Annotated in this window: 43 protein-coding genes and 1 pseudogene (1 of these 44 running past the window's edge); 25 read left to right on the top strand and 19 right to left on the bottom strand. The window is 74.2% G+C overall.

The window, feature by feature from the left end:
- Positions 1-97, bottom strand: partial view of a carbohydrate ABC transporter permease gene (locus GV126_RS07130; protein WP_159663700.1) — the 5' end (the start) only. The gene continues 845 nt to the left of window position 1, outside the view; only the first 97 of its 942 coding nucleotides appear in the window; its start codon is at positions 95-97; its stop codon lies beyond the left edge, outside the window.
- The gene (locus GV126_RS07125) at positions 94-1,452 is read right to left on the bottom strand and encodes an extracellular solute-binding protein (RefSeq protein ID WP_159663698.1); all 1,359 of its coding nucleotides are present in this window, start codon (positions 1,450-1,452) and stop codon (positions 94-96) included. Before GV126_RS07125 ends, GV126_RS07130 begins: the two co-directional genes overlap by 4 nt.
- 397 nt (positions 1,453-1,849) lie before the next feature.
- Here GV126_RS07125 and GV126_RS07120 point away from each other — a divergent pair, with 397 nt between their 5' ends.
- Genes GV126_RS07120 through GV126_RS07110 form a run of 3 tightly spaced genes read left to right on the top strand, consistent with a single transcriptional unit; the run spans position 1,850 to position 5,122 of the window.
- Positions 1,850-2,452 (top strand): toxin-antitoxin system, toxin component family protein, encoded by a 603-nt coding sequence (locus GV126_RS07120; protein ID WP_159663696.1) that lies wholly within the window; start codon positions 1,850-1,852, stop codon positions 2,450-2,452.
- Positions 2,449-3,738 (top strand): MAB_1171c family putative transporter, encoded by a 1,290-nt coding sequence (locus GV126_RS07115; RefSeq protein ID WP_236569910.1) that lies wholly within the window; start codon positions 2,449-2,451, stop codon positions 3,736-3,738. Before GV126_RS07120 ends, GV126_RS07115 begins: the two co-directional genes overlap by 4 nt.
- Positions 3,686-5,122, top strand: a complete 1,437-nt coding sequence (locus GV126_RS07110) for an FAD-dependent oxidoreductase (protein ID WP_236569909.1) — start codon at positions 3,686-3,688, stop codon at positions 5,120-5,122. Before GV126_RS07115 ends, GV126_RS07110 begins: the two co-directional genes overlap by 53 nt.
- 259 nt (positions 5,123-5,381) lie before the next feature.
- On the opposite strand, the gene GV126_RS07105 is transcribed toward GV126_RS07110, so the two are convergent.
- Together GV126_RS07105 and GV126_RS07100 are read right to left on the bottom strand one after the other, a co-directional pair.
- A complete protein-coding gene (locus tag GV126_RS07105) occupies positions 5,382-6,251 on the bottom strand; it encodes an SMP-30/gluconolactonase/LRE family protein (protein ID WP_159663694.1) in 870 nt (289 codons plus the stop codon).
- Entirely contained in the window at positions 6,248-7,021 is a 774-nt protein-coding gene (locus GV126_RS07100) for an IclR family transcriptional regulator (protein ID WP_159663692.1), read from the bottom strand. The genes GV126_RS07105 and GV126_RS07100 overlap by 4 nt, the downstream gene beginning before the upstream one ends.
- A gap of 145 nt (positions 7,022-7,166) precedes the next feature.
- Between GV126_RS07100 and GV126_RS07095 the strand changes: the two genes are divergently transcribed.
- Positions 7,167-7,763, top strand: a complete 597-nt coding sequence (locus GV126_RS07095) for a hypothetical protein (protein WP_159673407.1) — start codon at positions 7,167-7,169, stop codon at positions 7,761-7,763.
- Between the two features lie 90 nt (positions 7,764-7,853).
- Here the strand turns inward: GV126_RS07095 and GV126_RS07090 are convergent, their stop codons facing one another.
- The gene (locus GV126_RS07090) at positions 7,854-8,744 is read right to left on the bottom strand and encodes an ATP-grasp domain-containing protein (protein WP_159663690.1); all 891 of its coding nucleotides are present in this window, start codon (positions 8,742-8,744) and stop codon (positions 7,854-7,856) included.
- Positions 8,745-8,854: 110 nt separating this feature from the next.
- Between GV126_RS07090 and GV126_RS07085 the strand changes: the two are divergent.
- Positions 8,855-10,299, top strand: a pseudogene (locus GV126_RS07085) (acyl-CoA synthetase).
- A gap of 352 nt (positions 10,300-10,651) precedes the next feature.
- On the opposite strand, the gene GV126_RS07080 reads toward GV126_RS07085, so the two are convergent.
- Complete coding sequence (locus tag GV126_RS07080) at positions 10,652-14,359, bottom strand: S8 family serine peptidase (protein WP_159663688.1); 3,708 nt, start codon at positions 14,357-14,359, stop codon at positions 10,652-10,654.
- A gap of 194 nt (positions 14,360-14,553) precedes the next feature.
- On the opposite strand from GV126_RS07080, the gene GV126_RS07075 reads away from it, so the two are divergent.
- From GV126_RS07075 to GV126_RS07065, 3 genes are read left to right on the top strand one after another with little or no spacing between them, the layout of a single operon-like run.
- Positions 14,554-14,907, top strand: coding sequence for a CU044_2847 family protein (locus GV126_RS07075; protein ID WP_159663686.1), 354 nt, complete (start codon positions 14,554-14,556; stop codon positions 14,905-14,907).
- Positions 14,904-16,640, top strand: a complete 1,737-nt coding sequence (locus tag GV126_RS07070) for a VMAP-C domain-containing protein (protein WP_159663684.1) — start codon at positions 14,904-14,906, stop codon at positions 16,638-16,640. Before GV126_RS07075 ends, GV126_RS07070 begins: the two co-directional genes overlap by 4 nt.
- Positions 16,641-16,669: 29 nt before the next feature.
- Positions 16,670-17,698, top strand: coding sequence for an AAA family ATPase (locus tag GV126_RS07065; protein WP_159673405.1), 1,029 nt, complete (start codon positions 16,670-16,672; stop codon positions 17,696-17,698).
- 96 nt (positions 17,699-17,794) lie between these two features.
- On the opposite strand, the gene GV126_RS07060 is transcribed toward GV126_RS07065, so the two are convergent.
- A complete protein-coding gene (locus GV126_RS07060; RefSeq protein ID WP_159663682.1) occupies positions 17,795-19,405 on the bottom strand; it encodes an alpha/beta hydrolase in 1,611 nt (536 codons plus the stop codon).
- A gap of 141 nt (positions 19,406-19,546) precedes the next feature.
- Complete coding sequence (locus GV126_RS07055; protein WP_185947156.1) at positions 19,547-20,539, bottom strand: GlxA family transcriptional regulator; 993 nt, start codon at positions 20,537-20,539, stop codon at positions 19,547-19,549.
- A gap of 174 nt (positions 20,540-20,713) precedes the next feature.
- Between GV126_RS07055 and GV126_RS07050 the strand changes: the two genes are divergently transcribed.
- Entirely contained in the window at positions 20,714-21,304 is a 591-nt protein-coding gene (locus GV126_RS07050) for a cysteine hydrolase family protein (RefSeq protein ID WP_159663680.1), read from the top strand.
- 82 nt (positions 21,305-21,386) lie between these two features.
- On the opposite strand, the gene GV126_RS07045 is transcribed toward GV126_RS07050, so the two are convergent.
- Complete coding sequence (locus tag GV126_RS07045) at positions 21,387-22,445, bottom strand: Rv2578c family radical SAM protein (protein WP_159673401.1); 1,059 nt, start codon at positions 22,443-22,445, stop codon at positions 21,387-21,389.
- A gap of 189 nt (positions 22,446-22,634) precedes the next feature.
- Here GV126_RS07045 and GV126_RS07040 point away from each other — a divergent pair, with 189 nt between their 5' ends.
- The 12 genes from GV126_RS07040 (at position 22,635) to GV126_RS06985 (ending at position 40,324) form a co-directional block, all read left to right on the top strand.
- The gene (locus tag GV126_RS07040; protein WP_028424613.1) at positions 22,635-23,078 is read left to right on the top strand and encodes an SRPBCC family protein; all 444 of its coding nucleotides are present in this window, start codon (positions 22,635-22,637) and stop codon (positions 23,076-23,078) included.
- A 199-nt stretch (positions 23,079-23,277) separates the two neighbouring features.
- Positions 23,278-25,701 (top strand): MFS transporter, encoded by a 2,424-nt coding sequence (locus GV126_RS07035; protein WP_159663678.1) that lies wholly within the window; start codon positions 23,278-23,280, stop codon positions 25,699-25,701.
- Between the two features lie 423 nt (positions 25,702-26,124).
- Positions 26,125-28,998 (top strand): bifunctional glycosyltransferase/CDP-glycerol:glycerophosphate glycerophosphotransferase, encoded by a 2,874-nt coding sequence (locus GV126_RS07030; RefSeq protein ID WP_159663676.1) that lies wholly within the window; start codon positions 26,125-26,127, stop codon positions 28,996-28,998.
- The gene (locus GV126_RS07025) at positions 28,995-30,128 is read left to right on the top strand and encodes a glycosyltransferase family 4 protein (RefSeq protein ID WP_159663674.1); all 1,134 of its coding nucleotides are present in this window, start codon (positions 28,995-28,997) and stop codon (positions 30,126-30,128) included. The genes GV126_RS07030 and GV126_RS07025 overlap by 4 nt, the downstream gene beginning before the upstream one ends.
- A gap of 133 nt (positions 30,129-30,261) precedes the next feature.
- Positions 30,262-31,692, top strand: coding sequence for a glutamate decarboxylase (gad, locus tag GV126_RS07020; RefSeq protein WP_159663672.1), 1,431 nt, complete (start codon positions 30,262-30,264; stop codon positions 31,690-31,692).
- 14 nt (positions 31,693-31,706) lie between these two features.
- The gene (locus tag GV126_RS07015; RefSeq protein WP_159663670.1) at positions 31,707-32,576 is read left to right on the top strand and encodes a class II glutamine amidotransferase; all 870 of its coding nucleotides are present in this window, start codon (positions 31,707-31,709) and stop codon (positions 32,574-32,576) included.
- A 79-nt stretch (positions 32,577-32,655) separates the two neighbouring features.
- Positions 32,656-33,489, top strand: a complete 834-nt coding sequence (locus tag GV126_RS07010; protein ID WP_159663668.1) for a M55 family metallopeptidase — start codon at positions 32,656-32,658, stop codon at positions 33,487-33,489.
- The gene (locus GV126_RS07005; RefSeq protein ID WP_159663666.1) at positions 33,482-34,786 is read left to right on the top strand and encodes a M20/M25/M40 family metallo-hydrolase; all 1,305 of its coding nucleotides are present in this window, start codon (positions 33,482-33,484) and stop codon (positions 34,784-34,786) included. The genes GV126_RS07010 and GV126_RS07005 overlap by 8 nt, the downstream gene beginning before the upstream one ends.
- Positions 34,787-34,809: 23 nt before the next feature.
- A complete protein-coding gene (locus GV126_RS07000) occupies positions 34,810-36,801 on the top strand; it encodes an LpqB family beta-propeller domain-containing protein (RefSeq protein ID WP_236569908.1) in 1,992 nt (663 codons plus the stop codon).
- Positions 36,798-37,721 (top strand): S66 peptidase family protein, encoded by a 924-nt coding sequence (locus tag GV126_RS06995; RefSeq protein ID WP_159663662.1) that lies wholly within the window; start codon positions 36,798-36,800, stop codon positions 37,719-37,721. The genes GV126_RS07000 and GV126_RS06995 overlap by 4 nt, the downstream gene beginning before the upstream one ends.
- Before the next feature lie 213 nt (positions 37,722-37,934).
- Positions 37,935-39,716 (top strand): CocE/NonD family hydrolase, encoded by a 1,782-nt coding sequence (locus GV126_RS06990; RefSeq protein ID WP_159663660.1) that lies wholly within the window; start codon positions 37,935-37,937, stop codon positions 39,714-39,716.
- Between the two features lie 56 nt (positions 39,717-39,772).
- The gene (locus tag GV126_RS06985) at positions 39,773-40,324 is read left to right on the top strand and encodes a GNAT family N-acetyltransferase (protein WP_159663658.1); all 552 of its coding nucleotides are present in this window, start codon (positions 39,773-39,775) and stop codon (positions 40,322-40,324) included.
- Here GV126_RS06985 and GV126_RS06980 read toward each other — a convergent pair.
- Positions 40,296-40,643 carry a DUF6204 family protein gene (locus GV126_RS06980; protein WP_159663656.1) on the bottom strand — a complete coding sequence of 116 codons (348 nt, stop codon included), beginning with the start codon at positions 40,641-40,643 and terminating at the stop codon, positions 40,296-40,298. The genes GV126_RS06985 and GV126_RS06980 overlap by 29 nt on opposite strands.
- A gap of 175 nt (positions 40,644-40,818) precedes the next feature.
- Here GV126_RS06980 and GV126_RS06975 point away from each other — a divergent pair, with 175 nt between their 5' ends.
- Entirely contained in the window at positions 40,819-42,795 is a 1,977-nt protein-coding gene (locus tag GV126_RS06975; RefSeq protein ID WP_159663654.1) for a DUF5107 domain-containing protein, read from the top strand.
- Here GV126_RS06975 and GV126_RS06970 read toward each other — a convergent pair.
- From GV126_RS06970 to GV126_RS06960, 3 genes are all read right to left on the bottom strand, one after another.
- Positions 42,792-43,139: a VOC family protein gene (locus GV126_RS06970; protein ID WP_159663652.1), complete on the bottom strand. Its 348-nt coding sequence runs from the start codon at positions 43,137-43,139 to the stop codon at positions 42,792-42,794. The two genes, GV126_RS06975 and GV126_RS06970, sit on opposite strands and share 4 nt — an antisense overlap.
- A 112-nt stretch (positions 43,140-43,251) precedes the next feature.
- Positions 43,252-44,208, bottom strand: a complete 957-nt coding sequence (locus tag GV126_RS06965; protein WP_159663650.1) for an LLM class F420-dependent oxidoreductase — start codon at positions 44,206-44,208, stop codon at positions 43,252-43,254.
- Between the two features lie 261 nt (positions 44,209-44,469).
- Positions 44,470-44,850 carry a cupin domain-containing protein gene (locus GV126_RS06960; RefSeq protein WP_159663648.1) on the bottom strand — a complete coding sequence of 127 codons (381 nt, stop codon included), beginning with the start codon at positions 44,848-44,850 and terminating at the stop codon, positions 44,470-44,472.
- A gap of 333 nt (positions 44,851-45,183) precedes the next feature.
- Here GV126_RS06960 and GV126_RS06955 point away from each other — a divergent pair, with 333 nt between their 5' ends.
- Positions 45,184-46,113, top strand: coding sequence for an aminoglycoside phosphotransferase family protein (locus GV126_RS06955; protein ID WP_159663646.1), 930 nt, complete (start codon positions 45,184-45,186; stop codon positions 46,111-46,113).
- Here the strand turns inward: GV126_RS06955 and GV126_RS06950 are convergent.
- The 6 genes from GV126_RS06950 to GV126_RS06925 form a co-directional block, all read right to left on the bottom strand.
- On the bottom strand, positions 46,110-46,694 hold the full coding sequence (locus GV126_RS06950; protein ID WP_159663644.1) for a MarR family winged helix-turn-helix transcriptional regulator: 585 nt from the start codon (positions 46,692-46,694) through the stop codon (positions 46,110-46,112). The two genes, GV126_RS06955 and GV126_RS06950, sit on opposite strands and share 4 nt — an antisense overlap.
- A gap of 276 nt (positions 46,695-46,970) precedes the next feature.
- Positions 46,971-47,228 (bottom strand): hypothetical protein, encoded by a 258-nt coding sequence (locus GV126_RS06945; protein ID WP_159663642.1) that lies wholly within the window; start codon positions 47,226-47,228, stop codon positions 46,971-46,973.
- Between the two features lie 46 nt (positions 47,229-47,274).
- Positions 47,275-48,297 (bottom strand): SDR family oxidoreductase, encoded by a 1,023-nt coding sequence (locus tag GV126_RS06940; RefSeq protein WP_159663640.1) that lies wholly within the window; start codon positions 48,295-48,297, stop codon positions 47,275-47,277.
- A gap of 12 nt (positions 48,298-48,309) precedes the next feature.
- Positions 48,310-50,076 carry a glycoside hydrolase family 15 protein gene (locus GV126_RS06935; protein ID WP_159663638.1) on the bottom strand — a complete coding sequence of 589 codons (1,767 nt, stop codon included), beginning with the start codon at positions 50,074-50,076 and terminating at the stop codon, positions 48,310-48,312.
- Between the two features lie 159 nt (positions 50,077-50,235).
- Complete coding sequence (locus tag GV126_RS06930) at positions 50,236-52,059, bottom strand: thiamine pyrophosphate-requiring protein (protein WP_159663636.1); 1,824 nt, start codon at positions 52,057-52,059, stop codon at positions 50,236-50,238.
- Positions 52,060-52,121: 62 nt separating this feature from the next.
- Positions 52,122-55,199, bottom strand: coding sequence for an FAD-binding and (Fe-S)-binding domain-containing protein (locus tag GV126_RS06925; RefSeq protein WP_159663634.1), 3,078 nt, complete (start codon positions 55,197-55,199; stop codon positions 52,122-52,124).
- Between the two features lie 133 nt (positions 55,200-55,332).
- Between GV126_RS06925 and GV126_RS06920 the strand changes: the two genes are divergently transcribed.
- Both GV126_RS06920 and GV126_RS06915 read left to right on the top strand, forming a co-directional pair.
- Entirely contained in the window at positions 55,333-56,505 is a 1,173-nt protein-coding gene (locus GV126_RS06920; protein ID WP_438947829.1) for an aminotransferase class I/II-fold pyridoxal phosphate-dependent enzyme, read from the top strand.
- Entirely contained in the window at positions 56,502-57,572 is a 1,071-nt protein-coding gene (locus tag GV126_RS06915; RefSeq protein WP_159663632.1) for an MBL fold metallo-hydrolase, read from the top strand. The genes GV126_RS06920 and GV126_RS06915 overlap by 4 nt, the downstream gene beginning before the upstream one ends.
- Positions 57,573-57,671 lie beyond the last annotated feature (99 nt).

The following is a 57,671-nucleotide window of genomic DNA, read 5'->3' as shown; positions in this document are numbered from 1 at the left end:
CGTGCTGGAGTCCCTGCCGGCGGCGCACGGTGGCGCTCGCCGCGGCGCCGCGGGCGCGCGAGGCGGTGAGAACGGTCTCGGCACTGGTCGTCGTCATGCGACGGCACCTCCCTGCGCGGCGGTCCTGCCGTCCATGGGGTTCTTCATGGCGAGCAGCGCGGCCAGTTCCCTCTTCATCCGGCGGGCCGCGGTGTCCGGGGCGGCGGAGCCCATCGTCGAGGAGACGACGATCGGGCCGACGCGCTGGGCGAGAATGCCGGTGGAGCCCGCGAACCACACCTTGGGCTCGGTGGCCTGGTGGTCCATCGCCGAGACGTACTCGTTCTGCGGCGACAGCTTCCGGTACGCCTCGGTGGACAGCGTCGGCGTGTAGGCGGGGATGTGGCCGCCGGCCGCCCACTGCCGGGCGTGGCGGACGATGTAGGCGGCGAGGCGGTGCGCGCCCTCGTTGGGGGCGCCGCCGCGGTCGGCCTGGTGGGGCAGCACGAAGGAGTGCGACTCGGCGTGGGTGGCCCGCTTGCCGAAGACCGGTGGCAGCGGGGTGGCGCCGTAGTCGAGTTTCGCGCCCGTGAAGACCGGCACCGACCAGTTGCCCTCCCAGCAGAACGGGGAGCCGTTGACAAACTGTTCGGCGCCGGCGCCGCCGCCGAAGCCCGGGTCGGCGTAGCCGTCGGTGATGTGCCGGCGCAGGAACTCCAGGACCTCGGTGGCCTTGTCGGTGTCGAAGGTGACCTCGGTGCGGGCGTCGTCGAACCAGGTGCCGCCGAGCTGGGTGTAGAAGGCGACGAAGAACCACCACTGGAAGTTCTGGTCGTTGTGCCAGAAGCCGATGGTCTGCAGACCCTTGCGGGTGGCCTTCTTGGCCTCCTTCAGCACCCCGAACCAGTCGTCGGTGGAGGTGACCGGGACCATCCGCCCGTCGGCGCCGAGCAGGCCGGCCTTCTTCAGCACGTCCCGCCGGTAGAAGCACAGCTGCACGTGGATGTCGAGCGGCAGGGCGTAGAGCTTGCCGTCGATCACGGCGCGTTTCCACAGGGCCGGGTTGAAGTCCTTCTCGTGGACGCCGTACCGGGCGAGCAGGCCGACGTCCCACGGGTCGAGCAGGCGGCCGGGCGAGAAGCCGGGGACGCGGCCGAGGTGCATCACCCCGAGTTCCGGCGCGCGGTTGCCCGCCGCCGCCATGGCGAGCTTGGTGTAGAAGGGGTTGCCCCACTGGAGGGTGGAGTCCTTGACGGCGATGCCGGGTTCGGCTTTCCGGAAGGCGTCCAGCATCGCGATCATGTTGGCGCCGTCGCCGCCGCTGAACAGGTTCCAGAACCGCACGCGGGTGCGGCCCCCCGTCGCGAGCGCGTCGGCGCCCGTGCCGAGGGCGGCGAAGCCCAAGCTGCCCGCCACCGCCAGGCCGCCCGCGGCGGCGAGGAGTTGCCTGCGATGCAGGCCAGGTCGTCCCATGTACCCGCCCTCACTCGTCGTGTCGTGGAGCTGCGCAGATGCGCGGTCGTGGTGCCGACGGAGCCGCGTCCGGTTTTGGCGTCCAGTCCGGATGGCCGTCTCGTCGTTCGGTATTTCGACATCTGCTCGTAACTTCGAACGGGACCGTAGGGTGGAAGCGATTCCACGTCAATGGGTCGTGCGTGACTTTCGCCCGGCTGTGAGCACCCCGGGAGCGGACACGGCGGAAACCCCGGGCGACAGCGCAGGAGAAAACACGGATCAAAAGCCGTCCCCGCAGCGGTCGTTCTCGGCTGAACAACGGTCGTCCGATCGCATGGCGCGCGCACTTCCGGCCGCGTAGGCTCGGACGGCGTGCCCTGCCGCGGGGGAGCCGGGGGCCGGAAGGGGTGAGGGGATGGACTTCGCGGGCGCGCGGCGACGGGCGGCACGGCGCGCCGCCGGAGCGCTGCGCCGCGTCCGGCCGGGCGCGGCCCGGCGCGCGCTGGCCGCCGACCTCGCCGCGGCCGTCCGCGCCCGGCCCCGTCCCCCCGCCGGCGTACGGGAGCTGTGCCGGGCGCTGTGCGAGGAGATGAGCGCGCGGCGCGGCGGGCGGCCGGTGCAGCTGCGCTTCGAGCGTTTCCCCGACGAGATCGAAGTGACCGGGCTGTGCGTGGAGTTCCAGGACTTCGACCTGGTCATCGTCGAGGAGCGGGCCGAGGGCGTGCAACAACTGGTCATCCTGGGACACGAGTTGTGGCACCTGCACGCCGGGCACCGGCACCACCACGTCTCCGGTGTCGCGGCCGAGCGGGTCCTGGCCGGGAAACCGGGCTGGCGGGACACGGCGCTGACGGTGGCCGCGCGCGACGGTTCCCGCGAGGCCGACGAGGCCGTGGCGGACGACTTCGGGCACCGTCTGGCCACCGTCTTCCGCCCCTACCTGGGGCGGAGCGCCGCCGTCCCCGACCCGGTCCAGCGCACCCTGGGCTACCGCGGACACCCCGGAGCGGCCCGGTGACCGCGTCGGCCTTCGACCCGGCGGCGCTGCTCGACGCCGTGTACGTCCCCTTCTGGATCCCCGCGGTGGTCCTCCCCGCCGCGCTGGTCATCAAGCTGCCCACGATCGTCCGGCTGTGGCGCGACCCGCTGCTGCGCGCGGTCGGCGGGCTGCTGCTGCTGGCGTGCGGGGTGTTCGTGTTCTGCGCGCCCTCGACGATCGCCCGGGTCAACCGGCTCACGGGCGTGCCGAACATCTCCGCGCCCTGGTGCTACTCGCTGCTGACCGCGTTCTGCGGCTCCTGCCTGCTGCTCATCATCACCTGGCGCAGCGGCCTGTCGGAGGGTTTGCCCACCACGCGGCGCGCGGTGCGCTGGGTGGTCGGCGTCTACTCGGGCGTGATCGTGGCCCTGTGGGTGCTGTTCGCCCTGGCCGACGCGCCCGTGGAGCGGCTGCGCGACCTGGACACGTACTACGCCCGCACCCCGTTCATGCGCGAGGAGATCCTGCTCTACCTCACCGCGCACGCCGTGGCCTGCCTGATCACCTCCCGGCTGCTGTGGAACTGGGTGCGCGCCGAGGGTCTGGACGCCTGGCTGCGCGGCGGGCTGAAACTGCTGGGCGTCGGATACGTGCTCAACCTGGTCTTCGACGTCTCCAAGCTGACCGCGGTCGGCGCCCGCTGGACGGGGCACGACCTGGACTGGCTGAGCACCAACCTGGCGCCGCCCGTGGCCGCCCTGTCCGCCATCCTGATCGCGGTCGGCTTCATCCTGCCGCACGCCGGCCAGTACCTGCACGACCGCTGGCGGGTGCACCTGGCCCACCGCGAACTGCGGCCGCTGTACGAGCTGATGCGCACCGCGAGCGGCGGCGGTGTGCCCTTCGTGCTGCGGGCCACGCCCGAGCTGCGGCTGATCCGGCGCGAGACGTTCATCCGGGACGTGCTGCTGCCGCTGGCCCGGCACCTCGACGCCGGCCTGGCCGCCCGCGCCCACGAGGCCGCGCGCGCCCTCGGGCATCCGCCCGAGCGGGCCCGGGCGCTGGCCGCCGCGGTGGCCATCACCGACGCCGTGGAGGCCCGGAACCGCCGGCCCGAGCCGCCCGACACCGACCCCTCGCCCGACCCCACGACCTTGCTCAAGGAGATCGGGGCCGTCTCCCGAGCCCTCCGCCGTCCCGACGAGATCGAGGCGGTCCGCGCCCGGGCGGCCGCCCCAGCAGAGAGCGTTCCCGTCCATGAGCCAGCCGTCCATGAGTCAGCCGTCCCTCAGCCGCGCGCCCGTCAGGTGCACCTCCCTGAGTGACCGCACCACCGCCGTCGTCCTCGGCGGCTCCCTGTCCGGCCTGCTCGCCGCCCGCGCCCTGGCCCCCTTCGCCGGCCGCGTCCTGCTGGTGGAGCGCGACGCGCTGCCCGCCGGGCCCGAGCCCCGCAAGGGGGTGCCGCAGGCGCGCCACGTGCACCAGCTGTGGTCGGGGGGCGCGCGGGCGCTGGAGCAGCTGCTGCCCGGTGTCACCGGGCGGCTGCTGGCGGCCGGCGGGACCCGGATGGCGGTGCCCACCGACATGGTGGCGCTCTCCCCGCACGGCTGGTTCCGGCGCTGGGGGGAGTCGGCGTTCCTGCTGCGCAGCAGCCGCGACCTGCTGGAGGCGGTGGTACGGCGGGACGTGCTCGCCGACGGGCGCGTGACGGCCGTGGACCGCACCGAGGTGCTTGGACTCACCGGCAGCAGGGCGGCGGTCACCGGGGTACGGCTGCGCGGGCCCGACGGGGCCGAACGCACCCTGGGGGCCGGCCTGGTGGTGGACGCCACCGGGCGGGGGTCGCGGGCACCGCGGTGGCTGGCCGCGCTCGGACTGCCCGCGCCGCGGCGGCGGGAGGTCAGCTCGGGCGTGGCGTACGCGAGCCGGCTGTTCCGGGCGCCGGGCGGGGCCGCGGAGGGCTTCCCGGTCGTCAACGTCCAGGCCGATCCGCGCGGCGGGCGGCCCGGATGCGGAGGGGTGCTGATGCCCGTGGAGGACGGCCGCTGGATGGTCACCCTGTTCGGCAGCCGGGGCGGCGAACCCAGCCCCGAGGCCGGCGACTTCCTCCGGTACGCCCGTGAGGAGCTGCGCCACCCGGTCATCGCGGAGCTGCTGGCCGGCGCGGAACCGCTGAGCGATGTGGCGTTCACCCGGACCACCGCCAACCGCCGCCACTACTACGAGCGGATGCCGGCCTGGCCGGAGAACTTCGCGGTGCTCGGCGACGCGGTGTGCGCGCTGAACCCGGTGTACGGCCACGGCATGACCGTGGCCGCCCAGACCGCCCTCGCGGTCCGCGACCTGATCCGCCGCCGGGGCTGGGGATCGGCCGGGCTGGCCCGGCACATCCAGCGGACGGTGGGACGCACGGTGCGCACCGCCTGGGACCTGGCGGTCGGCTCGGACGTGTTCTATCCGCAGGCGACCGAGACCGGCCCGACGCTGCGGGAGCGGGTGACGGCGGCGTACGTGGGGCGGCTGATGTACACGGCCACCGGCAACGGGCGCATCGCCCGCCGGGTGACCGACGTGACCTCGCTGGAGCGGGGCGCGCAGGCGCTGCTCGCGCCGAGCGTGCTGCTCGCGGCGGCGGTGGGCCCGCTCAAGCCGGCGCTGGACGGGCCGCCGCTGACGGGACGGGAGCGCAGGGCGGCGGGGTTGCCGTGACCGGTGGGCGCGTGTGATCGGTGGGCGCGTGTGATCGGTGGGCGCGTGTGACCGGTGGGCGCGTGTGACCGGTGGGCGCGTGTGATCAGGGATCACGCATGACCGGTCGGCGCGCGTGACCGATCGGCGCGCCTGACCGGTCGGCGCGTGACCGGTCGGCGCGTGACCGGTCGGCGCGCGTGACCGGTCGGCGCGCGTGACCGGTGGCGACGGCGTCCCCGCCGCCGGGAGGGCCCGGCGGCAGGGCGGTCGCGGTCGCTCAGCCCGCGAAGGCCGGTTGGGGTACTCCCCTGCCCGCGTCCGGGACCACCAGCACCGAGCCGGCCAGCGGGTGCGGCGCGGTCAGCCCCGTACGGGCGGTCGTGATGTACAGGTCGGTGAGGTCCGGGCCGCCGAAGGCGCACGCCGTGGGGCGCGGCACGGGCAGCTCGATCACCCGGTCGAGGTCCCCGGCGGGCGTGTAGCGGCGCACCGCGCCGCCGTCCCACAGGGCCACCCACACGCAGCCGTCGGCGTCGACCGTCAGGCCGTCCGGGAAGCCGGCGCCCTCCTCCACTCGCGCCACCGGCCGCCGGTTCACCACTCGCGGGCCGTCGACGTCGAAGACGTCGATCCGGCGGGTGGGCGTGTCGATGTAGTACATCAGGCGGCCGTCGGGGCTCCAGCCGGTGCCGTTGCTCACCGTCACGTCGTCCAGGACGACGTCGGCCGTGCCGTCGCCGGTCAGGCGGGTCAGGGTGCCGCCGCCCGCCGACTCGTCGTAGCGCATGGTGCCGGCCCACAGGGCGCCGTCGGGGGCGATCGCGGCGTCGTTGCCGCGGCGGCCGGGGACCGGGTCGCGGTGCAGCCAGCGGAAGGTGCCGTCGGGGTCGGTGAGGCCCACCCCGTCGCGCAGGTTCAGGACCAGGCCGCCGCCGGCGCGCGGCTTGGCGGCGCCGACGTGCTGCCCGGTGGCGCGGACGGTGCGCCGGCCGGAGGCGGGATCGTAGGTGTGCACCCGGGAGGAGAGGATGTCCACCCAGATCAGGTGCCCGGCGGCCGGGTCCCAGGTCGGCCCCTCGCCCAGTGCGGCCCGCGCGCGCACCGCGACCTCGTACGCCGCCCTCCCGTGCGTTCGGTGCCCGCTCATGCCGCGCTCCGGTGGCCGAGGCGCTCGGACAGCTCGGCGGCGCCCTTGACGGCGAGCTGCTCCAGCTCGGCGCGGCGCTCCTCGCTCCAGCGGATCATGGGCACGGAGATGGACAGCGCGGCGACGACCTGCCCGGTGCGGTCGCGCACGGGGGCGGCCACGCAGCTGACGTCCGGGTTGGACTCCCGGCTCTCCACGGCCACCCCGCGCCGCCGGATCTCGGCCAACACCTCGCGCAGGACGGCCGGGTCGGTGATGCTGTTGGGGGTCATCGCGACCAGCTCGGCACCGTCCGGGAGGCGCGCGGCCAGCTCCTGCTCGGGCAGGGAGGCCAGCAGCATCTTGCCGACCGAGGTGCAGTGGGCCGGCAGGCGGCGGCCGGCGGCGGAGACCATGCGCACCGCGTGCGTGGAGTCCACCTTGGCGATGTAGATCACGTCGGTGTCCTCCAGGATCGCCACGTGCACGGTCTCGTCGCAGGTCTCGGCGACGGACCGGGCGACCTGCTGGCCCTCGGCCGCCAGGTCCAGCTGCTCGGCGTAGCGGCTGCCGAGCTGGTAGGGGCGCACGCCGAGCCGGTAGCGTCCGGGCTGGCCGGTGACCGGGACGAGGTACTGGCGGGCGGCGAGCGTGGTGACCAGCTCGTGCACCGTGGTGCGCGGCAGCTGCAGCTTGCGCACGATGTCCGGGGCGGAGAGCGTGCCGTCCCCGTCGAGGAACAGCTCGAGTATGTCGAGAGCCCGGGTCACGGCGGGTACGAGACGTCCCACGACCGGCCCCCTCCCTTGAAGCAGGCCTGTGTTCGAGATATCAACAGGCGATCGGCATGACGAACACAGGCTAGCCAGAGCGCGGTGCGCGGGCAATGGGCGGGACGGCTGTGGCGGTGCCGTGCGGCCCACCCCGTGGGCCACGATGGTGTCCATGCCCTCCGGAAACCGCCCCGCCGCCCCCTTCACCCCGCTCGACTTCCAGCTGGTGCTGTTGCGCCGAATGGCCGACCACAATCCGGATCTGGTGGACGACGCCCGCCGTGCGCTGGGCGCCTCGATGGCGGACATGCGGGAGGCCAACAAGCGGTGGCAGGCGATGGTCCGGGCGCCCAGGGCCCGCTCGGCGGCGGCTCGGTACCGCTCCGTTCTCGGCGCCCCGGAGTCCGTCACCGCCCGCCGGATCGGCGACCTGGACTGCGAGGCCCGGCAGTGGCCGCTGCCCCTCTGGCCGGACCTGCGCTTCGAGGTGCTGGCCGGGCCGCGCGGCCAGGTCTGGAACGAGTGGCTGGGGCGCGCCCCGGGGGCACGGCCGCCCGACCTGCGCACCGTGGAGGACCTCACACCGTGGTCCTGCACGGTCGACGAGGCCGCCCGCGCCTTCGCCCCGGCCCGCCCGCTGGAGGGCACGGCCCCCACGCGGTGGGGCCTGGCCTTCACGGCACCGGACGCCCGGGGGGTGCCGCGCGAGGTCGTCGCGGAGTTCACCTGGGGACTGTTGCAGCGGACGCGGATCGGCTGACGGGCCGGGCCGGCCGGACCCGAGGCGCAGTCCAGCCGCGACAGGTCGGCCGGCGGAGGGCCGGCCGGGGCGAAGTCGGCCGACGGCACGTCAGCCGGCGGGCGCGACCGCCGCGGGGAGGATCGCGGGCGCCACCGCCGGCACGGACTGCGGGTGCAGCCACAGGAACAGGTTCGGCTCGACCAGTTCCAGCCCCATCACGCGGGGGTCGCCGTCGTCGCCGTCCACCAGGTCCACGCGGGCGTACAGCAGCCCGGCGCCGCCCGGCACCGCGGCCAGCGCCCGTTCGGCGACCGCGCGTTCGGCCGTACTCGGCGTCCACGGCCGCAGGTCCGGGTGGGCCACCTTGTCCGCGTCGTAGGGCGTGCCGGGGCTCAGGACGGCCCGCTTGCGGCTGGCGTGCACCAGCCGGCCGCCGTAGAACTGCAGCGCCCGCTCGCCGCTGACGTCGATCCGGGTGAGGTAGGGCTGCACCATCGCGGTCAGGCCCTCGGCGTGCAGGCGCGCCACCTGGGCGACGGCGGTCTGCCGTTCGGCGGGCGTGTACCGGGCGGCGAGGCGGGCGCCGGCCCCGTAGGCGGGCTTGACGACGAAGTCGCCCGCGGCGGGCAGGTCGTCGGCGGCCGGGGTGTCGCCGGGGGCGAGGTAGCGGGTGGGGACCACGGGCACACCGGCGGCGGCGAGGTCGCCGAGGTAGCGCTTGTCGGTGTTCCAGCGCACGACGTCCACCGGGTTGGCGAGCCGGGTCAGCTTCCCGCACCGCTCGGCCCACGCCAGGAACTCGGCGGTGCGCCAGGTGTAGTCCCAGGTGGAGCGCATGACGACCAGGTCGAACGCGGCCCAGTCGACGTCCGGCGCGTCCCAGGGCAGGGCCTGCGCATCGGCCCCGGCGTCCCGCAGGGCGTCCACCAGTACGGGCAGGTCGCGGTCCCGGTTCGGCGCGCCCTCAGGGTCGTAGGTGGCGAGTGCGATGCGCGGCACGGCGGTCTCCCTCTTCACGGCGGCCGGGGGCGGAACGCCTCGCACGCTAACACTGGTGTAGGAACGGGGTGTCGTCCCGCTGTCCCCGCGACCTTCGAGGAGTCCGCCGCGTGTCCTCTCTCTTTCCGTCCCTGACAGACGATCCCGCCGCGCGGGAGGCCCTGCGCTTCGGTGACCGGTCGCTGACCTACCGGGAACTCGCGGCGGCGGCCGGTGCCGTCGGCGCGCGGGTGCGGGGTCGGGGCCGGGTCGCCGTGTGGGCGACGCCCACGCTTCACACGGCCGTCGCGGTGGTGGGCACGCTGCTGGCCGGGGTGGCCGCCGTGCCGCTGAACCCGAAGTCCGGCGAGAAGGAACTCGGGCACATCGTGGCCGACAGCGCCCCGGCGGCGGTCTGGCCGCGCCCGGCGCCGACCTGCCCGGCGTGCTGGCCGGCCTGGAGCGGATCGACGTCGATGTGCGCGCGGTGGGGCCCGTGCCCGCGGCGGACGCCGAGGACGGCGACCCGGCCCTGATCGTCTACACCTCCGGCACCACCGGCCCGCCCAAGGGCGCCGTCCTCCCGCGCCGGGCCGTGGCCGCCACCCTGGACGCGCTCGCCGACGCCTGGCGGTGGACGGCGCGGGACGTGCTGGTGCACGGGCTGCCGCTGTTCCACGTGCACGGCCTGGTGCTCGGCATCCTCGGCCCGCTGCGGCGCGGCGGGTCCGTCCGCCACCTGGGCCGGTTCCCCACCGAGGGCGTGGCGCGGGGACTGAACGACGGCGCGACGATGCTGTTCGGCGTGCCCACGATGTACCACCGGATCGCGGAGGCGCTGCCGGGCGGCCCGGGGCTGGCCGAGGCGCTGGCGGGGGCCCGGTTGCTGGTCTCCGGGTCCGCGGCGCTGCCCGTGCACGACCACGAGCGGATCGCGGCCGCCACCGGGCGGCGCGTCATCGAGCGGTACGGCATGACCGAGACGCTGATGAACACCAGCGTGCGGGTTGACGGCGAGGCGCGCGCCGGCACGGTCGGGGTGCCGCTGCCGGGCGTGGAGCTGCGGCTGGTGGAGGAGGACGGCACGCCCGTCACGGCGCGGGACGGGGAGACGGTCGGCGAGATCCAGGTGCGCGGGCCGAACCTGTTCACCGAGTACCTGAACCGCCCCGACGCGACGGCCGCCGCCTTCACCGCCGACGGGTTCTTCCGCACCGGGGACATGGCGGTGCGCGACCCCGACGGCTCTGTGCGCATCGTCGGCCGCAAGGCCACCGACCTGATCAAGAGCGGCGGGTACAAGATCGGTGCCGGGGAGATCGAGAACGCGCTCCTGGAGCACCCCGCCGTGCGCGAGGCCGCCGTCACCGGGGAGCCGGACGCGGATCTGGGCGAGCGGATCGTCGCCTGGATCGTCCCGGCCGACCCGCACGCCCCGCCCGGTCTGGAGGAGCTGGCCGACCACGTGGCCCGGCGGCTCGCCCCGCACAAGCGGCCCCGGGTGGTGCGGATCCTGGACGTCCTGCCGCGCAACGACATGGGGAAGATCATGAAGCGGGCGCTGGGCACCGCGTAGGGCGCACACGCGGACGGCGCCGCCTCCCTGGGACGGGGAGGCGGCGCCGCCGTGGGTGTCCTGGGACGTCAGACCAGCCAGCCGACGAGGTGGATCAGGCCGGCGAGGACGTTGGTGATGACGTTCATGATCGTGCTTTCTCCTTGCGTAGCTTCATGTGGGACCTACGCCAACTACGGTCTGCAGCCCGTCGCTTGCGTACCGTCAGTATCGAACGCCCCACACGGCGCATGCGATCACTTCTGCGGCGATCACCTGTTCCAGGGAACACCTGCTCCCTTGTTCGACCGCAGGCCCCCACCGGATACCCCGCGGATACTCCGTCGGAGGTCCAACGTCCTTGCCACGGCGCCTACTTCACGCCCGCCGCCCGGACGATCTCCTGCCGCACCGAGCCGCCCCGGTCGTCGCTCGCGGAGGCCCGCAGCGACACGGAGGCGGCGTCGCGCGGCACGGTCAGCGTGCCGCTCCAGGAGGCGTGGGATCCGGTGAGCGGGACCGGGTGCCAGGTGACGCCGTCGTCGTAGGACACCTCCAGCGCGCCGTGGCCGACGGTGCCCGTCTCCGGTGCCCCGGCGACGTACTGCGCGCCCAGCGCGACGGGGATCCGCCCGCCCGCCCGGACGTCGCCCGCGAGGTCGGTGGGCACGTCGAGGGCGAGGTTGATCAGCGGCAGCGCGGTCCAGCGGTCCTCGGGCGTGGCCGCCGACCGGAACGTCCACTCGGCGTGCCCGCGGGTGGCGAGACCCCAGCGGGCCGGATCCAGCGCGGTGTCGGTGACGAGCCGGTAGGTGTGCTCGTCGGCCGGCGCGTCCCAGACGTACGCGGTCGCATCGGCGTTCCGGTCGACCTGCTCGCCGTCGAGGTAGGCCGTCGTGGTCTGGGTCATGCCGCTGTCCGGGCTGTAGGTGTCGCCGAAGCCGGTGTGGTCGGGTCCGGAGTCGCCCCAGCCGGGCGCGTTGAACTGCAGGACGTTCCCCGAGCGCCGCTGCCCCCAGCCCAGGCCGGTGCCCAGCCACGGGTGCCACACCGGCTTGAACCAGTTCAGCGTGGGACGGCTCCCGCCGTCGTAGCGGACCAGGCCGCTGCGCTCCTCCCAGGTGCCCTCACCGGCCGTGACGGACTCGGTCCACAGCTGGCCGGGGCCGGTGGAGACGTGGTCGGTGCGCTCGGCGGGAAAGTCGACGCTCTCCTGGAAGCCGATGCCGATCGGGAAGGTGTCGGTGATCGAGTACCGGAACTCGCCGCCGCTCACCGGGCCGCGGGCGTGGAACTTCACGGCCAGGTCGGCCAGTTCGCGCGGGCCGGGCGCGTAGGTGAGGTCGCGGTCGGGGACGGCGCCCACATGGCCCTGCGACAGGTCGTAGACGTACGGCGTGTCGCGGGTGCCGGTCATGTCGACGCGGTGCGCGGCGCGCAGCCGGGCGGCGTCGGCGGCGTTCACCGAGGCGATCAGCAGCGGGCGGTCGCCGGTGTCGGTGCCCCACCAGGCGCTCAGCCGGCCGGGGGTGTCGTCGGTGACGAACAGCGCCTCGGCGCCGGCGTCCTGCACAGCCTGGGCGAGCGCGGCCGGCTCGGTGCCGTCGGCCAGGCGGGCCAGGACCGCCTTGCCGCGGACGTCGGTGCCGGTGAGGTCCCCGGTGCCGATGTCGGCCAGCGGCAGCGTGCGGCGGCCCTCGGGGAGGGTGCCGCCCGCCTGCACCACCGCCTCCTGGACGCCCTTGACCTCCAGCAGCGGCTTGCCCAGGCGCCACACCGTCCGGTACTCGAAGCCGCCCTGCGTCACCTTCGCGGTCGGCGCGGCGAAGACGCTGTCGTACATCAGCGGCACCTGCACGGCCTGGAACAGGTCGGCTCCGCCGGCCGTGCGGTCGTACTCCATGAGCAGCTGTCGTGTCTCGGTGCGGCGGTGGACGTCGGCGCGGACCTCGCGCAGTTCGCGCCCGTCGAGGGTGACCTCGCGGTCGCGGTCGAGGACGACCTCGGGGGCGGCGAGGAAGCCCAGCCCGAGGGAGGCGGCGCCGTGGCTGCCGCGCACGTCGAGGAAGGTGCTCAGGGGGTACGTGCCCGGCTTCAGGCGCAGCTGGAGCGTGCCGGAGTCGCCGACGTGGGCGGGGACCGGGTCGGCGCCCTCGGTGAGCTGCTGCACGGTGAGGTCGGCGGGCGCGGCGGCGCCGTCGCGGTCCTTGACGTGCACGGTCAGCGTGTACCGCTCGTCCTCCTTGACCAGCCCGAACGCCGTGTGGGCCACGGGGGTTCCGCTCGCGTCGGCGGCGACGATCTGCCCGCTGGTGTTCCCGACGGGCGCCTTGTCGCCGTTCCCGGTGACCGTGGTGGAGGCCGAGCCGTGCGCGGGGACGGTCAGGGTGGTGTCGGCGAGGGTGGCGACCCCGTCCGGGGCGCCGGTCACGGACAGGGTCAGGCGGACGTCCTCGTCGGAGGAGTTGGTGTAGGTCAGGGTGCGGGTCACCGGCTTGTCCGACGCGTACGGCCAGCGGTGGAAGCCGAGGTCGGCGCTGCCGGTGGCGGTGATCCCGGCGTGCACGGCGTCGGGCACGCTGACCCGGCCGGCGCCCAGCTCGTAGGCGGAGGCGTCGAGCCGCTGCGAGGTGGACATCAGGGCGTCCTTGATGTGGGCGCCGCTCCAGTCGGGGTGCTCCTGGGCGAGCAGTGCGGCGACCCCGGCGACGTGGGGCGTGGCCATGGAGGTGCCGCTCATGGTGGTGTAGGGGCCGCTGCCCTCGGTGAGCCGGGAGCGGGCGGCGAGGATGTCGACGCCGGGCGCGGCGAGGTCGGGCTTGAGGGCGTTGTCCCCGAAGCGGGGGCCGGCGCTGGTGAAGTAGGCGGCCCGGTCGGCGGAGTCCACCGCGCCGACGGTGAGCGCGGCGTCGGCGGCGCCGGGCGAGCCGATGGAGGAGGGCGCCCCGGTGTTGCCGGCGGCGACCACGAACAGCGCGCCGGTCTCCTGCGTGAGGGTGTCCACGGCCCGGGCCATCGGGTCGGTGCCGTCGCTGGGTTCGGTGGAGCCCAGGCTCATCGACACGATCCGCGCGCGCACGTCCCGCGCGGCCCACTCCATGCCGGCGATGATCTGCGACTCGCTGCCGTTGCCCTGGTCGTCGAGGACCTTGCCGACGGCGAGCGTGGCCTCGGGGGCGACGCCCTTCTCCTGGCCGTCCGAGGCGGCGCCGCTGCCGCCGACGGTGGAGGTGACGTGGGTGCCGTGGCCGTTGCGGTCGGCGACGTCCTCGCCCTCGATGAAACTCTTGGTCCGGCCGACCCGTCCGGACAGGTCCGGGTGGCCGGTGTCGACGCCGGTGTCCAGCACGGCGACGGTGACGCCCTTGCCGGTCAGGCCGGACTGCCAGGCCGTCGGGGTGCCGATCTGGGCGTTGCTCTGCGCCATGTCGGCGTGCACCCGCGCGTCCAGCCACACCTTGTCCACGCCGCCGGCACGGGTGACGGCCCGCCACGCGGCCCGTCCCTTGCCGGCGGTGACGGCGGCGCCGTGCACACTGGGCAGGGACCGCACCCGCCGGGTGCCGGGCGGGGCGGCGGCGGACCGGGTGGTCCCGTCGGAGGTGACGATCAGCGGCAGCTCGCCGGTCGCGTCGTCGGCCAGGCCCTGCCGTATCAGCGCGCTGACGTCGAACAGCCGCCCATCGAGGGTGCCGGCCCGCAGATACGGCAGCGCCTCGTCCGGTACGACGCTGATGTCGCCGCCCGCCGACTGCGTGCGCACGGCGCCGGTGGCTCCCCGGGGCCGTTGCACGGTGACCGTCTTCTTCCCGCCGCCGAGGTCGGTGACGGTCACCTTGTCCCCGGTGACGAGGGTGACGGTGCGGGCGGCCCCCGCGGTCCGTGCGGTCCGCGCCGCCTGCGGGGTAGCCGTGGTCCGCGCCGCCCCCGTGGACGCCGTGGTCCGCGCGACCGCCCCGCCCGGATCGGCGCGGCCCGCCGTGGCGTTCCCGGCCGCCTGGCCGGCGCCCGCCGGGAGCAGGGCGATCACGAGCCCGCCCGCCAGGAGCGTCACCCCGCGTCTGACTGGTCCTCTGCTCATGCGTGCCTCTCTTCGTAGAGTGCTGCGAGCAGTGTCACGAGCCCTGCGCGGCAAGGGAGTTGACGGGACGTGGCGGATGGCTGCCATGGCGGGTTCCCGCCGGTGACGCACGGGACGGAACACGGAAAGCGGGACACCGGACCCGCACCCTCCGTACCATTGGGGCGGCTCAGCGACAGCGCGACGGGAGCGGGATGGAAGACATCGTCGAGTTCAAGACCCGTGACGGTGCCGTGGTCGCCGTCGAAGCGGCGTCCGAGGAGGCCGGCTCGCACCTCGTGGCGCGCGGCGACGACGGCGCGGTGCAGGCGACCCGCACCTTCGAGGGCGCGCTCGACGGGGTCCGCGCGGCGGCCGAGTCCGCGCTGCGGGTCTTCCGGGACGGCACGCTGCGACCGGACGCGGTGGAGATCGAGTTCGGGGTGAAGCTGTCCGCGGAGGCGGGCGCCCTGATCGCCAAGAGCGCGGTCGAGGGCCATCTGATGGTCAAGCTGTCCTGGTCGCCCGGGCGGTCCGGCGGCACCGCGGAGACCTCATCGGCGTCATGACCAGTGCGGCCTGGCACGCCAGGATCCGGTGCGGGCCGCGCACGGGCTCGGGTTTCCTGGTCACCGAACGGCACGTGCTGACCTGCGCGCACGTCGTGCACCGCGCGGAGTCGGCCGCCGTCGACGTGACCTTCGCGCAACTGCGGGGCGCCGAGCGGGAGCTGACCGCCCGCGTGGTCGGGCACGGCGGCTGGGCGGGCCACGACACCGACCCCGGCGACCTGGCCGTCCTGGAACTCGACCGTGCCGTGCCGCTGAAACCGGCCGAGTTCGCCGCGCCGTCCGACGCCTACGGCGACCCGCCGCGCCGCCTGATCGCCTACGGTTTCCCGCACCACTACGACGAGGGCACGCTCGCCGAGTACCGGGCCACCGCCGACCAGTTGATCGCCGGGGAGTGGGTGCAGCTGGAGGCGTGGGCCGGGCACGGGCAGCCGCTCGCGCCCGGGTTCAGCGGCGCCGCGGTGACGCTCGCCGACACCGGGCAGGTGGTCGGCATGGTGTCCGCGGCCGCACGCCGACCCGACGTGCGCAACGGGCGGATGCTGCCCGCCCACGTCATGGCCCGCTACTGGCCGCCGCTGGGCGCGCTGATCCCCACGCCCGAGTACGAGCGGCACGACAAGGAACGGCTGCGCGCCCTGGTCGAGGCGGTCGCCCGGCAGGACCGCCTGGAGTGCCGGCCCGAGCAGTTGTACCGCGACGCGGTCGGCCCGCTCGGCCCGCCGGTGCCCGCGCACGGCTTCCGCTCGCTGTGGGACGCCGCCTGGTACCTGCTGTCGGAGGTGCCCGACGGGGCGGCCGTGCGCCGGTTCACCGCCCGCCTGGCCGACTTCGCCGCCGCCGCGCCCACCCGGTACGCGCTGCGGTCGTGGCCGCACTCCGGCCCGGACACCCGCCCGGGGCCCCGCCCCGCCGAACGGCCCGCGTGGGCGCCCATCCTGGTGGAGATCGCGCCGAGCGGGTCCGGCGACGACCGGTTCCTGGTCGAGGTCTCCGTCTACAACGGCCGCCACCGCCGCCTGGTGGGCTCGCGCACCCTGCCGGCCGGCCGTGTGCGCGGCTACGCGCTGGAGCGCATCGACGAGGCGTTCTACGCCCTCGATCCGGCCGCCCGCGAGCTGATCGCGTTCGTACTGCCCCGCCGCTGGCTCAACACCGACGTGGCGCGCTGGGCCCGCAGTGCCGACGACGACAGCCCGCTCGGCTCGTTCGCGCCGGTCGTCGTCCTGGACCTGGAACGGCGGCGCAGCGGCATGCTCCAGCGCAAGCTGACGCAGCAGTGGCGGCGCCTGGACACCCGGGACAAGGGGCGGCTGCACCAGGTCCGCTGCGACGCGCTCGGCCAGGACCCCACGAAGCTGACCGTCGGGCTGCGCAGCGGCGGCGCCGACATCGTCGGCTTCGGCATCCCGCCGCGCACCGACGCCGGCCGCCGGCTGTTCGCCGCGAGCCTGAACGCCCCCGTACCGGTGCTGATCTGGCCGCGCTCCGGCTGCCGCGGCGGGCCGTCGCACACGGACTGCCGGGGCCGGGCGTTCCTGGACCGCCTGACCGCGCACCTGGCGGACCTGCCGCCGGGCGAACTTCCCTCGTTCGTCCACGGGTTACGGCAGGAGGCGTACGCCTCCGACGGCCCCGAACCGCACTGGGCGCACGATCTGGCACTGCTGTGGGAGGACCCGCGGTGCCTGCCCGACCCCGTCGCCTACCAGCACTCGCCCGTCGGATGAGCGACCACGACCCCCTGGAGAACGCGCGCATGCCCCTGTGGCCCGTGTACACCGGCACGAGCGAGCCCCACGACGGCATCGTCCGGCTGCCCGCACCGCCGCCCTGGCGGGACTTCGACGGCGGCCCCGTGCTGCCCACCCCGGCCGACACCGCCGACCGGGCGGCCACCTCCCCCGACCGCAGCCACCGCGCCCGCGCCTACCGGCCCGACGACGAGACCGTCCAGCTCGTCAACGCCGCCCTGTACCTGCGCCGCCCGCTGCTGGTGACCGGGCCGCCCGGCAGCGGCAAGTCGTCCCTGGCGTACGCGGTGGCCCGGGAGCTGCGCCTCGGCCCGGTGCTGCGCTGGAACATCACCAGCCGCACCACCCTGCGCGACGGCCTCTACCAGTACGACCCGCTCTCCCGCCTGTACGCCGCCGGCCGGGCCACCGCCCGGGACCTGCGCGCGGACGGCGACCTGGAGGACCATCTGCGGCTCGGCCCGCTCGGCACCGCGCTGCTCCCCTACGCCCGGCCGCGCGCCCTGCTCGTCGACGAGATCGACAAGAGCGACCTGGACCTGCCCAACGACCTGCTGAACGTGCTGGAGGAGGGCCAGTACGAGATCCCCGAACTGGTCCGCGCCGCCCGCCACACCCCGACCGCGCACGTGATGGTCGACGGCACCGACGACCGGGTGCCGCTCTCCCGGGGCCGGGTGCGCTGCCGGGCGTTCCCGTTCGTGGTGCTCACCAGCAACGGCGAGCGGGAGTTCCCGCCCGCCTTCCTGCGCCGCTGCGTCCGCCTGGAGCTGCGCCGGCCGCGCGACGCCCACCTGGAGGCCATCGTCCGCGCCCACCTGGGCGAGATCGACGGGTACGCCCGCGCCCTGATCGACCGCTTCCTCAGCCGCGGCACGGAGGGCGAACTGGCCACGGACCAGCTGCTGAACGCGATCTACCTGACCGGCGCGGCGGGCCTTGAGGGCGCCTCGCGGGACGAGTTGGCCGAGCGGGTCATGCCGTATCTGAGCCGGGCACGAGGGCAGGCGGATGACGAGTCGGACGCGTTCTGAGCCGGGCGGCACCCCGGAGGAGTGGACCGGCGGCCCCGGACCGCGCCCGGGAAGACGGACCGGACCGACCCGACGACCCCCCGCCCGGCCCCGGGCTCAGCCGCGGAAGCCGACCAGGCGGTGCAGGAGCGAGCCGCGGGACGTGCCCGAGGGTTCGGGCGAGTCCGGTGAGGACGCCGCGGACCTCGGCTTCACGGGCTCCGGTTCGGGTGTCTTCTCGCACACCGCGTTCGCCGCGCCGATGTGGCCGCGCGGCACCGTGCCGTCGGCCAGATAGTCCGTCAGGTACCGGTCCAGGCAGGCGTTGCCGCTCAGCGTCACGCCGTGGTTGCCGCCGCCCTGCTCGACGACCAGGCTGGAGCCCGCCAGCAGCCGGTGCACCGTCACGCCGCCCTCGTAGGGGGTGGCCGCGTCGTCGGTCGCCTGGAACAGCAGCACCGGGGGCAGCTTGCCGTTGGCGACGTTCAGCGGCTGCCGCTTGGCGGAGGCCGGCCAGAAGGCGCAGGGCGCGTTGTACCAGGCGTTGTTCCAGGCCATGAAGGGCGCCTTGGCGTACACCGCCCAGGTGTCCTCGCGCCAGCGCCACCAGTCGCGCGGCCAGGCGGTGTCGCCGCACTGCACCGACGTGTAGACGCTGTAGCCGTTGCCGTCGGCGGAGTCGACCGCGCCCAGGTCCTCGTACGCCGCGACCAGGGGGGCGGTCTGCTTGTCGTGGACGTAGGCCGCGAACGCCTTGGCGAGGGCGGGCCAGTAGCCGTCGTAGTAGCCGGCCGGGATGAAGGTGTCCTCCAGTTCGGAGGCGCCGACCTTGCCGCCCGCGGGCTTGCGGGCGAGTGCCGCCCGCATCGCGTACCACTGCGCCTCGACGCGCGCCGGATCGCTGCCCAGCCGGTAGGTCGTGTCGTACCGGGCGATCCAGGCCATGAAGGCGCGGTGGCGGTCGTCGAAGGCGTAGTCCTGCCGCAGGTTGTCGTCGTACCAGATGCCGGTCGGGTCGACGACGGAGTCCAGCACCAGGCGGCGCACCCGCTCGGGGAAGAGCTTGGCGTACACGGCACCCAGGTAGGTGCCGTAGGAGTACCCGAAGTAGCTGATCTGCCGGGCGCCGAGGGCCTGGCGGATGGAGTCCATGTCCCGCGCCACGTCCATCGTGTCGATGTACGGCAGCACATCCGCGTACTTCGTGCCGCAGGCGGCGGCGTAGGAGCGCGCGCGGGTCAGGTTCGCCTGCTCCAGCGCGGTGGTGGCGGGCACCGAGTCCGGCCGTACCGGCTCGAAGTGGCCCGGCGCGCAGTCCAGCACCGGCTCGCTCCTGCCCACGCCGCGCGGGTCGAAGCCGATCACGTCGTACTGGGCCGCGACCGCCTTGGGCAGCGAGGAGGCGACGAACCCGGCGAGCGTGAGCCCGCTGCCGCCGGGCCCGCCGGGGTTGACCAGCAGCGGCCCCTGATAGGCCCGCCCCGTGTGCGGGACGCGGGTGAGCGCCAGCGTGATCTTCTTCCCGGAGGGACGAGTGTGGTCGAGCGGCACCCGCACCGATCCGCACTGCAGGGTGGGATGGTCCGCGGTGCCGCACTTCTTCCAGCCGACCGCGGTGACGGGCGCGGCGGGCGCGGGGCGCGGCGCACGGGCGGCGGCGGGTGCGGCGGTGACGCAGCCGGCCACGACGACGGCGGCGCCGCACAGCACGGCAGCGCGTTTTCTCATGGATCCTCCAGGACAGGGAGGTGACGGACCGCCGGATCCGGCGGCCCTTGCCGCATCGTTCCTGAAAGGACCCGTACAGGGGCGCGAGCCGGCGATTGTTGACCCGATCGGGCCGCCCGATGCCCCCGAACGACGCGGCTGCTACCCGGCGTGCGGGGCCGTCCGGAACCGGCGCCGGTACTCCGCCGGCGTCGTCTCCAGCCTGCGGCGGAACGCCCTGACCAGGGTGTCCACCGTGCCGAACCCGCACGTGGAGGCCACCCGTTCGAGCGTGTCGTCGCTCGATTCGAGCAGGTGGCGTGCCCGTTCGACACGGACCGACTCGATGTAGGCGTGCGGGGTGGTGCCCAGCTCGCTCTTGAAGATGCGGGTGAGCTGCCGGTCGCTGACGTGGGCGTGGGCGGCGAGGTCCGCCACCGTGAGCGGCTCGCGCAGGTGGCGCAGGATGTGGTGGCGCAGGTCCTCGACGCGCCGGGTCGTGCAGACCTGCTCCAGCGGGACGCTGAACTGGCTCTGCCCGCCCGGCCGTTTGAGGTACATCACCAGCTGCCGCGCGACCCGCAGCGCGACGTCCTCACCGAGGTCGTCGGCGACGAGGGCGAGCGAGAGGTCGAGGCAGGCGCTGATGCCCGCGCCGGTCCACACGTTGCCCGCCCGGACGAAGATCGGGTCGGCGTCCACCTCCACCGCCGGATGGTCGGCGGCGAGCTGCCGGGCGGTCGACCAGTGGGTGGTGGCGCGCTTGCCGTCGAGGAGCCCGGCGGCGGCCAGGACGTGTGCCCCGACGCACACGGAGGTGACCCGGCGGGTGCGGGCGGCCAGCTCCTTCACCCGCCGCACCACCGCCGGGTCGGTGCGCGGGTGCACGCGGCGCTCGCCGTCCACCTCGACCGCGCCGGGGACGACGAGGGTGTCGATCTGCCGGGTGGACAGCTCGTCGAAGGTGACGTCGGGCAGGACGCGCACCCCGGCGGCCGTGGTGACGGCAGCGGTGTCCTCGGCGGCGAGGACCACGTCGTAGCCCGCCGCCTCCTCCGTCTCGCGCCGCGCGAGGGAGAACACCTCGGGCGGTCCGGTGACGTCGAGGAGGTCGACCCCCTCGAAGAGCACGAGGACGATCAGCCGTTCGACCATGTGCGCAGCCCCCCACTCGGCGACGGTGATGTCGCGTTCCGCAGGATAGGCGATGTCGGTTTCTGCGGCTCACACGACATTGCCGACATGGTGGGCCGGCCGTAGCGTCGTAGGCGCAGGGCACCGCAACCGGTGCACCGCGTTCCCACGACCACGACCCTCAGGGGGGTACCCATGCCCGCGACGACGCTGCGCCGGCTCAGCGGCCTCGACGACACGCCGGCCAAGCTCGCCGACGCGACGCTGGTCCTGATCGACTACCAGAACACCTACACCACCGGCGTGCTGGAGCTGGAGGGCTGGCGCGAGGCGCTCGACGCGGCCGCCCGGCTCCTGGACCGGGCCCGCCGGGCGGGCACGAAGGTCATCCACGTCATGCACGACGGCGGCGAGGGCAGCCCGTACGACATCCGCGCCGAGATCGGCCGGATCCACCCGAGCGTCGCCCCGGCCGACGGCGAGACCGTCGTCGTCAAGCAGGCCCCCGACGCCTTCCACGGCACCGACCTGGGCCGGTACGTCGACGAGGCCGGCCGCGAGGACCTGATCCTCGCCGGGTTCATGACGCACATGTGCGTCGCCTACACCGCCCAGGGAGCCTTCCTGCGCGGCAACCGCGCCACCGTCGTGGCCGACGCCTGCGCCACCCGTCCGCTCTCGGTCGGGGACACGGAGGTGGACGCCCGCCGGATGCACCTGGGCGCGCTGGCGACCATCACCGACCTGTACGGGGTCGTCGTCCCCTCGGAGGCGGACCTCGCCTGACGGGCGGCCCCGCATCGGCGGCCCGGCGCCGGGGCGCCGCCGCGCGAGCTCCGTCCCCGCGCGGGGGCGCCGCCGCGCGCCCTCACAGCAGCGAGAGCTGGACCGGCTCCGGCGCCTGCGGTGGCTGCGGCGCCCGGGGCGGCGTCGGCTCCGGCGGACGGACGCGCCGGGCCGCGCCCGCCCGTGCGGGGCCGATGCCGTACTCCTGGGCCAGTTCGTGGACCTGGCGCGTGATGCGGCGCTGGTACCAGGTGGGGGCGTAGGCGCCGTCGGCGTACAGGCGCTCGTAGCGGGGGACGAGGTGCGGGTGGTGCCGGGCGAGCCAGGTCATGAACCACTCGCGGGCGCCGGGGCGCAGGTGCAGGGTCAGCGGGGTGACGGAGGTCGCTCCGGCCGCCGCGATCGCCCGGACGGTGGCCCGCAACCGGTCCGGCTGGTCGCTGAGGAAGGGGATCACCGGCGCCATCAGCACCCCGCAGCCGATGCCGTGCTCGCCCAGGGCGCGCACCACGTCCAGACGGCGCTCCGGCGCGGGCGTGCCCGGCTCCACGGTCCGCCACAGCTCGGCGTCGGTGAAGCCGACGGAGACGGAGATGCCCACGTCGGTGACCTGTGCCGCCTGCGTGAGCAGGTCCAGGTCGCGCAGGATCAACGTGCCCTTGGTCAGGATCGAGAACGGGTTGGCGCGGTCGCGCAGCGCGGCGATGATGCCCGGCATCAGGCGGTAGCGGCCCTCGGCGCGCTGGTAGCAGTCGACGTTCGTGCCCATCGCGATGTGCTCGCCCTGCCAGCGGGGCGAGGCCAGCTGGCGGCGCAGCAGGTCCGGCGCGTTCACCTTGACCACGATCTGGGTGTCGAAGCCGATGCCGGTGTCGAGGTCGAGGTAGCTGTGCGTCTTGCGGGCGAAGCAGTACACGCACGCGTGCGTGCAGCCCCGGTAGGGGTTGACCGTCCACTCGAAGGGCATGCGGGAGGCGCCCGGCACCCGGTTGATGATCGAGCGGGCCCGGATCTCGTGGAAGGTGATCCCGCGGAACTCGGGTGTGTCGAAGGTGCGGGTGGTGACCGCGTCCGCGCCGAACAGCGCGGCGTCGTCGGCCCGGCGGTGGTCCGGGCCGGCCGTGAGGTTGTCCCAGCGCATGACGCCTCCTCGGTAGCACTGGGCCCAGAATAGAACACATGTTCCCTTGATCGTGCGGGCGACCGTTCGGGTGCTCATCGCGACCGCGCCTGAGGGACCTTCGATCGCTTGCCGGACCCCGATTTGGGGGGCCGGGCGGCGGGGTGGTTGGCTTGACCGAACCCCGAGAACGGATGTCCTGGAGGAACCATGGCGCAGGTCGAGGCCACTACGGAGCGGGTCGTCGCGGCGGACGCGGAGAAGGTGTTCGATGCCCTCGCCGACTACAGCGGCACCCGTGAGCGGCTGCTGCCCGAGCACTTCAGCGAGTACGAGGTGCGCGAGGGTGGCGACGGCGAGGGCACCGTCGTGCACTGGAAGCTGCAGGCCACCAGCAAGCGGATCCGCGACTGCCTCATGGAGGTCAGCGAGCCCACCGACGGCGAGCTGGTCGAGAAGGACCGCAACTCCTCCATGGTCACCACCTGGCGCGTCACCCCCGCCGGCGAGGGCCGGTCCCGGGTCGTGGTCACCACCACCTGGAAGGGCGCCGGCGGCATCGGCGGCTTCTTCGAGAAGACGTTCGCCCCCAAGGGCCTGGCCCGGATCTACGACGCGATGCTGGCCAAGCTCGCCGCCGAGGTCGAGAAGTAGCCTCCCGCGCGCGTCCCGTGGCGCCCTCCCGCGCGGCGCCACGGGTCAACTCACCTCATCCTCGCCCGCGTTGACCCCTCACCGGTTCGAGTGATCTCCCCACGGCTCTGCCCTGTGCCGTAACTCCGCGTGCCCGCTCGTAGTTGTCGCATTACGCGCAGAAACCGCGCGACGGGTACGACGAGGGAGAGGTACGTACGTGGGCGGGATCACTCTGGTGCAGGACGAACCGGTCGCGGCGCCACCGGAGACCCCTGGCGCGCCTTCCGAGACCCGTGCCGCGGCGCCGGCCGCCGCCCCGCCCCTCAGCCCCCGGCGGGTGCGGCTGGTCTTCTTCGGGCTGATGCTCGCCCTGCTGCTGGCCGCGCTGGACCAGATGATCGTCGCCACCGCGCTGCCCAAGGTGGTCGGCGAGCTGCACGGCCTGGACAAGATGTCCTGGGCGATCACCGCCTACCTGCTCACCGCCACCGTCGGACTGCCGGTCTACGGCAAGCTCGGCGACCTGATCGGCCGCAAGGGCGTCTTCCAGTTCGCCATCCTCGTCTTCGTCCTCGGCTCCGCGCTGGCCGGCCGGGCGCAGACCATGGACCAGATGATCGCCTTCCGGGCCGTGCAGGGCATCGGCGCGGGCGGCCTGATGATCGGCGTCCAGGCGATCATCGCGGACATCGTGCCGCCCCGGGAGCGCGGCCGGTTCATGGGGCTGATCGGCGCCGCCTTCGGGCTCGCCTCGGTCGCCGGACCCCTGCTCGGCGGATACTTCACCGACCACCTGTCCTGGCGCTGGTGCTTCTACATCAACGTCCCCTTCGGGCTGGTCACCCTCGCCGTGGTCGCCGTCGTGCTCAAGCTGCCCAAGCAGCGGGCCCGGGCGCGCTTCGACATCCTCGGCGCCACCCTGCTCGCCGCCGCCTCCACCTGCCTGGTGCTGCTGACCAGCTGGGGCGGCACCGAGTACGCCTGGGGCTCCGGCGTCATCCTGGGCCTGGGCGCGGGCGCCGTCGTGGCCGCGGCGCTGTTCCTCCTCGCCGAACGCTTCGCCGCCGAGCCGCTCATCCCGCTGCGCCTGTTTTGCGACTCCGTGTTCAACATCAGCGGCCTGGTCGGCCTGGTCGTCGGCGTGGCACTGTTCGGCGCGGCCAGCTACCTGCCCACCTTCCTGCAGATGGTCGACGGCGCCTCGGCCACCGAGTCCGGGCTGCTGATGCTGCCCATGATGGGCGGCGTCGTCGGCGCCTCGATCATCTCCGGGCAGCTCATCAGCCACACCGGCCGCTACCGGATCTACCCGCTGCTGGGCAGCGCCCTCTCCGCCGTCGGCATGTGGCTGCTCTCCCGCCTGGAGGTGGACACCTCCCGGCTGGAGTACAGCGTCTGGATGGCCGTGCTCGGCGCCGGCATCGGCCTGGTCATGCCGGTGCTGGTGCTGGCCGTGCAGAACTCCGTGCGCCCCGCCGACCTCGGCACGGCGACCAGCGCCAACAACTACTTCCGCCAGATCGGCGGCAGCGTCGGCGCCGCCGTCTTCGGCACCCTGTTCGCCGACCGGCTCGCCGACGCCCTGCGCGACCGCCTCCCCGCCCGCGCGGGGGCCGGCCTGCCCGACCCCGAGTCGATCACCCCGCAGGTGGTGCACACGCTGCCGCCGGCCCTGCGCGACGCCTACATCCAGGCGTACGCCGACGCCATGCCGCGGATCTTCCTCTACCTGGTGCCGGTGCTCGTCCTCGGCCTGCTCATCGCCTTCTTCCTCAAGGAGAAACCTCTGGTGTCCCACAACACCCCCGCCGCAGCACCCGCCCACGAGACGGAGTCCGCTCCGCTCAACACCGCCGTGCCGCAGGCCCGTTCGCCCTACCCGGCCGGCGTGCCCGTGTGCGGCACGGTGCAGCACGCGGACGGGACCGTCGTGCCGCGCGCGGCGCTCACCCTGATCGACGTCGCCGGACAGCAGATCGGGCGCGGCGCGAGCGGCGAGGACGGCCGGTACGCGCTGTCCACGCCGGGCGCCGGGTCGTACGTCCTGATCGCGGCGGCCGGCGGGCACCAGCCGCAGGCGGTGTCCGTGACCGTCGGCGAGCGCCCCGTGGAACTCGACGTCGTCCTCGGCGGCGCCGGACGCCTCGCGGGCACCGTGTGCACCGCGGACGGCAGCCCCGTACGGGACGCCACCGTCACCCTGACCAACGTGCACGGGGAAGTGGTGGCCAGCACCCGCAGCGGACGCGAGGGCGGCTACGTCATCACCGAGCTGGTCGCCGGCGAGTACACCCTCGCCGCCAGCGCGCCCGCCTTCCGCCCGGCCGCGCTCCCGGTCAGCGTCCAGGCCTCGCGGGAGACCCGCCAGGACGTGGAGCTCGCGGGCGGCGCCGTACTGCGCGGCACCGTCCGGGCCAGCGGCGGGCGGCCCGTCGAGGGCGCGCGCGTGACCCTGCTCGACGCGGCCGGCAACGTCGTCGACACCCTCACCACCCGCCCCGACGGAACGTTCCGGTTCGTGGACCTGTCCTCCGGGGAGGACACGGTGATCGCGGCCGGCTCCCCGCCGGTCGCCACGGTGCTGCAGGTGGCGGGCGGCGGGCGCACGGAACGCGACCTCCAGCTCGGCCACGAGGACTGACCGGCCACGCGGACCGATCCGCGCACGAGGACCGACCCGGCCACGAGGAGTGAGCCGGCCCGGGCGGGGCATGCGTACCGGCGTGTCCCGCCCCGTCCTGTCCGCAGGAGCCCGGACCGGTCGGCCCGGCCCGCGCCGGGGCGCGGGAGTCCGGCACGACCCCTGGGCCCCTGCCCATGAGCCGCACAGGCCGGGCCGGTAGTTTGCGGGTGCGAGGACGAGCGGGTCGGCGCCGGACGCGGCGGCTGCCCACGCGTGCGGGCCCCGGCGTGCCCGGCCCCCGGCGGGCGGGGCGGCCTGCGTGTCAGGAGCGCGGCGTATTGTCGCATTGACGTAGTTTTGGCGAGGGCGGGGGCGGTCGCTTCCCTTACAGCCTGTAGGGTTACGTCCACTCCGCCGCACCGACAGAGACGAGAGGTGGCCGTGTCGAGCGTCGCGCCCGAGCCGGACGTCAGTGTTGTCGTCATCGTCTACAACGACGAGGACCGACTTGCGACGGCGGTCGGTTCCGTTCTTGAGCAAAGTCTGCGCAATGTCGAGGTGATCATCGCCGACGACTGCTCGACGGACGGCTCCTACGAGGTCGCGCAGGCGCTCGCCGCGGCCCATCCCGGCAAGGTCCGCGCGATCCGCCTGCCGGAGAACAGCGGCGGCTGCGGTGAGCCCCGCAACCAGGGCGTGAAGGTGGCCCGCGGCCGGTACGTGATGTTCCTGGACAGCGACGACACGCTGGAGCCGAACGCCTGCCGCAACATGGTGGAGGCCGGTGACCGCACCGGCGCCGACCTCGTCTCCGGTCTGTGCGTCCGGGTCCACACCGACAGCAGGCACGGCAAGCGGGTGCTGTGGTACCCCTGGCTGTACCGCTCCACCCGCACCCTGGAGTCCGTCGCCGAGCTGCCGGACCTGTTCGTCTTCGACACTCTGTCGACCAACAAGTGCTACCGGCGCGACTTCCTCCTCGACAACGACCTCACCTTCCCCCGGGGCATCCACTACGAGGACCTGCTCTTCTCCGCCCAGGCCTACCTGGCCGCCCGCCGCATCACGCTCATCCCCAACACGGTCTACTTCTGGAACGTCGTCCAGAAGAGCGCGACCAAGTCGATCAGCAACCGGCGCGGCGAGATCAGGAACTTCGCGGACCGGGTCGAGATCCACCGCCGGATCGACGCCCTGCTCCAGCAGCGGGGCGAGGACGAGCTGAAGCTGCGCAAGGACATCAAGTTCCTCAAGCACGACCTCGTGCTGTACTTCCGGGAACTGCCGTTCCTCGACGACGACTACCGGCACCGCTTCGCCGAGCTGGCCCGCCCCTACGTCCAGACCTTCTCCGACGCCGCCTACGCCGAACTCGACCGGGTCCACGCCATCTGCGCCCAGCTGCTGCTGCGCGAGGACTGGACCGACCTGATGCCGGCCATCGACACCCTGATCAACCGGAACAAGATCTCCGCGCCGCTGGTCGAGCGGGACGGCCGGATCTACTGGACCGACCGCTACCTCGACGACCCGGAGATGCGCTCCGTCCTGGACGTCACCACCCTCGGCTACCACGCCAAGCAGCTGAACCAGATGTTCCTGCGCAACCGGCTCACCGAGTACACGGTGCGCGGCGGCGACGTGGTGCTCGCCGGCGAGGTCGTCAACCCGCTGCACACCATCGCCGACGACGCGAACCTCACCGCCGAGCTGGAGTTCCGGGCCCGCCGCCGCAGCCTGCAGACCTTCCGCTTCCCCGTGCCCGCCCCCCGCCACCAGGGCGACACCATCGCCTGGCGGGCCCAGGTCCCGCTGGCCCGCAAGCTCCGCCCGCTCGGCATCGTCGACGACGTGTGGGACGTACGGCTGCACCTGACCGCGGACGGCAAGCGCACCACCAGCCGGCTCACCGTCGGCACCGTCGACCTCGAAGACGTCGAGGACGTGCCGGTCCGGCCCCGGCTGACCCGGCTGATGGCCGACCGCCTCGAGGCCCAGGTGTCCGCCAAGGGACACCTCGCCTTCCGGCTCACCCAGCACGGGCAGCTCGCCCGCACCGGCCGCGCCGCCGTGGAGCGCAACCTGCACAGCCGCCCGGCGCGCGCCGCCAAGGGCGCCTACCGCACACTGCGCGCCGTGCGCCGCGAGCTGAACTCCGGCACCCGCAAGCTGCAGGTCTACGAGCGCATGCTGACCCGGCTGCCCGTCCGCAAGGGCACCGTCGTCTTCGAGAGCCACCTGGGCAAGCAGTACAGCGACAGCCCCCGCGCCCTCTACGAGGAACTGCGCCGCCGCGGCACACCCATCACCGCGATCTGGTCCTACGCCGGGCAGCGCCCCGAGGGCTTCCCGAAGGACGTGCAGCTGGTGCGCCGCTGGTCCTGGCGTTACCTCAGGGCCCTCGCGCAGGCCGAGTTCTGGATCGACAACCAGGGCTACCCGCTGCGCCTGGCGAAGCGCCCGGAGACGACGTACATCCAGACCTGGCACGGCTCCGCGCTGAAGCGGATGGGCTTCGACGAGCCGGGTCTGCGGATGCTGTCCGAGCCGGAGCAGCGCGCCTACCAGCAGGCGCTGGACCGCTTCGACCACTTCGTGGTCCGCAGCGAGCACGACGTGCGCACCCTGGCCCGCGCCTACCGCATCCCCGAGCACAAGCTGCTGCGCACCGGCTACCCGCGCAACGACGCCCTGGTCCGGGCCACACAGGGCACACCCGACCCCGAGGCGCAGCGGCTCGCCGAACGCCTCGGCCTGGCCCCCGACCGTCAGGTGCTGCTCTACGCGCCCACGTTCCGCGCCCGCCCCGACGGCCGCGTCCGCGACTTCGAGTTCCCCTTCGACGTGGAGGAGTTCGCGACCCGCTTCGGCGACCGGTACACCCTGCTGGTGCGCGCCCACTACCTGAACCGGCTCACCCTGCCCCCGTCGGTGGCCGGGCGGGTGATCGACGTCAGCGCCGAGCCGGACATCACCCCCCTCATGCTGCTCGCCGACGCCCTGATCACCGACTATTCCTCGGTGATGTTCGACTACGCCCTGCTGCACCGCCCGATCGTGTTCTTCGCCCACGACTGGGAGGAGTACGCCCAGGACACCCGGGGCACCTACTTCGACCTGCTCGCCGAGGCACCGGGCCCGGTGCCGCGGACCGCGCAGGAGTTCTTCGACGCGCTCGCCGACCTCGGCACGCTGCGCACGACCTACGAGGCGCGGCTGAAGGAGTTCGTGGACAAGTACGGTGAGTACGACCGCGGGAATGCCGCGGCGCAGATCGTGGACCGTTTCTTCGGCACCACGGGAGAGGCCCGATGACCCAGCGCGACATCTTCTTCGTGGCCAACGAGGTCAACGAACTCGGCGGCGTGGGCCGCTGGCAGATCCAGCTGGCCACCCTGCTGGCCGGCCGCGGCCACCGGGTCACCGTCGTCGGCATCGCCCCGCCCCACCACCCCATGGACCTCGGTGAGCGGCCCCCGTTCGAGACCGTGACCCTCTACGCCCGCCGCCCGCCGTCCCGGCCGCGGCCCCGCCGCCTGGTCGGCCGGATCGACCCGGCCGTCCGCCGCCACGAGGCGCACATGCGCCAGGCCGCCGAACGGCTCACCGCGCTCTTCCGCGCCGCCCGGCCCGGCGCGGTGATCGTCGTTCCGCAGGTGTGGGCGATGGAGTGGGTGGCGCTCGCGGACACCGCCGGGCACCGGGTCATCGGCATGACCCACGAGTCCTTCGACACCTGCCGCAAGACGTCCCGGTTCCAGCGGGTGAAGAAGTACTACCAGGATGTCGACCGGCTGCTGGCCCTCACCCAGGAGGACGCCGACCGCTGGGTGGGCGAGGGCATGAACAACGTCGGTTTCATGCCGAACCCGCTGCCCATCCCGCCCGGCACCCCCTCACCGCGCTCGGAGAAGGTCGTGGCGAGCATCGGCCGGCTCTCCCACGAGAAGGGCGTCGACATGCTGCTGGACGCCTGGGCCGAGGTGGCGCCGCAGCAGCCCGGCTGGACCCTGCGCATCTACGGCCGCGGCGAGGCCGAGGCGGAGCTGAGGCAGCGCTGCGCCGAACTGGGCCTCGAGGACTCGGTGGACTTCGCCGGGCAGACCGACGACGTCCCCGGCGCGCTGCGCGCGTCCTCCGTCTTCGTGCAGTCCTCCCGCGGCGAGGGCTTCCCGCTGGTCCTGCTCGAAGCGATGGCCTGCGGCGTGCCGTGCGTGGCGTTCGACTGCGCGCCCGGGGTCCGCGAGATCGTCACCCACGAGGAGGACGGACTGCTGGCCCGTCCCGGCAACACCTCCGAACTCGCCCGCCACCTGGTGCGGTTGATGTCCGACGAGCAGCTGCGCGACGCCTTCGGGGAGCGGGCCCTGAGCAATGTGCGGCGCTTCGACCCGGACGCCATCACCCGCCGATGGGAGGAGCTGTTCGACTTCCTGGAGCGCTGAACGACCTGGAGCGCTGAACGACCTGGGGGGTGCCGGCCGAGCGCATGCCGGACGCGTCGGCCGCCTGCCGGGGGGACTCGATCGATCCGCACACGGCCCCTCGACAGGCGACGACACAGCGAAGGCGGAGCACATGACGGTCAGGCACCCTCGTGAACAGCACGGTCGCAGCCGGGACCTGGAGGTCAACCCGATCTTCAGCCGGGAACCCCTCCAGGTCCCCCGGTACGCGCTGCCGGAGCGCGAGATGGATCCGGACACCGCCTACCAGATCGTCCACGACGAGCTGATGCTGGACGGCAACGCCCGGCAGAACCTCGCCACGTTCGTCTCCACCTGGGCCGAACCGCAGGCCCGGCGCCTCATGGACGAGTGCGCCGAGAAGAACATGATCGACAAGGACGAGTATCCGCAGACCGCGGAACTCGAGACCCGGTGCGTCCACATGCTCGCCCGGCTCTGGCACGCCGAGGACCCGCGGCACGCGACCGGCTGCTCGACCACCGGATCCAGCGAGGCGGCGATGCTCGGCGGACTGGCGCTCAAACGGCGCTGGCAGCACCGCCGCCGCGCCGAGGGCAAGCCCACCGACCGGCCCAACCTGGTCATGGGCATCAACGTGCAGATCTGCTGGGACAAGTTCGCCGACTACTTCGAGGTCGAGCCGCGCTATGTGCCGATGGAGGGCGACCGCTACCACCTCACCCCCGAGAAGGCGGTCGAGCTGTGCGACGAGAACACCATCGGGGTCGTCGCCGTGCTCGGCTCCACCTTCGACGGCAGCTACGAGCCCGTCGCCGGCATCGCCGCGGCCCTGGACGACCTGCAGGCCCGTACCGGCCTGGACATCCCCCTGCACGTCGACGCCGCCTCCGGCGGGATGATCGCGCCCTTCCTCGATCCGGACCTGGAGTGGGACTTCCGGCTGCCGCGGGTCGCCTCCATCAACACCTCCGGCCACAAGTACGGGCTGGTCATGCCCGGCGTCGGCTGGGCGCTGTGGCGGGACAAGGACGCCCTCCCGGACGACCTGGTCTTCCACGTCAACTACCTCGGCGGCGACATGCCGACCTTCGCGCTGAACTTCTCCCGCCCCGGCGCCCAGGTCGTCGCCCAGTACTACACCTTCCTGCGTCTGGGCTTCGACGGCTACCGGCGGGTGCAGCAGACCTGCCGCGACGTCGCCACCCGGCTGGCCGCCGAGATCGCAAAGCTGGGCCCGTTCGAGCTGATCACCGACGGCAGCCAGATCCCGGTGTTCGCCTTCCGGGTACGCGAGGGCATCGACCGCTTCAGCGTCTTCGACGTCTCCGCCGCGCTGCGCGAGCGCGGCTGGCTGGTGCCCGCCTACACCTTCCCCAAGAACCGCACCGACCTGGCCGTCCTGCGCATCGTGGTCCGCAACGGCTTCAGCCACGACCTGGCCGACCTGCTCCTGGAGGACCTGCGCCGCACCCTGCCCCGGCTCCAGGGACAGCCTGAACCGCACCGCGGCGCCGACGACGCCGGCGGCTTCGCACACGGCGTGGAGACCAAGAACCCGCGCCGCCCCGGCCGTCACTGATCAGGAGGGGTCCGATGTGCCGCCTGTTCGGCCTGAGCAGCGCCCCCCGGCGCACCCGCGCCACCTTCTGGCTGCTGGACGCCCCCGACAGCCTCAGCCGCCAGAGCCACCACGACCCCGACGGGACGGGGCTCGGCTACTTCGCCGCCGACGGCACCCCGCGCGTCGACAAGGCCCCGGTCGCCGCCTTCCGGGACCGGGCCTTCGCCGAGGAGGCCCGGCAGGTGGAGTCCAGCACGTTCCTCGCCCATGTGCGCTTCGCCTCCACGGGCTCCCTCCAGCCCCGCAACACCCACCCCTTCGCCCAGGAGGGACGGCTGTTCGCGCACAACGGCGTCATCGAGGGCCTCGACCGGCTGGACGCGCACCTGGGCGAGGACCGGTCCCTGGTCGCGGGCGACACCGACTCCGAGCGGTTCTTCGCCCTCGTCACCCGGGAGATCCGGGCCCACGGCGGTGACGTCGGCGCCGGCATCGAGCACGCCGCGCGGTGGATCGCCCACAACCTGCCCGTCTACGCCCTCAACCTCGTCCTGACCACCCCCGCCGGGCTGTGGGCGCTGCGCTACCCCGCGACCCACGAGCTGTACGTGCTCCAGCGCCCGGCGGGCGGGCAGCACGGCACCCGGCACCTCGACCACAGCGGCAGCGAGGGCCGGATGCGCGTGCACTCCGCCGATCTGGCCGCCCACCCCGCCGTCGTGGTCGCCAGCGAGCGCATGGACGACAACCCCGCCTGGCGGCCGATGGAACCGGGCGAACTGCTTCACGTGGGCCCCGGCCTGCACACCAGCCGCCGTGTCGTCCTGCCCGAGCCCCCGTCGCACCCGCTCACGCTCGACGACCTCCGCCCGGCCGCGGCGGCCTCCCAGCAGGCGGTGTAGGGCCGGCCGGCACGGCGATCGAGGATCGTGTCGCCGGCTTCGTGGCGGGCCGAGCGCCCGGCGCGTAACGTGGCGCAGCATGAAGATCCTCATCAGCGCCGACATGGAAGGCGCCACCGGGGTCACCTGGCCGGCGGACGTGCTGCCGGGGACACCGCAGTGGGAGCGGTGCCGCTCGATGTTCACCTCGGACGTCAACGCCGCCGTGCTGGGCTTCTTCGACGGGGGCGCCGACGAGGTCCTCATCAACGAGGCCCACTGGACCATGCGCAACCTGCTGCTCGAAGAGCTGGACGAGCGGGCGCAGATGCTCACCGGGCGGCACAAGTCGCTGTCCATGGTGGAGGGGGTGCAGCACGGCGACGTCGACGGCGTCGCGTTCGTCGGCTACCACGCGGGCGCCGGCATGGAGGGCGTCCTGGCCCACACGTATCTCGCCAACTCCATCACCGGGGTGTGGCTGAACGACGTACGGGCCAGCGAGGGGCTGCTCAACGCGCATGTGGCGGCGGAGTTCGGCGTGCCGGTCGTCCTGGTCACCGGTGACGACGTGGCCTGCGAGGACGCCCTCGGCTACGCGCCCGAGGCGCTGAAGGTCGCGGTGAAGGACCACGTCTCGAGGTACGCGGCCGTGTGCCGCACGCCGGCCCGCACCGCCGCCGACATCCGCGCCGCCGCCAAGGAGGCCGCCACGCTGGCCGTTCGTCACGAGCCCGCCGAGGGCGGGCCGTTCACCATCGCGCTGGAGTTCGACGCCGAGCACCTGGCGATGGCCGCCACCGTGGTGCCCGGCGTGGCCCGGACCGGGGAGCGCAAGGTGGCCTACACCAGCCCCACCATGTACGAGGGCATCCGTACCTTCAAGGCGGTCACCACGATCGCCTCGGCCGCCGTGGAGGAGCAGTATGGCTGACGCACAGGCACTCGAGGAGGTCGTGGCCTTCACCTCCGACCTGATCCGGATCGACACCACCAACCGGGGCGGCGGCGACTGCCGCGAGCGCCCGGCCGCCGAGTACGCCGCCGAACGGCTGGCCGGCGCGGGCCTGGAGCCGCTGCTGCTGGAACGCGTTTCGGGCCGGACCAACGTGGTCGCCCGGGTGGAGGGCAGCGATCCGTCCGCGCCGGCGCTGCTCGTCCACGGTCACCTGGACGTGGTGCCCGCGCGCGCCGAGGACTGGAGCGTGCACCCCTTCTCCGGCGAGGTCCGCGACGGCGTGGTGTGGGGCCGGGGCGCGGTCGACATGAAGAACATGGACGCGATGATCCTCGCCGTGGTGCGCGCCTGGGCCCGCCAGGACCTGCGGCCGCGCCGGGACGTGGTGATCGCGTTCACCGCGGACGAGGAGGCCAGCGCCGAGGACGGCTCCGGTTTCCTCGCCGACCGGCACCCGGAGCTGTTCGAGGGCTGCACCGAGGGCATCAGCGAGTCCGGCGCCTTCACCTTCCACGACGGCGCCGGCCGCCGGATCTACCCCATCGCGGCCGGGGAGCGCGGCACCGCCTGGCTGCGGCTGACCGCCCGCGGCCGGGCCGGCCACGGCTCCCGGGTCAACAAGGAGAACGCGGTCACCCGGCTGGCCGCCGCCGTCGCCCGGATCGGCGCCCACGAGTGGCCGCTGCGCCTGACCCCGACGGTCAGCGCCGCCCTGACCGAACTGGCCCGGATCCACGGCGTCGAGGCCGACCTCGGGAACGTGGACGCCCTGCTGGACAAGCTCGGCCCGGCCGCGGGACTGGTCGAGGCCACCGTGCGCAACAGCGCCAACCCGACCATGTTCGAGGCCGGTTACAAGATCAACGTGATTCCGGGGGAGGCCGTCGCCCACGTCGACGGGCGCTACCTGCCCGGCGGCGAGGAGGAGTTCCGCGCCACCCTCGACCGGCTGACCGGCCCGGACGTGGACTGGGAGTTCGAGCACCACGAGGTGGCCCTCGCCGCGCCCGTCGACTCGCCGACGTTCGCGGCGATGCGGGCCGCCGTCAAGGAGTTCGCGCCCGAGGGACACGTGGTGCCGTACTGCATGGCGGGCGGCACCGACGCCAAGCAGTTCTCCCGGCTCGGGATCACCGGCTACGGGTTCTCACCGCTGAAGCTGCCCGAGGGGTTCGACTACCACCACCTGTTCCACGGCGTGGACGAGCGCGTCCCCGTCGAGGCGCTGCACTTCGGCGTCCGCGTCCTGGACCGCTTCCTGCGGTCCGCCTGAACACCATGGGGGAGGGAGAGCACATGGGTCGTGAGCACCTGGGTCATGAGCACCTGGGGGACACGCAGGTCCTGCCGTACGGGTCCTGGCCGTCACCGATCGATGCGGCGCTCGCCGCCGCGCACGACGGCAGACCGGAGTACGTCGGATTCGTCGGCGACGAGGTGTGGTGGACCGAACCACGGCCCGCCGAGGGCGGCCGGCGGGCGCTGGTGCGGCGCACCGCCGAGGGCACGGAGGAGTCCGTGCTGCCGGCGCCGTGGAACGTGCGCAGCCGCGTCATCGAGTACGGCGGCCGCCCCTGGGCGGGCACCGTCCAGGACGGCGCAGCGCTGGTGGTGTTCGTGAACTTCGCCGACCAGCGGCTCTACCGCGTCGAGCCGGGCGGCGAGCCGCGCCCGCTCACCCCCTTGTCCCCGGTGGGCGGCGGACTGCGCTGGGCGGAGCCGCAGCTGCGCGCCGACCGCGGCGAAGTCTGGTGCGTGCTGGAGGAGTTCACCGGGCCGGGGCCCTCGGACGTACGGCGGGTCGCGGCCGCCGTGCCGCTGGACGGCTCGGCCGCCCAGGACCGCACGGCCGTACGCGAACTGACCGCCGAACGGCACCGGTTCGTCACCGGCCCCCGCCTGTCGCCCGACGGGCGGCGCGCGGCCTGGCTGGCCTGGGACCACCCGCGGATGCCGTGGGACGGCACCGAGGTCGTGGTGGCCGACGTGGACGACGACGGCCGGCTCGTCGCGCCCCGCACCGTCGCCGGCGGCCCCGAGGAGTCCGTCGCGCAGGTCGACTGGGCCGCCGACGGCTCCCTGCTGTACGCGAGCGACCGCGCCGGCTGGTGGCAGCTGTACCGCGACGGCGAGCTACTGTGCCGGCGCGAGGAGGAGTTCGCCGGGCCGCTGTGGAAACTCGGGCAGCGCTGGTTCGCCCCGCTCGAGTGCGGACTGATCGCCGTGCTGCACGGCCGGGGCGCGCTGCGGCTGGGCATACTCGACCCGCAGACCGGCCAGGTGGTCGACGCGGCCGGTCCCTGGAGCGAGTTCGACGCCACGCTCGCGGCCCACGGCGACCGGATCGTGGCGGTCGGCGCGAGCCCGAGCAGCTCCTACGAGGTCGTCGAGCTGGACACGCGCACCGGCCACGCCCGGGTGATCGGCCGCGCCCACAAGGACCCGGTCGACCCCGCGTACTACCCCGAGCCGCGGGTGCGCACCTTCACCGGCCCGGACGGCCGCGACGTGCACGCCCACATCTACCCGCCGCGCAACCCGGGATGCGCGGCCCCGCCGGGCGAACGGCCGCCGTACGTCGTGTGGGCGCACGGCGGCCCCACCGGACGCTCCCCGCTGGTGCTGGACACCGAGATCGCCTACTTCACCTCCCGGGGCATCGGGGTCGCCGAGGTCGACTACGGCGGCTCGACCGGGTACGGGCGCGCCTACCGCAACCGGCTGCGCGAGCAGTGGGGCGTCGTCGACGTCGAGGACTGCGCCGCCGTCGCGCTCGCGCTCGCCGAGGAGGGCAGCGCCGACCGCGACCGGCTGGCGATCCGGGGCGGCAGCGCGGGCGGCTGGACCACGGCCGCGTCCCTGACCCGCACCGACGTCTACGCCTGCGGCACGATCCTCTATCCGATCCTCGACCTGACCTCCTGGGCGTCGGGGGAGACCCACGACTTCGAGTCCCGCTACCTGGAGTCCCTGGTCGGACCGCTCGCCGAGGTGCCCGGGCGGTACGCCGAACGCTCGCCCGCCGAGCACGCCGACCGGATCACCGCGCCCTTCCTGCTGCTCCAGGGCCTGGACGACGTGATCTGCCCGCCGGCGCAGTGCGAACGGTTCCTGCGGCGGCTCCAGGGGCGGCGGGTGCCGCACGCCTACCTCACCTTCGAGGGCGAGGGGCACGGGTTCCGGCGGGCCGAGACGATGGTGCGTGCCCTGGAGGCGGAGCTGTCGCTGTACGCTCAGGTGTTCGGCCTGGACACGGCAGGCATCCCGACCCTGGAGCTGGGCACGTGAAGGAACTCGTCCGCCCCGCGCGGCTCGCCCCCGGCGCCCGCGTGGCCGTCGTCGCGCCCAGCGGGCCCATCCCCGAGGAACGGCTGCAGGCCGGCCTGGACGTGCTGCGCGGCTGGGACCTGGACCCGGTGGTCGCCCCCCATGTCCTCGACCGGCACGGCACGTTCGCCTACCTGGCCGGGACGGACGCCGACCGCGCCGCCGACCTGCAACGGGCGTGGTGCGACCCGGCGGTGGACGCCGTGCTGTGCGCCCGCGGCGGATACGGAGCGCAGCGGATGGTGGACCTGCTCGACTGGGAGGCGATGCGCGCGGCCGGGCCGAAGGTGTTCGTCGGCTTCAGCGACATCACCGCGCTGCACGAGGCGTTCGCCGTCCGCCTGGGCCTGGTCACCCTGCACGGCCCAATGGTCGCGGGCATCGACTTCGTCAAGAACGCGCGGGCGCAGGAGCACCTGAAGGCGACCCTGTTCGCGCCCGAGACGGTCCGCACGATCGCCTCCGGCGGCCCCGCCCTGGTCCCGGGCCGCGCCCGCGGCGTCACGCTCGGCGGCTGCCTCTCCCTGCTCGCCGCCGACCTCGGCACCCCGCACGCCCGGCCCTCGGCGGCCGGCGGGCTGCTGTGCCTGGAGGACGTGGGCGAGGAGACGTACCGCCTGGACCGCTGTCTGACCCAGCTGCTGCGGGCGGGCCGGCTCGACGGAGTGCGCGGCGTCCTGCTCGGCTCGTGGGAGGAGTGCGGCCCCTACGACGAGGTCCGCGCGCTGCTCGCGGACCGGCTCGGCGGACTCGGGGTGCCCGTAGCGGAGCAGTTCGGCTTCGGGCACTGCGCGGGGGCGCTGACGCTTCCGTTCGGGGTCGCGGCCGAACTGGACGCGGAGGCGGGCACGTTGACGCTGGACCGTCCGGCACTGCGCTGAGCGGACCCGAGACACCCCTGAGGCCCCCGGGGCGCCCCCGAGGTGACCCCCGGAGCGGCACCGGCGGCTCCGCCCCGCGGGACCGTTCCCCCGCTGAATCTCCGTCAAGAAACCACCGCCACGGTGATTGACGCCACCTGACACGTGTCACAGCATGAGTCCGGCCGGTACTTACCGGTCGGTAGGTCGGGTTGTCCTCAGTGTGGAGGTCCTGTGCCCCGTCGTGCGTCCAGATCCCGTGCCGGTCTCGCCCTCGCCCTCGGTGCCGTGCTCGCCGCGCCCCTCGCGCTCGCCGACCCCGCGGCCGCCACCGGCCAGTACAGCGTCACCCCGCTGAAGTTCACCGTCCGCGCGGGCGACCGCACCTGCGTGGTCGACGCCGACCTGTACCGGCCCGCCGGCGTGGACCACGACCACCGCGCACCCGCCGTGCTGGCCACCAACGGCTTCGGCGGCAGCAAGGACGACGGCTCCACCGACGCCATCGGCAAGGCCTTCGCCCAGCGCGGATACGTCTCCCTCGTCTACTCCGGCCTCGGCTTCGGCAAGTCGGGCTGCCTGGTCTCCCTCGACGACCCGGAGATCGACGGCCGGGCCGCCTCCCAGCTGGTCGACTTCCTCGGCGGCCGGCGCGCCGCCGACGACGGCACCCGCACCGACGCCGTCACCCTCGACGCCGCCGGCGACCCGCGCGTCGGCATGATCGGCGGGTCCTACGGCGGCGCCGTCCAGCTCGCCACGGCCGCCGTGGACCACCGGGTCGACGCGCTCGTCCCGATGATCACCTGGAACGACCTGGCGTACTCCCTCGACCCGAACAACGCCGTCGGCGCCGACGGCGTGCCCGGCGCCTTCAAGTGGCAGTGGACCAACGGCTTCTACCTGATGGGCGAGAGCCAGCCGCTGACCCAGCCCGCCCTGGACCCCTCCCGCATCAACTCCCTGGCGTGCCTGCACTTCACCACGCCGGCCTGCGACACCGTGCGCACCCTCAACTCCGGCGGCTATCCGGCCGACGCCACCCGGCGGCTGCTCTCCTACGCCCGCAGCGTCTCCCCGGTGTCGTACCTGAACCGCGTCAAGGCCCCGACCCTGCTGGTGCAGGGCCAGGCCGACAGCCTGTTCAACCTCAACGAGGCCACCGCCACGTACAAGGCGCTCAAGGCGCAGGGCACCGAGACGAAGATGATCTGGCAGTCCTGGGGGCACAGCGGCGGCCTCACCGACCCCGCGGCCGGCGAACTGAACCTGAGCCAGGGCAACTTGGAGACCAGCTACGTCGGCAGACGCGTCCTCGCCTGGTTCGACCGCTACCTGCACGGCCGGACGGCCACCGACACGGGCCCCGACTTCGCCTACTACCGCGACTGGATCACCGACCCGGCCCACACCTACGCCACCGCCGACCGGCTGCCCGCCCTGAGCCGCACGCTGTACCTCTCCGGTGACGGCAAGCTCGTCGACAACCGCGCCGAGGTGACCCGCGGCAGCCGCACCTACAGCAACTGGCTGATCCCGACGAGTCATTCGGAGAGCTCGCTGGGCGGCCTCCTCGGGCTGCCCGACCCGGCCCCGCACGACACCAAGGGCACCTACCTGGCCTGGACCAGCGAACCGCTCGATGGGGCCGTGGATGTCGTCGGCGCCCCCCGGGCCACGCTCAAGGTGGTCTCGCCGGTGGCCGAGCGCACCCAGACCTCCTCCGACGCCGCCGGCAAGCTGGTGCTGTTCGCCAAGGTGTACGACGTGGCGCCCGACGGCACCCAGACCCTCGTGCACCGCCTCGTCGCCCCGGTCCGCGTGCCCGACGTCACCCGGAGCTTCACGGTGACCCTGCCGGGCATCGTGCACCGCTACGAGCAGGGCCACCGGCTGCGGTTCGTCATCGCGGCCAGTGACGACGCCTACTTCGGCAACCGCGGCATCAAGCCGGTCACGGTGGTCAGCGCACCCGGCGACACCGGCGTGCTGCGGCTGCCGGTGGGGCACGACTGAATCCGTGGGGCACGACTGGATCCGGCCGCCTCGCGGTGCGACGTTAAGGTGGCGGGATGGCGCACACCGCATCCCGCTACCTCGCCACCGGCCCCCGCGTGGGCATCCGCCCCTTCACTCAGGAGGACGGCCCGCAGTTCACGGCCCGCGTGCGGGAGAGCAGGGACCTGCACCGGCCGTGGCTGTTCCCGCCGGACACCGCCGAGGCGTACGCCGCCTACGCGAAACGGCTGATCGACGACCCGGCGAAGGCCGGCTTCCTGGTCTGCGAGAAGGCCGGCGGGGACATCGCCGGATTCATCAACATCAACAACATCGTCCGCGGCGCCTTCCGGTCCGGCGCGCTCGGCTACGGTGCCTTCGCGCACGCCGCCGGACGCGGCCTGATGAAGGAGGGCCTGGACCTCGTCATCGCCCACGCCTTCGGCCCGATGGAACTGCACCGGCTGGAGATCAACGTCCAGCCGGGCAACACCGCCTCCATCGCGCTCGCCCGCTCCTGCGGCTTCCGTCTGGAGGGCTACTCGCCCGACATGCTCCACATCGACGGCGCCTGGCGGGACCACGAGCGCTGGGCGCTCACCGCCGAGATGCGGGCTTGTAGTTGATCTTCATGGTGTCCAGGTCCGTGACGGTGGACCGCAGATCGCGGAAGCCGTAACCGAGAGCGCGCAGCGCGGTCTCCGCCTGGTCCTCCGCGATCGCCGCCGCCATCTCCTCGCCGTCCTCGGCGTCGCAGACCACCACGTAACGCATCGAGAAGTGCTTCAGCGGGGACGGTTCGTAGGACAGCGAGCCCTCGGGTGTGAACCGCATGCTCGTCATGCCGTGCCGGTCCGCCTCGGCCAGCAGCCGCGCCCGCGCCTCCTCGGTCAGCCCGTCCCAGACGCCCCGGACGATGACCCGGTAGGTGTGCTGCTCGCTCATCCGTTCCCTCACTCCTCCCGCGTCCCCCCTGCACGGGGATCGGGTGCCGTCGAAGGACCGACTCTACGGCGCCGGCCGGGCGGCGGCCCAGGCGTTTTCCGCGCCCGCCCGGCACGCGGCTTTGCGCAATCCTGACCGGCAGCGCCCCTGGTCACCTCACCGGCGACCGGGTTCCATGGTCGTCGTGACGACGATCCGACGCGAGGTACTGACGCTGCCCGCGGCCGAGGTGGGACCGGACAACCCGCTGCCCCCGCTGCGTCCGCTCGACGAAGTCCACCGCATCGAGGTCCGGGACAGGGACCGCCTGCCGCGCGAGACGGCCCGGCAGATCGGCTGCGCCCCGCTGCACAGCCTGCTGCCCGTGCGCGTCCGCGACGGCTACGGCAGAACCCGGACGCCGCGCCCCCTCGACGCCCTCGTCCTGGAGAACGACCGGCTGCGCGCCACCGTGCTGCCCGGCCTCGGCGGCCGGATCGCCTCCCTCGTCCACAAGCCCACCGGCCGCGAACTGCTTTACCGCAACCCGGTGTTCCAGCCCGCCAACTTCGCCCTCAACGGCGCCTGGTACTCCGGCGGCATCGAATGGAACATCGGCGCCACCGGCCACACCACCCTGTCCTGCGCGCCCCTGCACGCCGCCCGCGTGCCCGCCCCCGACGACGGGGAGATGCTGCGCCTGTGGGAGTGGGAACGGCTGCGCGACCTGCCCTTCCAGGTCGACCTGTGGCTGCCGGACGGCTCGGACTTCCTGCACGTCGGCGTCCGCATCCGCAACCCGCACGAGCGGCCCGTGCCCACCTACTGGTGGTCCAACACCGCCGTGCCCGAGGAACGCCGGATCCTCGCCCCGGCGAGCGAGGCCTGGCACTTCGGGTACGAACGCAGGCTGTGCCGTGTGCCCGTCCCCGTGCACGACGGCATCGACCGCACCTACCCGCTCAACAGCACCTACGCCGCCGACTACTTCTACGAGGTGCCCGACGGCCGGCGCCGCTGGATCGCCGCGCTCGACGAGGACGGCACGGGCCTGGTGCAGACCTCCACCGACGTGCTGCGCGGCCGCAAGCTGTTCGTGTGGGGCGCGGGAAGCGGCGGGCGGCGCTGGCAGCAGTGGCTCACCGAGCCCGGCACCGGCGGCTACTGCGAGATCCAGGCGGGCCTGGCCCGCACCCAGCTGGAGCACGTACCACTGGAGGCGGAGAGCGAGGTGGCCTGGCTGGAGGCGTACGGGCCGCTTCAGACCCCACCGCCCGCGGGGGAGTGGGACACCGTCGTCCGGCGGACCGAGGAACGGCTGCAGGCGGTGCTGCCGCGCGCCGACGTCGAGGCCGCCTACGCCGCCTGGAAGCCGTACGCCGACGCCGAACCCGGCGAGATCCTCGCCGGGGGTTCCGGCTGGGGCGCGCTGGAGGTGCTGCACGCCGGCTGGAAGCTGCCCGGCACGCCGTTCGGCGAGTCCACACTCGGCGAGGAGCAGGAGCCGTGGCGGGGGCTGCTGCGCACCGGGGCTCTGCCCGGGCCCGGGCGGGTCCGCCCGCCGGGGCAGACCCTGGTCGCCCCGCACTGGCGGGACATGCTGGAGACGGCACCCGGCACGCCGTCGACCGAGTACCACCTCGGCGTCTCCCAGTGGCACGCCGGGGACCGGGCGCAGGCCGTGCGCAGCTGGGAACGGGCCCTCGTCCTCGCGCCGTCCCGCTGGCCGCTGCTGCGCTGTCTCGCCGTCGCCGACCAGGAGGCGGGCCACCACGAGCGGGCCGCCGACCGGTACGCCGAGGCTTTCGAGGCCCTGTGCGACGAGCGGCGGGACAGCGGCGAGGAGTGGACGGCGGCCACCGCCGCGCTGGGCCGCGAGGCGATCGAGGCGCTGCTGGGCGTGGGCCGCACGGCCGAGGCGCGCTCGGTGTGGGACCGGCTGCACCCGCCGACCCGGGCGCGCGGCCGGTTCCGGCTCCTCCACGCCGAGCTGCTGCTCGCCGAGGGGCGGCCCAAGGAGGCGCGGGCCGTGTTCGACGCCGGTTTCGAGGTGGCCGACCTGCGCGAGGGCGACGAGCGGATCGGCCGGGTGTGGGACCGCGTCGGGGGCGGGCCGCTGCCCGGGCGCTACGACTTCCGGATGCGCCCGGGGCCCGGCCAGGGCCTGCCCTAGCCGCGGCGGTCCACGTACTCGTACACCGCGCCGTCCGGGTGCACGGCGATCAGGTTGCGGCCCACCGGGGTGGCCACCGGTCCCGCGACGATGCGGGCGCCGAGTTCGCTCAGCACCCGGTGGGCCTCCTCGACGTCCTCGACGGCGATCGTCGCCGCGACCTTGCGCAGCACCTCCAGCTCGGCCGCGGGACCGCTCATCAGCAGGAAGCAGCCGACCGCGGCCACCTGGACGCCGCCGCGTTCGAAGCGCAGCGCTCTGCCGCCCGCCAGGCGTTCGTAGAACGGGACGGCACTGTCCAGGTCGTCGACGCAGACACGCAGGCTGGCTCCCAGAATCTCCATGCGGACGAGGGTAGTTGGGGCCGGGCGGCGGGCGCCGCCCGACCGGAGCGGATACGCCGTGCGCCTGGAGCGGATCCGCCGGCCGCCCGGAGCGATGGCCGGACCGGCGTCGTCAGTGCGGCAGCTGCGGCAGCACCTTCGTGCGGTAGAAGTCGAAGAAGCCGCGCATGTCGGGGCCGATCTGGTTGACGTAGATCCGGTCGAAGCCCGCGTCGGCGAACTCCTTCAGCGTCGACACGTGCTGGTCGACGTCGTCGCCGCACACCACGTTCTGCCGGACCCGGTCCTCGGTGACCAGCTCCTTGAGCTGCTCGAAGTGCCGGGGCGTGGGCAGCACCTGGCCCATCTCGCCGGGCAGCTGCTCGTTGTACCACAGCTTGTGCACCGTACGGACACAGTCGTCGGCGTCGTGGCCGAAGCACACCTTCGTGCCGCCGCTGACGAGTTTGCCGCCACCGCCGCCCTTGCGGTACTGCTCGACCATCTCCTCGTTCGGCATCATCGTGATGTAGCCGTCGCCGATCCGGGCCGCGAGCGAGGTCGCCTTCGGGCCGAACCCGGAGACGTCGATCGGCACCGGCTCGTCGGGGACGGTGTACAGGCGGGCGTTCTCCACGGTGTAGTGCGTGCCGTGGTGGCTGACCTCCTCGCCGGTGAACAGCCGGCGCATCACCTGCACCGCCTCCTCCAGCATCTCCATCCGCACGTGCGCCGGCGGCCAGCGGTCGCCCAGGATGTGCTCGTTGAGGGCCTCACCGGTGCCCACGCCGAGCCGGAACCGGCCCTCGGTCATCACCGCGCTGGTCGCGGCCGCCTGCGCCACCACCGCCGGGTGCATCCGCACGGTCGGGCAGGTCACCGCCGTCTCGATGGGCAGGGACACGGCCTCCGACAGCGCGCCGATCACCGACCAGACGAACGGGCTCTGGCCCTGTGCGTCGTTCCACGGGTGGTAGTGGTCGGAGATCCACAGCGCGTGGAAGCCCGCCTGCTCGGCCATTCTGGCCTGCTCGACGAGTTCCGCCGGGCCGTACTGCTCGCACGAGAGGTGGTAGCCGTACTCGGGCATGGGGGGATACCTCCGTGACATCGGCGCCTGGGTCGCGGTCCCGGGTTTCCCCGGGCGCGGGGGCGGAAACCGACGGCGCCGGCCGGGCGCCGCGCCGGGCCGGGGCCCGCCGCCCGGGGGCCGCCGCCCGCCGGCCGCTCAGCGGCGGGGGGGGTCCCGGCGGCGGGGGTGGACGGTGCCTGGCGGGTCGACGGGTGATGGACGGTGCCCGGCGGCGCGGGCGGAGAGGCGGCCGGGCACCGTCGGCCGGAACGCGCTTGCCTACGGCGTGCCCTGCTGCTCCTGACCGGGCTTGGCGTACACATTGGCCATGACCCCGGCGAAGTCGTACACCACGACCTGTTCGTCGCCCACCACCCAGGCGTCGTGCCCGGGCGAGCAGACGAAGACGTCGCCGGGACCGACCTCCGCCTCGCCGCCGTCGTCCATGACGAGACGCATCCGGCCCTGGACGACGAAGCCGTTGTGGTGGACCTGGCAGCTGCGGGTGCCGGCGATCGGGGCGACCGACTCCGACCAACGCCAGCCCGGTTCGAACGTGCCGACCGCGAAGTCCAGCCCGCTCAGGTGCATCGCGTCGAGGTGGCCCCGGGGGAAATCGCGCCGCTCGTCCGGCTTGTCGACCGTCTTGACTTCCAACATGACGGTGTTCTCCTTCCGGCCGTGATGGCTGCGGCCGGGACCCGGTCTCCGTCTGCGGGCCGAGGGCGCGCGACAGCGGCGGGGGCCTGGCCCCGCACCTTCATCGTCTCCCCCGGCGCCCGCGTCGGCCATTCGGCGCCCGCGCGGACTTCCGGGACGGGCATCGGCTCGGGCCACTGGGCGCCCGTTTCGGCCCGGATCGGTTTCGGCGCGAGCGCTGGTTTCGGCTCGGCACCGGCCGTGCTCCCTCTCTCGCCCCCCTCGGCCGGTCTTCTCCCCGCCCGGGGAAATCCGGTTGACGAGGCGGACCGGCCGCCCGTTTCCTTGCCGGCGATGAGTACCGAGACCTCGCAGGCCGTCGCACCGGCCCCGGACACCGCGCTGGTGCGCCGGCTCATCGCGGGCCGGTTCCCGCAGTGGGCGGACCTCTCCCTCGCCCCGGTCGCCTCCGCGGGCACCGCCAACGCCATGTACCGGCTCGGCGGGGACATGGTGGTACGCCTGCCGCGCACCGCCGGGTCCGCCCGCGACGTGGCCAAGGAGCACACCTGGCTCCCCCGGCTCGCGCCCCGTCTCCCGGTGGCCGTCCCCGCACCCCTCGGGCAGGGCGAGCCCACCGGGGACTGGCCGTGGCCCTGGTCGGTGTACCGGTGGCTCGACGGGCGCAACCCGGTTCCCGGGCGTCTGGAGGCGCCCGACCGGCTGGCCGGGGATCTGGCGGGGTTCGTCGCCGCCCTGCGCCGCCTCGACCCGGCGGACGGGCCGGCCGCCTATCGCGGCGAGCCGCTCGCCGAGCGGGACGCGGTCACCCGGGAGGCCGTCGCCGGCCTGCGGGGCACCGTCGACGGCCCGGCGGCGACCGCCGTCTGGGAGGAGGCGCTGGGCGCCCCGGGACCGGCGCGGCCGGTGTGGATCCACTCCGACCTGCAACCAGGGAACGTGCTGGTGGCGCGGGGACGGCTCAGTGCCGTGATCGACTTCCAGTGCGTGGGGCTCGGGGACGGGGCCGTGGACCTCATCGCGGCCTGGTACCTGCTGCCGGCCAAAGCACGCGAGGTGTTCCGCGCGGCGGTGGGCGCCGACGACGCGGCCTGGGCGCGCGGGCGCGGGTGGGCGCTGTCGATCGCGTTGCTCGAACTGCGGTACTACCGCGGGCGGGACGCCCGTATGGCCGCGATCGCCGCGCACGTCGTCGAGGAGCTGCTGCGCGACCACCGCGCCCGGCACGACGGCGGGCCGACGCCCCCGCGGGACGGCCGCTAGCTTCTGTCCTCGGGCGGTGCGGTCGGGTCCTGGGAGTCGTCCGCGATGCCCCGGTCCACCCGGGCGGTGCCGTAGGCGTCGACCGCCATCTCGCCCGCCGCCGAGGTCAGGGCGTGCAGCGCGGGGACCAGGGCGGCGCGGTCGCCGGGAGCCAGCCGCTGCACCAGGGTGCGGATCTCCGCGCGGCGCTGGGCGAGCACCCGCGAGACCAGTTCGTGCCCGGCGGAGGTGAGGCTGAGCACGACCTCGCGGCGGTTGGCGGGGTTGGTCCTGCGATCCACCAGGTCGAGCCCTTCCAGCCGGCCCACCATGCGCAGCGCGGTGGACGGATTCACCCCGAGCGTGCCGGCCAGGGCGACGAGCTTGACCGGTCCGCAGGTGTCCAGGACGACCAGGGCGCGCAACTGGGGCAGGGTGAGCGTGTCGTCGGTGGCGGCGAGCGCGCGGGCGGATATCGCCACGAAGAGCCGGGAGGCGGCCATCACCGCCACGCTGATCTCCTCGGCCTCGTGGTCGAGGGGGTGCTGCGCGGACCGGGCTGCGGGCAGGCCGTGGCCCGGATCGGTGTCGTGCTGTGCCATGGGGTCCCCCTTCCGCCGTCCGCCCGGCCGGGCGGAGCCGATCGCGCGGAGCATCATTGCAGAGGGCAACGGCGCCGGACAGGGAACGGCGACGTCCGGAACCTCGCCACCGCGGGCCGCGGAGCCCCGTCGCAGGGCCGCGGCCACCACCCCGCCAGGCCGCGCGCGTGCCGGCGCCGCAGCGGCGCGGGTGTGCGCGTGTGCCGCCGCGGGCGGTGCCGGGCGGAGGCGCGCCCCGCGGGCCGCGCCCGCCGGCCGGGGTCGCGCCGCGCGCCCTCAGGAGGGGGCCGGCTCCGCGGTCGCCGTGCTCGGGGCGGTGTCGAGCTGGTGTCTGAGTTCGCGGTGCAGGTCGGCCGGGAGCCGGCCCGACACCGCCCACTCCACGACGAGTTCGGCGACGTGCTGTTCCTTGATGTGCGTGTGCGCGGACATCGCACGCAGGACGGCGCGGGCCCGCTCGCGGCTCACCCCGCCCACGGCGGCCACGATGTCGGTCGCCTCCTGAAGGCGGCGTGGGCGGTCGGCTGCGTTCATCTGCTGCTCCCGGGTCTCCTCATACGGCTCCTCCTCACGGTTCTCCTCATGCGGCGCCGGCGCGGACGCGTCGGCGCAGCGCGGCCCCGGCCGTGGCGGCGGCGCCCGCGCCGAGGGCGAGCGCGGAAGCGACGGCGGCGGGGTGGCGGGCCAGGGTGGCCTCGAAGGACCGGGCGTGTGCCGAGTCGTCGAAGACGCCGTGGGCCCCGTGGTCGGTGCCCTCCGGCCGGTCCACCGGTTCGAACAGGTTGCTCTCGCCGCTCGGCGGCTTGAGGTCGGTCTGCTGGGAGTCGAAGCCGGTGCGGGCCAGGTAGCGGTCGAGCAGGGCGGGGACGAGCCGGTTGGCCAGGATCGTGGCCAGGGTGCTGGCGCCGATGTAGTACTGCTTGCGCCGGGGGTGGTCGGCGGCGTGCACGACGCCGCGGGCGGCGACCTCCGGCTGGTAGATCGGCGGCACGGGCTGCGGGTGCTTGGGCAGCCGGGAGCGCACCCAGGAGAACTGCGGGGTGTTGACGGCGGGCATCTGGGCGACGGTCACGTGCACGTTGCTGCCGCGGTGCAGCAGTTCGGTGCGCAGCGAGGAGGTGAAGCCGTTGATGGCGTGCTTGGCCCCGCAGTACGCCGACTGCAGGGGGATGGCCCGCTCGCCGAGCGCCGAGCCGACCTGGACGATGGTGCCGCGATCGCGCGGCAGCATCCGTTTCAGCGCGGCCCGGGTGCCGTTGACGAAGCCGAGATACGTCACCTTCGTGACCCGCTCGTACTCGTCGGCGGTGATTTCGTCGAAGGGCGCGAAGACGCTGGTGAAGGCGCAGTTGATCCACACGTCGATGGGGCCGAAGGCCTGCTCGGCGGCGTCCGCGGCGGCTTCGACCTGGCCGGCGTCGGCGGTGTCGGTGACCTGGACCAGGGCCCGGCCGCCGAGCGCCTCGATCTCCTTGGCGGCGACGTCCAGTCCGGCCCGGCCGCGGGCGAGGAGGACGACGTCGGCGCCGCGCTTGCCGTACAGGCGTGCGGTGGCGCGGCCGATGCCGGCGCTGGCGCCGGTGATGACGACGGTCTGGGGCATGGGTCGGGCTCCTTACTCGGCGGTGCGTGCCGCCGGTTCGGGACTGTCGGCGAGGCGGGCGGCGCTCTCCAGCAGCAGGGCGTGGACGAACGCCTGGGGGAGGTTGCCGCGCAGCTGCCGCTGGGCGATGTCGAACTCCTCCGCGTACAGCCCGGACGCCCCGCAGGCGCCTCGGTTGCGTTCGAACCACCGGTAGGCGTCGATGTCGTGGCCCTGCTGGTGCTCGGCCAGCGCCATGACGAACCCGCACAGCAGGAACGCGCCCTCGGCCTGTTCGAGGGGCCGGTCGTCGTGGCGGAAGCGGTAGACGAAGTGGTCGTCGGTCAGGTGGGCGCGGCACGCGGCGAGGGTGGCGCGGGTGCGCGGGTCGTCGGCGGGCAGGGCGCCGCGCACGGGCGGCAGCCGCAGGGCCGCGGCCCCCCTGGCGTCGTCGGGGGCGCGCTGCCAGCGGCCGTCGGGGTGCACGCTGCTCGCCTCGGTCGCGGCCCGCAGGGCGTCGGCGAGTTCGGTGCCCACGTCGGCGAGCGGCCGGCGGGGTGCGGCGGCGGCCAGCGCGCGCAGCCCGGCGACGCAGCTGAGCCGGCTGTGCGTCCAGGGCCGGGGGTCCAGTTCCCAGATGCCGCAGTCGGGCTCGCGCCACCGTTCAGCGATGGAGTGCACCGCGAGGTCGGCGGCCTTCCAGCCGTCGGCGTCGAGCCGGCCTGCGCGTTCGGCGGCGGCCAGCAGCAGCAGCGCCTCACCGAAGCAGTCCAGCTGGAACTGTTTCTCGACCTGGTTGCCGATCCGGCTGGAGCCGCCCGGGTAGCCGGGCAGGCCCAGCTCGCGCTGCTCGGGCACGGGCGTGCCGTGCACGGTGTAGGCGGGGGCCAGTCGGGGGCCGTCGGCGAGCAGTCGCTCGGTGACGAAGTGCACGGAGGAATCGAGGAGTACGGGGGTGCCGGCGGCCGCGGCGGCCTGCCCGGCGTAGCTCTGGTCGCGGATCCACACGTACCGGTAGTCGTAGTTGCGGCCGGCCTCGGCGCGTTCGGGCAGGCTGGTGGTGGCCGCGGCGACCATGCCGCCGCCGTGCGTGGTCAGGCCGCGCAGCAGGGTGTAGGCGCGGCGGGCGTCGCGCGGGGCGACGGTGCCGTCCAGGGAGGGCACGCCGTGCCGCCAGGCCCGCTCGGTGGCGGCCCAAGCCTGTCCGGGCCGGGGCAGCGTGCGCGGCAGGGGTGTGGCGGAGCACTCCAGGACGAGGTCGTGGCGTTCGCCCGGTTTGAGCACGAGGTCGGCGGTCAGGCCCTCGGCGCGGACGGTCGCCGCGGGGGCGCCCTGCCAGCGCAGGCGGTGGCGGCCGCAGTGCAGGTGCCAGACGCCGTCGTCGTCGCGGTGCGGCAGGGCGCAGGGGACGCGGCCGTAGTCCGCGTGCGGGTCGAGGACCACCCGGACGTGGGCGACCGCGTCGACTGCGTGCAGCCGGCGCAGCAAAACCAGGCGGTGCGTCTCGCCGGGGAAGGCCAGGGCCTCGCGGCACTCGACGACGCCGTCGGTGGTGACCCAGCGGCTGCGCCAGATCAGGGTGCCGTCCTCGTAGTAGCCGCCGGGGACGTACCGGCCGCGCGGGGTGACCGAGTACACGCCCCGGCCGCCGACCAGGGAGGCGAAGACGGCGTCGTCGTGCCAGGTGGGCGCGCACAGCCAGTTGACGGCTCCGTCCGGGCCGATCAGCGCGCCGCGCTCCCCGTCGGCGAGCAGCGCGTAGTCGTGCAGCGCGTGCGGCGGGAAGGTCGTGCTGCTCATGTCCGTACTGCCTCCTGCGCTCACCCCGTCACCGCGCACGCGGGCCCCGCACCGCGTGGGTCACCCGGGCGCCGAGCGCGGCGCCGGGGCGGGGCGGTCCCACGGCCGCGCCGCGCGCCCCGGTGCCGGCGGCGTTTGCCCTGGCGGGCAGCGGGTGGTTCACCGGCCGCCTCCCGCTCCGGCACGGTCCTCGCGGTGGCGGCCGCCGGGCAGGAACTCCTGCACCTTGGCCTTGAAGCCCTGGCGGACCATGGCGGCCCGGTCGCTGTCGCCCTTGAGGACGGAGGTCGCCGCGGCCTCGATCTGGTCGAGGGTGGCGTGCGGCGGGACGGGCGGCACGGCCGGGTCGGTGACGAAGTCCAGCACGCAGGGCTTGTCGCTGCCGAGCGCCGTCTCCCAGGCGCCGCGCACGTCCTCGGGTTTTTCGACCCTGAGGCCGTTCAGGCCGAGGGAGCGGGCGAAGTCGGCGTAGGCGACGTCGGGGATGGACTGGGAGGGCAGGAACTGCGGGGCGCCGGCCATGGCACGCATCTCCCAGGTGACCTGGTTGAGGTCCTGGTTGTTCAGGACGGCGATGATCAGCCGGTGGTCCTGCCCCTCCCGCCAGTACTTGTGGATGGTGATCAGCTCGGCCATGCCGTTCATCTGCATCGCGCCGTCGCCGACCAGCGCGATCGCCGGCCGGTCGGGGTGGGCGAACTTGGCGCCGATGACGTAGGGGACGCCCGGCCCCATGGTGGCGAGCGTGCCGGACAGCGAGCCGCGCATGGCGCCGCGCAGCTTCAGGTGGCGGGCGTACCAGTTGGCGGCGGAGCCGGAGTCGGAGGCGATGATGACGTTCTCGGGCAGCAGGTCGTTCAGGGCGTGCGCCACGTACTCGGGGTTGACCGGGTCGGCGTCGACGGCGGCGCGCCGCTCCATGACCTCCCACCAGCGGGAGACGTCCTTCTCGATCTTCTGCCGCCAGCCGCGGTCCTTGGCGGGCTTCAGCAGCGGCAGCAGCCGTGTGAGGGTCTCGCGGGCGTCGCCGACGAGGTTGACCTCGAAGGGGTAGCGCATGCCGACCATGTGCGGGTCGATGTCGATCTGCACGGCCCGCGCCTGCCCGAACTGCGGCAGGAACTGGGTGTACGGGAAGGAGGAGCCGATGACGAGGAGGGTGTCGCAGTCCATCATCAGCTCGTAGGAGGGCCGGGTGCCGAGCAGGCCGATGGAGCCGGTGACGTAGGGCAGGTCGTCGTCCAGGGCGTCCTTGCCGAGCAGCGCCTTGGCGACGCCGGCGCCGAGCCGGTCGGCGACCTCCATGACCTCGGTACGGGCGCCGCGGGCGCCCTGCCCGACGAGGATCGCGACCTTCTCGCCGGCGTTGAGCACCTCGGCGGCGCGGGAGAGGTCCTCGTCGCCGGGCACGGGCGCGTAGTGCGGCATGCCCAGGCTGGAGGGGACCATCTTGAAGGCGTGCTCGGGCGGCGAGTAGTCCAGTTCCTGCACGTCGGCGGGGATGATCACGGCGCACACGGTGCGGCGGGCCATGGCGGTGCGCATCGCCCGGTCCAGCACGTTGGGCAGCTGTTCGGGGACGGTGACCATCTCGACGAAGTCGGAGGCGACGTCCTTGTACAGGCTCAGCAGGTCGACCTCCTGCTGGTAGGAGCCGCCCATGGCGCTGCGGTTGGTCTGCCCGACGATCGCGACGACGGGCACGTGGTCGAGCTTGGCGTCGTACAGGCCGTTGAGCAGATGGATCGCGCCGGGCCCGGAGGTGGCGGCGCACACGCCGACCTTGCCGGAGAACTTCGCGTAGCCGACGGCCTCGAAGGCGGCCATCTCCTCGTGGCGGGCCTGGATGAACCGGGGGTTGTCGTCGGCGCGGCCCCAGGCGGCGAGCAGCCCGTTGATGCCGTCGCCGGGGTAGGCGAAGACGTACTCCACCCCCCAGTCGCGCAGGCGCTCGAGGACGTGGTCGGAGACCTTCATCGACATGGTCGCTTCACCTTTCGGAGGTTGGCGGTTGCTGGTCGGCGGCTGCGGTCCGAACGGCGCGGTCAGGGCCGCCGCAGGCACCGCGCGGCCCGGCGGCCGGCCGCGCCGGCCACCGTCGCGGTCAGGGCCGCGGCGCCCGCGGTGGCCGCCCAGCGGGCGGCGCGGGAGGGGCGGGCCGGCCGCTTCGCCAGGCGCTCGGGATGCTCACTGGGCAGGTTCCCGTCGAGGCCGAGGGCAAGCACCTCGGCCAGGTGCAGGGCCCGCCGTCCGGTGCCGCCCTGTTCGATCTGGGTGCGGCAGCTGAAGCCGTCGGCGAGCACCAGGCTGTCGGGGGCGGCGCCGCGCACGGAGGGCAGGACGCCCTGTTCGGCGACGGCCATGGACACCTCGTGGTGGCCGCGTTCGAAGCCGAAGTTGCCGGCCAGGCCGCAGCAGCCCTCGTCCAGGACGTCGGCATCCAGGTGGGCGCGGCGCATCAGTTCCCGGTCGGCGTCGAACTTCATGATCGCGTGCTGGTGGCAGTGGGTCTGGACGGTCGCCTGCCGGGCCAGCTTCGGCGGCTGCCAGCCGTCCGGGGCGTGGTGCACGAGCTGTTCGGCGAAGGTGCGCACCTGCCCGGCCAGCCGCTGCACGTCCTGGTCGGCGGGCATCAGCTCGGGCGCGTCCGCGCGGAAGACGGCCGTGCAGGAGGGTTCCAGGCCGATGATCGGGGTGCCCGCCTCCAGGTAGGGGCGGAGCACGCGGAGGGTGCGGCGCAGCACCTTCTCGGCGGTGGCCAGTTGCCCGGTGGAGATCCAGGTCAGGCCGCAGCACACCGGTTCGGTGGGGACGGCGACGCGAAAGCCGGCGTCCCGCAGCACCCGGACCGCGGAGATCGCGATCGACGGGTGGAAGTAGGTGCTGAAGGTGTCGGGCCACAGCACGACGGTGCGCGGGTCGGCCGGGTCCGCGTCCGGTGTGCCGTGCTTGCGCCACCACTGCAGGAAGGACTGCCGGGCGAACACCGGCGCCTGCCGCTGCCCTGCCACGCCCGCCAGCGCCTTGCCCGCGCGGCCCAGCCCGGGCGCGTGCAGCAGGGTGTTGACCACCGACGGGGCGAGCCGGGACAGCCGGGCCCACACCGGCAGCCAGCCCAGCGAGTAGTGGGCCGCCGGGCGCAGCCGGCCCTCGTAGTGGTGGGAGAGGAACTCGGCCTTGTAGGTGGCCATGTCGACGTGGACCGGGCAGTCCGACTTGCAGCCCTTGCAGGCCAGGCACAGGTCGAGGGCGTCCTTGACCTCGGTGGAGCGCCAGCCGTCGGTGATCGTGGAGTCGGCGTGCCCGCCGAGCATCTCGAACAGCAGCCGGGCCCGGCCCCGGGTGGAGTGCTCCTCCTCCCGGGTGGCCCGGTAGGAGGGGCACATCACGCCGCCCTCGTGACTGCGGCAGTTGCCGATGCCGACGCAGCGCATCACCGCCCGGGTGAAGGAGTGGCCGTCCTCCGGGTAGCCGAAGTGGGTGTCGGGGGTGGCCGGTCGCCAGGTGGAGCCGAGGCGCAGCTGCCCGTCGACGGGGTTCGGGTCGACGATCTTGCCCGGGTTCATCCGGTTACCCGGGTCGAACAGCCGTTTGAGCTCGCCGAAGGCGGTCACCAGCCGTTCGCCGAACATGCGGGTCAGCAGCTCGCAGCGGGCCTGGCCGTCGCCGTGCTCGCCCGACGGGGAGCCGCCGTAGGAAGCGACGAGGTCGGCGGCGCGCTCCAGGAACCGCCGGAAGTGGGCGACCCCGTCGCCGGTCTTGAGCGCGAAGGGGATCCGGGTGTGGACGCAGCCCTGCCCGAAGTGCCCGTACAGCGAGGGGTGGTCGTAGTCGAACTCCTGGAACAGCTTCTTCAGGTCGCGCAGGTAGTCGCCGAGCCGGTCGGGCGGGACGGCGGAGTCCTCCCAGCCCTCCCAGGTCTCCCGGTCGTCCGGGGGCCGCGCGGTCACGCCGAGCCCGGCCTCGCGGGCCTTGAGCATCTTCTCCTCGCGCCCGGGGTCGTCGGAGAACGCCACCCGGGGGTCCTTCTCGCTGCGGCCCAGTGCGCGCAGCAGGGCGTGCGCCTGCTCGTCGACGTCCTCCTGGCTGTCGCCGCTGAACTGCACCAGCAGCCAGCTGTCGCCGTCGGGCAGGACGTTGAGGGACTCCAGGTAGGCGCCCTCCTCGCGCATCAGCTGCGCCATCCGTCCGTCCAGTGCCTCCAGCTGGCTGGGCGAGCAGTGCCGCAGCAGCTGGGGGACGTCGTCGCCGGCCTCGCAGATGTCGTCGTAGCCGAGCACCAGCAGCGACTGGGACGGCGGCACCGGAACCAGGTCCAGTTCGGCCCGCAGGACGGTGACCAGGGTGCCCTCGCTGCCGACCAGCGCGCGGGCGACGTGGAAGCCGTTCTCCGGCAGCAGGGAGTCGAGGTTGTAGCCGGAGACGCGGCGCGGGATCTTCGGGTAGCCGCGGCGGATGTCGGCCAGGTACTCGGTGGCGATGCGTTCCAGGCCGGCGTAGATCTCCGCCTTGCGTCCGCCCTCGGCGGCGATCCGGGCCCGCTCGGCCTCGGACGTCGGCCCCACCCACATGCGCAGGCCGTCGTAGGTGAGGACCTCCAGCCGGCGCACGTTGTCCACGGTCTTGCCGTAGGCCTGCGCGGACGCGCCGCAGGAGTTGTTGCCGATCATGCCGCCGAGCGCGCAGTGGCTGTGGGTGGAGGGCTTCGGCCCGAACTGCAGCTTGTGGCCGGACAGCCGCTGGTTGAGGACGTCCAGGACGATGCCCGGTTCGACCACGCAGGTGCGGGCGTCGGGGTCCACCGAGACCAGGTTGTCGCAGTACTTGGTCCAGTCGATCACCACGGCGGTGTTGGTGGTCTGGCCGGCCAGGCTGGTGCCGCCGCCGCGGGAGAGGACGGGGGCGCCGGAGCGGGCGCACACCTCGACCGCCTGCGCTCCCGCCTCCCCGCTGCGCGGGACGACCACGCCGATCGGTACCTGCCGGTAGTTGGACCCGTCCGTGACGTACGCGCCTTTGCTGCCCGCGTCGAACCGGACCTCGGCGTCGACCTCCGCGTGCAGCGCCGCCCGCAGGCCGGCCGTGTCCAGCCGCGAGACGTCGAGCGGGGATGTGCGACTCATCAGAGGGACCCGCCTTCCTGGACCGTGCGGGACTGGGGCCGTACCGCCCGTACCGGCCGTACGGAGGCGGCGTCCGGCCGGCCGGCCGGGCCACCGCCGCTTCCCCGGGTACCCGCTCTTGCAGTGTGCAAGGGTGCCTTCTGCGGCGCGCGCCGTACGCGGTCCCCGCAGTGCGCCGTCGATCCTCTGCGGACGGCCGGACGGCGCCGTGACGCGGGACGGCCCCGGCCACCTGTGGGTGGCCGGGGCCGTCGGTCCGGCGTGCGGGCGCGGTGCCCGGCCACCCGCCCCCGCCCTGCTGCTGGCGCTCACCGCCGCCCTCGGCGGCGACGTCCTCGTACCCCGGCCGTGCGCCGCCTGGTGGGTGCCCTACGCGCGCCTGCTGGGCAGGCCCGCCTTCTCCGTCCCCACGCCGGCCGAGTGCGGCGGCGTGCCCGACCCGTACGCCCTGCTGGAGACCGTCCGCAGGGTGCGCGCGGAGGGCGGCGACCCGCGGCTGCTGGTGCTGTCCGTCGCCGACGACCCCACCGCCACGGTCGCGCCGCCGGAGGTGCTGCACGCGACCGTCGAGGCCGCCGCGGGCGAGGGCCTGCACCTGGTCAGCGACGAGACCTGGCGCGACACCGTGCACGCCCCGCACGAGACGGTGCTGGTCTCGCCCGCCGAGATGCTGCCCCAGCGGGTCACCGTCGTCACCGACCTCGCCGGCGCCTTCCTGCCCGCCGGCTGGCCCGCCGCGATCGCCCGGTTCCCGGCCGGCGCCACCGGTGACGCGCTGCACGCGCGCGTGCTGGACGTGCTCACCGCGCTGGACGCCCGGATCGCCGACCCGGTCGCCGCCGCGGCCGCCTGCGCCCTCGACGAGGGCGAGCCCGTCACCGCGCGGCTCGCCGCCGGAGTGCGCCTGCACGCGAGCCTCGCGCGCGCCGCGCACGCCGTGGTGAGCGCCTCGGGCGCCCCGGCCCGGCCGCCGCGGGCCGGCCGCCCCCTCTACGCCGACCTCGGCCCCCTCCGCGGGGCCCTCGCCGCCCGCGGCGTCGGCGACGCGCAGGAACTGGAGGACTTCCTCGGCGCCCGGCTGGGCGTGCCCGTGCCCGGCGGGCACCGCTTCGGCGACGACCTCGGGGCGCTGCGCGTGCGGCTGTCCACGGCGGAACTCCTCGGCGGCACGGACGAGGAGCGCGCGGAATGCCTCCGCTCCCGCGCGCCGTTGGAACTGCCGCACGTACGGCGCGCGTTGATCTCCTTGCGGTCCGTCTTCGACGACCTCCGCGACGCCGCTGAGCGATGGGAGCCTCCTCGATGACGCAGCAGTCCGAGCCGACCACCCCCACGACCCCGGCCGACCGGCCCGCCGACCTCCCGGCGGCCTCGTCCACGCTCACCTCACCGGCTCCGTCCGTCCCGCCGCTGGCCGAGCCCCGGCCGCTGGGCGAGCGGCGGGTGTGGCCGCGCGCCTTCCACGACCGGCTCACCGCCCCGCTGCCCGGCCTGAAGGCGTTCACCCGCTTCGCCCGCGAGGGCGCGGGCCGGCCGGACAAGGAGGGCCTGGCCGACATCCCGCTGCTGCCCTACGAGCCGGGCCCGCTGCCCCGGGTGGACGCGCGGACCGTCGCCGTCACCTGGGCCGGGCACGCCAGCTGGGTGGTGCGCATCGGCGGGCTGACGGTGCTGACCGACCCGGTCTGGTCCCGGCGCATCATCGGCACCCCGGCCAGGATCACCCCCGTCGGCGTACCCTGGGAGGCGCTGCCGCCCGTCGACGCGGTCGTCATCAGCCACAACCACTACGACCACCTGGACGCCCCCACGCTGCGCCGGCTGCCGCGCCGCACCCCCGTGTTCGTGCCGGCCGGGCTCGGCCGCTGGTTCCACCGCCGCCGGTTCACCTGCGTCACGGAACTGGACTGGTGGGAGGGGGCCGAACTGTCCGGGGTCCGCATCGACTTCGTGCCCGCCCACCACTGGTCCAAGCGCACCCTCACCGACACCTGCCGCAGCCTGTGGGGCGGCTGGGTGTGCACCGCCCCCGACGGGCAGCGCGTGTCCTCCGCCGGCGACCCCGGCTCCGCCCACTGGTTCTCCCGCACCGGCAGCCGCTACCCGGGCATCGACCTCGCCCTGCTCCCGATCGGCGCCTACGACCCCCGCTGGTGGCTGCGCGACGTCCACTGCGACCCGGAGGAGGCCGTCCAGGCCGCCCAGGTCCTCGGCGCCCGCCGCATGGCCCCCATGCACTGGGGGACGTTCGTCCTGTCCGCCGAACCGGTCCTCGAACCCCTCACCCGCGTCCGCGCCGCCTGGGAGAAGGCGGGCCTGCCCCGCGAGGACCTGTGGGACCTGCCGGTCGGCGCCTCCCGCGTCCTGGAGTGAGGGCAGCTTGGCCGCCGTGGAGGCGTCCGAGCGCCTCGTCGCACGCGCGGCGTCGGCGACCGCGCGGCCCGGCCCGCCGCCGCCGCCCGCCCCCCCCCC

The sequence above is a fragment of the Streptomyces mexicanus genome, assembly GCF_902506575.1.
Taxonomy (GTDB): Bacteria; Actinomycetota; Actinomycetes; order Streptomycetales; family Streptomycetaceae; genus Streptomyces; species Streptomyces mexicanus.
Note: the sequence above shows the minus strand (reverse complement) of the source record. Positions and strands in the feature narration are given on the sequence as shown.

Excerpts from the sequence above, each read along its gene's own strand:
- GV126_RS07005 (WP_159663666.1), top strand. The coding sequence starts at position 33,482 with ATGGCTGACGCACAGGCACTCGAGGAGGTCGTGGCCTTCACCTCCGAC.
- GV126_RS07120 (WP_159663696.1), top strand. The coding sequence starts at position 1,850 with ATGGACTTCGCGGGCGCGCGGCGACGGGCGGCACGGCGCGCCGCCGGA.
- GV126_RS06965 (WP_159663650.1), bottom strand. The coding sequence starts at position 44,208 with ATGCCCGAGTACGGCTACCACCTCTCGTGCGAGCAGTACGGCCCGGCG.
- GV126_RS06940 (WP_159663640.1), bottom strand. The coding sequence starts at position 48,297 with ATGCCCCAGACCGTCGTCATCACCGGCGCCAGCGCCGGCATCGGCCGC.
- GV126_RS06970 (WP_159663652.1), bottom strand. The coding sequence starts at position 43,139 with ATGGAGATTCTGGGAGCCAGCCTGCGTGTCTGCGTCGACGACCTGGAC.
- GV126_RS07055 (WP_185947156.1), bottom strand. The coding sequence starts at position 20,539 with ATGGTCGAACGGCTGATCGTCCTCGTGCTCTTCGAGGGGGTCGACCTC.
- GV126_RS06935 (WP_159663638.1), bottom strand. The coding sequence starts at position 50,076 with ATGAGCAGCACGACCTTCCCGCCGCACGCGCTGCACGACTACGCGCTG.
- GV126_RS07015 (WP_159663670.1), top strand. The coding sequence starts at position 31,707 with ATGTGCCGCCTGTTCGGCCTGAGCAGCGCCCCCCGGCGCACCCGCGCC.
- GV126_RS07010 (WP_159663668.1), top strand. The coding sequence starts at position 32,656 with ATGAAGATCCTCATCAGCGCCGACATGGAAGGCGCCACCGGGGTCACC.
- GV126_RS07060 (WP_159663682.1), bottom strand. The coding sequence starts at position 19,405 with ATGAGAAAACGCGCTGCCGTGCTGTGCGGCGCCGCCGTCGTCGTGGCC.
- GV126_RS06960 (WP_159663648.1), bottom strand. The coding sequence starts at position 44,850 with ATGTTGGAAGTCAAGACGGTCGACAAGCCGGACGAGCGGCGCGATTTC.
- GV126_RS07000 (WP_236569908.1), top strand. The coding sequence starts at position 34,810 with ATGGGTCGTGAGCACCTGGGTCATGAGCACCTGGGGGACACGCAGGTC.
- GV126_RS07065 (WP_159673405.1), top strand. The coding sequence starts at position 16,670 with ATGCCCCTGTGGCCCGTGTACACCGGCACGAGCGAGCCCCACGACGGC.
- GV126_RS07050 (WP_159663680.1), top strand. The coding sequence starts at position 20,714 with ATGCCCGCGACGACGCTGCGCCGGCTCAGCGGCCTCGACGACACGCCG.
- GV126_RS07045 (WP_159673401.1), bottom strand. The coding sequence starts at position 22,445 with ATGCGCTGGGACAACCTCACGGCCGGCCCGGACCACCGCCGGGCCGAC.
- GV126_RS07070 (WP_159663684.1), top strand. The coding sequence starts at position 14,904 with ATGACCAGTGCGGCCTGGCACGCCAGGATCCGGTGCGGGCCGCGCACG.
- gad (WP_159663672.1), top strand. The coding sequence starts at position 30,262 with ATGACGGTCAGGCACCCTCGTGAACAGCACGGTCGCAGCCGGGACCTG.
- GV126_RS07095 (WP_159673407.1), top strand. The coding sequence starts at position 7,167 with ATGGTGTCCATGCCCTCCGGAAACCGCCCCGCCGCCCCCTTCACCCCG.
- GV126_RS07075 (WP_159663686.1), top strand. The coding sequence starts at position 14,554 with ATGGAAGACATCGTCGAGTTCAAGACCCGTGACGGTGCCGTGGTCGCC.
- GV126_RS06955 (WP_159663646.1), top strand. The coding sequence starts at position 45,184 with ATGAGTACCGAGACCTCGCAGGCCGTCGCACCGGCCCCGGACACCGCG.
- GV126_RS07040 (WP_028424613.1), top strand. The coding sequence starts at position 22,635 with ATGGCGCAGGTCGAGGCCACTACGGAGCGGGTCGTCGCGGCGGACGCG.
- GV126_RS07110 (WP_236569909.1), top strand. The coding sequence starts at position 3,686 with ATGAGTCAGCCGTCCCTCAGCCGCGCGCCCGTCAGGTGCACCTCCCTG.
- GV126_RS06925 (WP_159663634.1), bottom strand. The coding sequence starts at position 55,199 with ATGAGTCGCACATCCCCGCTCGACGTCTCGCGGCTGGACACGGCCGGC.
- GV126_RS07105 (WP_159663694.1), bottom strand. The coding sequence starts at position 6,251 with ATGAGCGGGCACCGAACGCACGGGAGGGCGGCGTACGAGGTCGCGGTG.
- GV126_RS06980 (WP_159663656.1), bottom strand. The coding sequence starts at position 40,643 with ATGAGCGAGCAGCACACCTACCGGGTCATCGTCCGGGGCGTCTGGGAC.
- GV126_RS06975 (WP_159663654.1), top strand. The coding sequence starts at position 40,819 with ATGGTCGTCGTGACGACGATCCGACGCGAGGTACTGACGCTGCCCGCG.
- GV126_RS06930 (WP_159663636.1), bottom strand. The coding sequence starts at position 52,059 with ATGTCGATGAAGGTCTCCGACCACGTCCTCGAGCGCCTGCGCGACTGG.
- GV126_RS06985 (WP_159663658.1), top strand. The coding sequence starts at position 39,773 with ATGGCGCACACCGCATCCCGCTACCTCGCCACCGGCCCCCGCGTGGGC.
- GV126_RS07025 (WP_159663674.1), top strand. The coding sequence starts at position 28,995 with ATGACCCAGCGCGACATCTTCTTCGTGGCCAACGAGGTCAACGAACTC.
- GV126_RS06915 (WP_159663632.1), top strand. The coding sequence starts at position 56,502 with ATGACGCAGCAGTCCGAGCCGACCACCCCCACGACCCCGGCCGACCGG.
- GV126_RS06950 (WP_159663644.1), bottom strand. The coding sequence starts at position 46,694 with ATGGCACAGCACGACACCGATCCGGGCCACGGCCTGCCCGCAGCCCGG.
- GV126_RS07125 (WP_159663698.1), bottom strand. The coding sequence starts at position 1,452 with ATGGGACGACCTGGCCTGCATCGCAGGCAACTCCTCGCCGCCGCGGGC.
- GV126_RS06945 (WP_159663642.1), bottom strand. The coding sequence starts at position 47,228 with ATGAACGCAGCCGACCGCCCACGCCGCCTTCAGGAGGCGACCGACATC.
- GV126_RS07080 (WP_159663688.1), bottom strand. The coding sequence starts at position 14,359 with ATGAGCAGAGGACCAGTCAGACGCGGGGTGACGCTCCTGGCGGGCGGG.